Here is a 57,008-nt window from a genome sequence, read left to right as displayed (position 1 = left end):
GATTTCTTGCTCAAATCCTTGCAGGGCGCCGATTTTCCTGTGGTCTCGGCCAATGTGATCAAAAAGATGGGCAGCACTGCACGTAAAGATATAACTTTGGTCAAACCTTATGTGATTTTGGACCGCGACATTGTGGACGGCTCGGGTCAAAAACACCCTATTAAGATCGGCCTCATCGGCTTTGTCCCCCCTCAAATCATGACTTGGGACCGCCGCCATTTAGAAGGCAATGTCGTAGTACGCGATATCGTTGCCACCGCCCGCGCTTATATCCCCGAAATGAAAGAAAAAGGCGCTGACCTGATCATTGCGCTCAATCACTCTGGCATTGGATCGGCCAAACACACCGAGGGCATGGAAAACGCGTCCGTGCCTTTGGCCGAACTGGACGGGATCGATGCCATGGTCACAGGCCATTCGCATCTGGTGTTTCCGTCTCCCGCCTTTGACGGGCTTGCAGGCGTCGACGCCAAAAACGGTCTTGTTCACGGCAAACCAACAGTTATGGGCGGCTTTTGGGGGTCACATTTGGGCGTAATTGACCTGATGATCGAACGCAGCGGCAATGCATGGCGCGTGGTCACCTCATCCGTCGAAACGCGTCCCATCGCCACGCGCGGGGGTGACCGCAAAATCGCATCCTTGGTGGACAGCGACCAAAGCGTTCTGCACTCTGTTGCAGCCGTGCATGACGAGACCTTGCAATACATCCGCCGCGCTGTCGGCAAAACGGCCACGTCTTTGCATTCCTATTTCGCATTGGTCGCCGATGATCCAAGCGTGCAGATCGTCTCAAACGCACAGCTTTGGTATCTCAAAGACATGTTCAAAGGCACGGAACACGACGGATTGCCGATCCTGTCAGCCGCCGCGCCGTTCAAAGCTGGTGGACGTGCAGGCCCAGAACATTACACAGATGTCGCCCCTGGAAACTTGGCAATCAAAAACATCGCCGATCTTTATTTTTATCCCAACACCATTCGCGCCGTCCGCATCACCGGCGCACAACTTAAGGGCTGGCTTGAGCGCTCTGCAGGTATGTTTTTGCAAATCAAAGCCGGTCACAAAGATCAACTGTTGTTGAATCCAGAGTTCCCGCCTTACAATTTCGATGTGATCGATGGCGTGACCTATAAGATTGATCTCACCCAGCCTTCGCGTTTTACAGCCAAGGGCGAGCCGCTAAACCCGAATGCCACGCGCATCGTTGATCTTGCCTATGAAGGCAGGCCAGTGACCGACGATATGGAATTCATCGTCGCCACCAACAATTACCGCGCAGGCGGCGGTGGCGAGTTTCCGGGCGCGGACGGGACAACGATTATTTTTGAAGGCCCCGATACAAATCGCGATATCATCGTGCGCTATATTGTCGAGCAAGGCACAGTCGATCCGAAAGCGGACAACAACTGGACCTTCGCGCCCCTGCCCGACACATCGGTGATTTTCGAGACTGGACCCAAAGCCAGCGACCATTTGGCGGACCTGACATCTATACAGGTCACGCCTGCGGGCGATGGGGCGGATGGGTTTTCGCGCTTTCGCATTGCGCTATAGGCACAGAATTTCATAAAGGCGTTACAGATTTCGCGCCCCCCTCTTGCGAATCCACCTCATGTCACTTATGTGAGCGTTGAGAGGTTGGCGCGGGCGAGCGCCTCGCCAACCCGGTCAGATCCGGAAGGAAGCAGCCGCAACGAGTCCCGTTTGGGTCGCTGTCCAGCCTCTCACCTCCTCCTCCCAAATGTAAAAACTCGATCAACGCAAACCGATACGCGCAGATATGCCACGCCTGTTAAGCCAATATATGCGCGCTGCTGTTATCGCTTGCTGCGCGCGTCCCCTTGGGCATTATACGCATATGTTTAAAGGCGCCTCACAATGACATTGCTACAATGACCCCGTTTTTCGCAGCCCTCGGCTGGTCCGACCATTTTGCCGATCAAGTCAGCGCCACTGAGGCAACCGAGTTGACCCCCGTGCGCGTGACCGAAGTGCGGCGCAATCGTGTGATCGGGCTAAATCCCCAAAACGATCGGATCGATTTGGCCCTGTCTGGCGACAATGTGGCGACCGACATGGCTGTCGGAGATTTCGTGCTCAGCGATGGCCTGCGTCTTGTGCGCGTTTTATCGCGCAAATCGGTGATCTCGCGCAAAGCTGCGGGGCATTCTTCGCAAGCGCAGTTGATCGCGGCCAATATCGATACGCTGTTCATCGTCACCTCTTGTAATGCCGACTTTAATGAGGCCCGCCTTGAGCGCTATGTCGCCTTGGCGATTGAGGCCGAAACCAATCCTGTGATTGTGATGACCAAGGCCGATACGCCTTTGGGCGACCCGCAATCTTATGTGGACCGCGCCCTTACCATATCAAACCGCGTCGATGCGCTGGCCTTGAACTCCAAAGACGCGGATGATGTGGCGAAAATGAATAGATGGTGCGGCGCGGGTCAAACCGTGGCGCTTGTCGGCTCGTCTGGCGTGGGCAAATCCACCATCGGGCGCACGCTGACGGGGGAAAACCTGCTGACGGCTGACATTCGCGAAGATGACGCCAAGGGCCGCCACACCACCACGGCGCGTTCGATGCATTTGATGCACGCAGGCGGCTGGATGATCGACACACCGGGGATGCGCGAACTGGCTTTGCATGACGCTGCCGCGGGTATCAATACTTTGTTTGAAGACATCACCGATCTGGTGACCGAGTGTAAATTTTCCGACTGCAAACACATGACCGAGCCAGGCTGCGCCATTCGCGCGGCTGTGGAATCGGGTGACTTAGCCCAAGACCGCGTTGAGCGCTGGAAAAAACTGCGCGATGAAGATGCTGAAAACACAGGCTCCATTGCCAGTTCCAAAGAACGCGGGCGCAAGTTTAGCAAGCTCAAACGCACCGCCATTAAAGCCAAACGTGTGCGGCGCGGCGAAATCGAATAAACAGCTAAGGCCAGACATGCTATACAGATCGCAACTTGGGTTGCGACTTCGCCTCTGCGCGCATACCTTAACCCCAAGAGTTTGAGGGATCACAACATGACCGAGACGGACACAGGCTATCAGGTTCTGGCGCGCAAGTACCGCCCCGAAACCTTTGCCGATCTTGTTGGCCAAGACGCCATGGTGCGCACGCTGAAAAATGCCTTTGATGCGGATCGCATCGCGCAGGCTTTTATCATGACCGGCATTCGCGGCACGGGAAAAACCACCACGGCGCGCATCATTGCCAAGGGTCTGAACTGTATCGGCGAAGATGGCACTGGCGGTCCGACCACATCCCCTTGCGGCAAATGCAAACCCTGCATGGGCATCTCTGAGGGGCGGTTTTTCGATGTGCTTGAAATCGATGCTGCATCCTCTACCGGCGTTGACAATATTCGCGAGCTAAATTCGATGGCGCGCACGCGGCCGGCCGAAGGGCGCTATAAAATCTTCATCATCGATGAGGTTCACATGCTGTCGACAGCCGCGTTCAACGCGCTGCTGAAAACGCTTGAAGAACCTATGGCGCACACGAAATTCATCATGGCCACCACGGAAATTCGCAAAGTGCCGGTGACCGTTCTGTCGCGCTGTCAACGCTTTGATTTGCGCCGCATTGAACCCGAAGTGATGGTCGCCTTGCTGCGCAAAATCGCCACGGCGGAAAACGCAGAGATCACCGATGATGCGCTGGCGTTGATCACCCGCGCCGCCGAAGGCTCGGCCCGCGATGCGCAATCGTTGCTGGATCAAGCCATTTCGCATGGCGCAGGCGAAACCACCGCTGACCAAGTGCGCGCGATGCTTGGTCTTGCCGATCGTGGCCGCGTTTTGGACCTGTTCGATATGATCATGTCGGGCGATGCTGCGGGCGCTTTGGAAGAGATCGGCGGGCAATATGCCGACGGGGCTGATCCTTTGGCGGTGATGCGTGATTTGGCTGACATTACCCATTGGGTGTCAGTCATCAAAATCACGCCAAATGCCGCAGATGATCCCACTATAGGACCAGATGAGCGCAGCCGCGGACTGACCATGTCTGAAAAAATTCCGATGCGCGTCTTGTCGCGGATGTGGCAAATGCTTTTGAAATCTTTGGAAGAAATCGCAGCCGCCCCCAACGCGATGATGGCGGCTGAAATGGCTGTGATCCGTTTAACGCATGTCGCTGATCTGCCGATGCCCGACGATCTGGTGCGCAAACTGAATGAACAAAATCCCCCGCCCCGTCCACCTTCTGGCGGTGGCGGCGGGGCACATGCAGGTGGCGGATCGGTTACAGCCTCTGGTCAACCTATGTCTGGCGGCGGGTCTGCTGGTGGGGCAAGAGGGCAAATCACGCATGCGCCGAGCATGTCCGGCGGGGCGGCCACCGCTTTGGCGACTGCACCCGAGGCCTCACTTGCCCGTTACGGCAGCTTTGAGGATGTGATCGAATTGGTGCGTCATCACCGCGATGCCAAGCTTTTGATTGAGATGGAAAACTACATCCGTTTGGCAAAATATGCCCCTGGGCGGATCGAATTTGAGCCCAGCGATGACGCTCCCCAAGATTTGGCCGCGCGACTGGCCAGCCGGTTGCATGCCTTTACCGGTGCGCGTTGGGCCGTGACAATTTCACGCGCACCTGAGGGCACCAAAACGATTTACGAGGTTAAGAACGCCAAGGAGCTTGCCCTGCGCGCCCAAGCCCGTGCGCATCCGATTGTGGCCAAGGTGTTTGAGTTGTTCCCCAGTGCGAAAATCGCGAAAATCCGCACACCCGAAGCCATCGCTTTGGAAGCCGCCGTTGACGCGCTGCCAGAGGTCGAAGACGAATGGGATCCGTTTGAAGAAGACTAACGTCTCGCATACACATAGGTTGAATTCCCTGTCCTGAACCATAATTGGATCATAACTGGCGCAGGACATAAGATAAGGAAAGCATGATGCTTAAAGGACTTGGCGGGCTTGGCGATATGGCCGGCATGATGAAAAAAGCGCAGCAAATGCAGCAAGATATGGCTGACATGCAAGAGCAGTTGGAAAATGTCACCGTTGTGGGTGAAAGCGGTGCGGGTCTGGTGAAAGCCACCGCAAACGCCAAAGGCACGCTGACGGCGCTTGATATTGATCCGTCTATTTTTCACCCCGATGAAAAAGAAGTGGTCGAAGATTTAATCTTGGCAGCGATCAAAGATGCGCAGGGCAAAGCCACCGCAAAGGCGCAATCTGAAATGGCGAAACTCACCGAAGGTCTTGGCCTTCCGGCTGATTTCAAAATGCCGTTTTAAGCCGACACTATGGACGCGGGCCGCAAAGACATTGATGCACTGATTGATCTGATGGCCAAGCTGCCGGGTCTCGGGCCGCGTTCGGCACGACGTGCGGTGCTGCACCTGATCAAGAAACGTGGACGATTGATGAGTCCGCTGGCGGATGCAATGAAAGCCGTGTCCGAGAACGCCCGCGAATGCGTGAAATGCGGCAATATCGGCACGGGCACGATCTGCGACATTTGCGCTTCTGAAAAGCGCGCCATAGGTGAGATTTGCGTTGTCGAAGATGTGGCCGATCTATGGGCGATGGAGCGCGCTGCAGTGTTTCGCGGGCGATATCATGTGCTGGGCGGCACCCTGTCGGCACTGGATGCCATTGGCCCCGAAGAATTGCGTATTCCGTTGTTGATGTCCCGCGTGCGTGACGAAGGCGTCACCGAAATCATTCTCGCGCTCAACGCCACCATCGACGGGCAAACCACCGCGCATTACATCGCCGACGAACTGGCGGGGGTCTGTACCGTGACCTCGCTGGCCCAAGGCGTGCCAATTGGCGGCGAGTTGGACTATCTGGACGACGGGACGATCACCGCCGCATTACGGGCGCGCAAAGGGTTTTAGGACGTCATCAATCATCAAGATCGGCGTCGTCAGGTGTGGTGTTCAGGTAAATTCGCCCGATCTTCTTGACGAAAGGGATGCTTAGAAAAACGACTATACCTGCGGCAATAAGCAGCCTGTTGAAAAGACTGACCGGCATCGGTTCAATGTCATCTGCATAAAGATAGACAATCACAGTAATCACGACGAACCAGATGCATAACACTTGCAGTTTGCGCAGAATGAACTGCCTAGAAATTGCCGACACGTAACGCCCTCAATATATACTGGTCATCGTGCAACCACTATTCACAGGTCACCATAATCCGCAAGATAAATAGGGGGTGGCGATGTCCCGTTCGATGATCATGACAGGCCGGTTTCTACTGTCAGTATGCTGTCTATTTTTGCTTCACTGGGCAAAGAAGGCCTCACCCCGATCCCACTGTAACGCCCCCACTGCAACGCTTAGTCAAAACGCAAAAGGCCCACCAAATTGGCGGGCCTTGTCAGTCATGCGATCAAAGCGCTTAGTCTTTGTCGTCGTCATCTGGCAAGTTAAAGAAGCTGTCTGCGTCTGGCAGCGGCGCTTCTGTTTCGTCCTCGGAATTGTCACCCAATGTGAAGGCTTCCAAGCCAGAGATCGCTGTTGGGATGCGTGGTTCTGCATCCATGCCCAAAGTTTGCTCTGTGGACAACAATTTGCGGCGCTCATCATCTGACATAGCATTGCCTTCAGCAGCGCGTTTGGCTGCGGCTTTTTGCACGGCAGCGTCCAATTCGGTTTGCTTACACAGGCCCAAAGCAACCGGATCGATTGGCTGCATGTTGTTGATGTTCCAATGCGTGCGCTCGCGGATTGCTTGGATCGTCGGCTTGGTTGTGCCCACCAATTTGGTAATCTGCGCGTCGGCCAATTCTGGGTGAAATTTCACCAACCACAAGATTGAATTCGGGCGATCTTGGCGTTTGGACAAAGGCGTGTAGCGTGGGCCACGACGTTTTTCTTCGCCTTCAGAGGCTGGATTGTGCTTTAGCTTGAGACGCGCCATTGGATCGGCTTCAGCGACTGAAATCTCGGCCTGAGTCAGTTGATTGTTTGCAATCGGGTCAAAGCCTTTCACGCCAGCCGCCACATCGCCGTCAGCGATGCCTTGGACTTCCAGTTCATGCAGACCACAAAAGGCTGCGATCTGAACAAAGCTGAGTGTCGTGTTGTCGACGAGCCAAACAGCTGTGGCTTTCGCCATAATAGGTTTTGCCATGGATACTCTCCTTGAATACCTTGAATACGATAGGCCCCAGATACAACTTCTCCGTCGCCTGAAAGGGCTTTCCCGAAAGGGACGGTTCACATTGTGGGGGGAACTTGAAGCCTGTATACTGCGGATCGATGTGAGAGGAAAGAGAAAATGCGTAAAGCAATTGTTACCGGCCTGGCGCTTGCTGGCTTTATGAGCACCACAGCCGCTTTTTCCGAGGGCGAACCGGCTGGCGATTTTGACTATTACGTCTTGGCTTTGTCTTGGTCGCCGACGTGGTGCGCACTGGAAGGCGATGACAGAGGTTCCCCGCAATGCGACCGCCAACTTGGCTGGGTGATGCATGGGCTTTGGCCGCAATATGAACGCGGCTGGCCGTCTTACTGCAACACATCGATGCGCGATCCAAGCCGCCGCCAGACCGAGGCGATGGAAGACATCATGGGCACAGATGGCGCCGCTTGGTATCAGTGGAAAAAACACGGACGTTGCGCGGGGCTGCCTGCGCAAGAGTATCTGGACACCGCGCGCGAGGCGTTTGAATCTGTCACCCGCCCTGCTGCGTTTCAGAACCTGACAAAAGATGTGTTGTTGCCCGCCTCTGTGATCGAGCAAGCCTTTATGCAGTCCAATGCAGGCCTGCATAAAGATGAGATCACAGTGACCTGCAAAGACCAACGCATCCAAGAGGTGCGCATCTGCCTGTCGAAAGACCTAGAGCCTCGGTCATGTGGCCAAGACACCATCCGCGATTGCACCTTGGACAAGGCGCGTTTGGATCACATCGACTAAGAGCCATCATAGGGTGCGTTTAAGTTGTAGAATTCCGCATCACTTAGCCCACACGTAGCACAATTTTGCCGATATGTGCGTTGGTTTCCATCAAACGATGTGCTTCGGCGGCGTCTTCAAGTGCGAAGTCGGAATGCATGACAGGAGCCACCTGCCCTGCTGCAATCAAAGGCCAGACATGGCTTAACAACTCGTCTGCGATCCGCGCTTTGGCAGCCACAGATTGCGGGCGCAGGTTTGACCCCGTCAGCGTCAGCCGCTTTGTCATAACCTGCAAAAGATTAATCTCGGACTTCATACCAGTCAAAAACGCGATATTGACCAAACGACCGTCTAGACCAAGAGCTTTGAGATTTCGCGGAAAATACGAACCACCGACCATGTCCAAGATCAGATCGGCGCCGCCTTCAGCGCCCAAAATTTCAACAAAATCCTCGTCGTGGTAATTGATCGCCCGCTCAGCCCCAAGGTCCACACAGGCCGCGCATTTCTCGGCCGATCCTGCCGTCGCAAAGACCCGCGCACCAAAAGCCCGCGCCAGTTGGATCGCCGTTGTGCCGATTCCTGACGAGCCGCCGTGCACCAAAAACTTTTCGCCGGACTGTAAACCACCGCGCATGAACACATTGCTCCAGACGGTAAAAAACGTCTCTGGCAAACAAGCGGCTTCGCGCAAGCTTAAACCGTTTGGCACAGGCAAGGCGTGCACCGCAGGTGTTGCGACATATTCGGCATAGCCGCCACCGGGCAGCAAGGCACAGACCTGATCGCCAACGCGCCACTTGGTCACGTCCGAACCAATGGCCACAACCTCGCCCGCGCCTTCAAGGCCCGGCAAATCAGAGGCGCCTGCTGGCGGGTTATACAACCCAGCGCGCTGTAAAGCATCGGGCCGGTTCACCCCCGCATAGGCGACCTTGATGATGATCTCGCCAGCGTTGGGCACAGGCACAGAGCGTTCGCAAAGCTGTAAAACCTCGGGCGCACCAGCCTCAGTGATTTCAACCGCGCGCATCGTGGAGGGCAGTGATATGGGCAAAGACATTATTGATCACTCGCTTGTGTGCCGGGGATGTCATCGCGACGCGCACCTGTGGGCGCTTTGATGGTGCCTAGAATGGCATTGGGCAGAGCGAACAAGGCCGAGAGTGCCTTGTTATCACGCACACCCGCTTTGGCTTTCTCGAACGACATCACATCATCAATACGGCGATCTAAAAATGCCTTGGTGTCTGCAAAATCTTCGCTGTCATCACCGAGCCAAAACAAGATGGTCGAGGTGAACACTGCGGACAAGGTCGCGCGTTTTGTGTACCAATTCACATCCTTGGACGTGTCGCCCAAAGTGTTCCAAATGGCATCTGATGTTTCCCACACCAAACGCACGCCTTCAGGCGCATAGATCGGCAAAGAGAACAACGACATCCCGCGACGCACCACTTCGCGATCAACCGCTTTAATGCGCAACCAAACACATAGCGCAATCTTTTCGCTGTAGCGCAAGCATGACATGTCGGCGGCCTGAGCCGCAGTCTGCATCGCGCGATCACCGCCTTTATGATAGGCTGCGGCCAAATCAACCGAACCACGCGGCGCCGCGACACGGGCCATTTGCGCAGGAACCCCCGAATCAGTCACCGCCGCTTGGAAGGTCTCAGGCCCCCAGCCATCGAAAACCACGTGCGGAATCGCGGCTTGCACCAGTTTTTCACGGGTTGGATCGGGGTAAGCGGACGTTTGCATGGGATCTCTCCTTTTGGACTTATTCACATGGTAGACAAGCTAGCGCGGCTTTGCTATAGGGCGAGCTCCTGCAATTCATGCAAATCTAACTAGGAAGGTGGTGACACCACATGCAGGTTAGCGTTCGCGACAACAATGTCGATCAAGCTCTCCGTGCCCTGAAGAAAAAACTTCAGCGCGAAGGCGTTTTCCGTGAAATGAAGCTTAAGCAACATTTCGAGAAACCCTCCGTCAAAAAAGCACGCGAGAAAGCCGAAGCCGTCCGCCGTGCTCGCAAGTTGGCTCGTAAAAAAGCTCAACGCGAAGGCATGCTCTAGGTCTTTTGATCTGACAGCGAATGGCCTTTTTCCGAAGGCATATAAAAATAGAACCCCCGATGTTTGCGCATCGGGGGTTTTCTTGTTCTGCAATCAGGTTGATGCCTTATGTTGAAAAGGGATAGGCGCGAAGCTTGAGTGCGCGATACGCACTTTGCGAGGTCAAAGCCGACGTGCGCGGGTTGTTTGGCAATGTGCCAGAACTGGTTTCAAAATCAAAAGCCACATTATCACCAACGGCTTGGACGCGGTGGGTGTTGCGTGTCACAGCGGGATCCGCGATCAAACGCACCGTTGTGTCATCAAAACCAAGCCCCGCCAGCGCAACTGTCGCCACGACATTGGCGTTCTTCGGAAAGGTTTGCGCGGCCTCGCGTGCTGTGCCTGAAAAAACCTCGCAAGGCTCTGTCAAAGTATCGAGATCACAGACCTTATCAGCAGGCGTACCTTTCCAACTGATCGGCGCTTTGCGACCCGTGTAGCAAACAGAGGTCAACCCGTCGGCCCCAACAGCCGAAATAGCATCAATCCCACCGATGGCCCCAGGCACGACGATCACTTTCGCCTTTGACTGTGCCGAGGCGGCGTTGAGCTGTGCGACAAGCCCTTCGTCAGACAGAGCGCCTGCAGACAGGATGCCCAGATCAAACCCACGCGTCAAAACAGCCGCGCCATAGTCTTTGAGCGCACCGTGGCCTGCGCATTCCAACACAAAGTCGATGTCATCATCCAAGGCCTCTACCGAGGTGATAACCTCGGTTTGCGGATCGATTTTTGCCTGAGCGGCCTCACGCGCTGCGCACCGCACCAATATTTGTTTGACCCTCAAATGCTGATCCGACTGTACTTTGGCAAACAGGTCTTGGGCAATGGCACCGAACCCGATGAGGGCAACTGAAACAGTCATTTTGTCTTCCTTTTTTGGGCGGGCTTTTGGGTCAAAGAGACGAATTTACGGGCGATATTGGGCAACAGCATGAAGCGTTTTAGCAATGTCATCACTGTTGTTAAACGCATGGACTGCCATTCGAATTTGTCCGCGCCTGATGGCATGGGTGATCTTGTGGTCTTTCAACGTTGCGGACAACCCCATGATATCTGCACAGGTCGAGGTGTCATGCCCGCCCGCATCGAGCGTTCCGATGGTGATGATATGCGACAGCCTGTCAGGATCGTTCGATGTCGTGACCCGTGGTCCAAACATCGTGTCTTGCAAACCACCGCGCAGATCAGAGGCCAACCCCAAGACACGGGCCTGTGTTGCCGCGGGGCCAAGATCAAGCAGCAACTCCAAGGACGCGGCCACAGCATAGGCCCCCGCAAGGTTATAGCTGCCCACCTCATAGCGTCGTGCGTTTGGCTGCAATTGGTAAGCAAAGCTGCCCATGGTCGAATGATCTTCAGAATCTTGATACACTGCGGGGCGCGACAAATAGGCAGGCGTCAGGCGATCAAGCCACTGATCGGAAATATACAAGAACCCGATACCGTAAGACCCCAACAATCCTTTAGAGGCCGAGGTCGCAAAGCCATCGATCGGCTCTTGCGCAAAATCGTGCTGCAAAACGCCCGCCGTTTGCACACCGTCCACAAGAAAAAACACATCGCGCTTGCGACAAGCCGCCCCCAGACGATCAAGATCACTGCGATAGCCCGGCGCGAAGGACACAGAGGGGCACGTCATAATAATCGTGTTATCATCCATCGCGGCAATCATAGCCTTTGTATCAAGCTGCCCGTCCGGCATGGCTGGCACAAGACGCAGCTCTAACCCGCGTTTTTGTTGGCGCAGCCAAGGATAAATGTTGTTGGGATGCTCAACATCGGCGCTCAAGACCATGTTTTTTCCCTGCACATCCTCAAAGGACCACGCGATACAATTGACCCCGTCTGACACATTACGCGTCACCGCGATGTTTTTCGGATCGGCGTTGACCAGCTGTGCAAATTTGCCCCTTGCCTCCTCGACAGTGGCCTCATGACCAAGTCGCCCGACGGACGCCAACGCGAGACGGTCCAGATAGACATCAATCGCGCCGCGTACAGTGTCATTCAAGATCATCTTATCTGCGATAGACAAATAGGTCTGATCGCTCAGTGCAGGAAACCCTGCGCGGAATGTGTCAAAATTCATGGTGTTCTTATTCATTCTTTAAGGCTGGTCTTAATGGGACAAAATTTGCTTTAGAAACTGCTGCGTACGCGGATTTTGCGCATTGGTGAAGAACTCAGTGGGTGGTGCCGCTTCGACAACTTCACCGTCCGCCATAAAGACGACCAAATCGGCCACCTGTTTGGCAAATCCCATTTCATGAGTGACGCAAATCATCGTCATTCCATCGTCGGCCAATTCGCCCATAACATCCAAAACTTCGCTGATCATTTCAGGGTCCAGCGCTGATGTCGGCTCGTCAAACAACATCACCTCTGGCTTCATCATCAGCGAGCGCGCGATGGCAACACGTTGTTGTTGTCCGCCCGACAGCTGACCGGGATATTTATTGGCCTGTTCGGGAATACGCACGCGTTCCAAAAGTTCCATCGCCAAATTCTCGGCGTCTTGTCTGGGCACGCTGTTCACAAGATTGGGCGCAAGCACCAGATTGTCCAATACGGTCAGATGCGGAAACAGGTTAAAATTCTGAAACACCATCCCCACATGGCGGCGCACTTCGTCGATGTTTTTGACGTTCTGCGTCAGCTCAACACCGTTGACGATGATATCGCCTTCTTGGTGTTCCTCAAGACGGTTGATGCAGCGGATCAACGTGGATTTACCCGACCCAGAAGGCCCGCAGATCACCACTTTTTCGCCACGCCCGACCTGCATGTTGATATCGCGCAGCACGTGAAAGTCGCCATACCATTTGTTCACATTGCGCAGCTCGATGGTCGCGCTGTCAGATGCGTTTGTCATCTTACATTTCCTTTATTCAGATCACGCTCAAGGGACACGCTGTATTTCGACATACTGAAACAGACGACAAAATAGAGTGCGATCACAAAGAGGTAGGCCTCTGTGCCGTAGCTGACCCATATGGGGTCCTCTAATGCGGATTTCGTGGCGCCAAGAATGTCAAACAGACCAATGATGGCGATGAATGTGGTGTTTTTAAACGCGCGAATGATGTCGTTCATCAAAGCCGGCAAAACGATGCGTAGTGTCTGAGGCAAAATGATCCGCGTGGTCTTTTGCCAATAGGGCAAGCCCAACGCCTCTGCCGCCTCGTATTGGCCCCGCGGGATCGCTTGCAATCCGCCGCGAAAGATGTCCGCCGCATAGGCCGCGAAAAACATCAACATCCCGATCAGCGCGCGCACGAATTTATCGGGCGTCATCGATTCCGGCACAAACAGCGGAAAGATCAAAGCCGCCATAAACAGCACCGTGACCAAAGGCACGCCGCGCACCATTTCGACAAAGCCGATGCACAGCGCCTTGATGATCGGTAAGTTGGATTGACGCCCCAGCGCCAGCAAAATCGCGACAGGCAGCCCGCCGATCACAGTGCCAAAAAAGATCAACAAGGTCAGCGGCAGCCCGCCCCACAAATGGGTCGGCGTCGACACAAGGCCAAACACGCCGCCAAGTTGCAGCACGAAAATAGCCACCCATGCGCCCCCCCAAGCGACAAGCAACCATTTGGTCCAAAAGATGCGAAAGCCGCTGACAATAGACATGCCGCCTAAGATCAGCACCACCAACGCCCCACGCCAATGTTGCTCATAGGGATAGGTGCCAAACAGCATAAGGCGGTATTTTTCTTGCACCACAGCCCAACACGCGCCGGTTGTTGCCTTACACGCATCAGCGCCATTGGCCGATGTCCAAGCGGCATCCCAAATGGCCCAGCGGAACAGATCTGGCACGGTGGCAATCAGCAAGGCACAACACAGCAAGGTAAAAATCGTGTTATGAATGCCATCAAAAAGATTGTGACGCGCCCAATGGACCAGTCCTGACGCAGCCACAGGGGCTGGGCGTGCCGCACTGGCACCAGTTTGCGCATTTGAAATCAAGTGATGTGATGTCATGTCTAGCGTTCCTTCAACTGAACGGATCGATTGTACCAATTCATGATCACCGCGATGGTGGTCGTCAGGCTGAGATAGATTGCCATCATGATGATAATCGCCTCGACCGTGTTACCGCTGGCGGTCAAAATTGTGTTGTTCAGGTTGAACAGTTCAGGGTAGCCGATCATCACACCCAACGAGCTGTTTTTCAGCAGACTGACATATTGCGCAGTTGTTGGCGGCACGATGACACGCATCGCTTGTGGCAGCACAACGCGCCATAAAACGTCAGCGTTTTTGATCCCCATGGCAGTGGCTGCCTCGATCTGGCCCTTGTTCACCGACGCAATACCGGCACGCACGATTTCCGCGATAAAGGCTGCGATATATAGAGACAGCCCCAAAAACAGCGCCAAAAATTCGGGCGACAATTGCAATCCACCGCGAATGTTAAATCCGCGCAAAGCTGGTACTTCGATCTGGCTGGGCGATCCGAAAACCGTCCAAATCACAGCCGGCACGATCACCATAATTGCAATAGACAGGGGCAAACCGTTAATCTTTTTGCCTGTTTGGCGCAGGCGTTTTTCAAGATGGCGGCGCCAAAAAACAACGCCTGCTGCGGCAATCACCAAACCGATCAATGCAAATCCAAATCCTGAACCCTCACCTGGACCGGGAAGGACCAGCCCTCGGTTGCTCAAAAAAGCTATGTCACCAAAGCTAAAGGCTTGCTTCGGTCCAGGCAGTTGGACCGCCAACATGTACCAAAACACGATCTGCAATAATTGCGGCGTATTGCGAAATACCTCGACATAGATTGAGGCAAAGCGGTTCAGCATGACATTGCGCGACAAACGCGCAACCCCAAGCAAGACACCGATAATACTGGCCAGAATGATCGCTGCGAACGACACTTTCAAAGTGTTCAAAATGCCGACGCCATAAGCGCGTAAAAAGCTGTCAGAGGCTGAAAACGGGATAAGAGATTCCCCAATCGCAAAGCCAGCGCTGTCCATTAGAAAACCGAAACCGGTTTTGATCCCTTGATCTGACAAGGCCCGTTGGGCATTGCCAATGATGTAAACAAAGAAACCGATGACCACAGCAATAACAATCGCCTGAGCCACGAAGTTGCGGAACCGCTGGTCGTGCCAAAATCCGTTCAAGGACAGGCCTTGCGTCTTGGGCGGCTTGCGTCGCGGCAGGCTTTCATCTGTGGTTTTTGCATTAGAATAGGTCATCGGCATCCTGACAATTACAGCTTATTTAAAGGGCGGAGCGTAGAGCAGGCCACCGTCGACCCATTGCGCATTCAGCCCGCGCGCAAGTTTCAGCGGAGACTCTTGTCCCAAGTTGCGCTCAAACATTTCGCCGTAGTTCCCGACTTGTGACACAACATTGTAAACCCAGTCATTTTGCAGACCCAAGAGCTCACCTAAATCTCCGTCAGCACCAAGGAAAAGCGCATATTTGACATTGCCCTCATCACGCAATTCCGCGACGTTTTCCGATGTGACGCCCAATTCTTCGGCTTCCATCATCGCATAAGCAGTCCATGCCACGATGTCTTTCCACTGCGGATCATCTTGGCGCACAACAGGCCCCATTGGATCTTTGCCGACGATTTCATCCAAGATCACCCAATCAGCAGGGTTTTCCGCAACAGTGGCACGTTTTGCGGCCAAACCAGAGGTGGATTGAATGTTCACGTCACAGCGGCCATTGAAAAACGCAGAGTCCAATTCACTTGAGCTTTGAATAACGACAGGCGTGTATTCCAAACCGCGCCCTGTAAAGACCTCTTCGGCCACCAATTCAGAGGTGGAGCCAGGCAACAAACAAACTGTCGCGCCATCAAGGTCTTCGATCGAGCTGACACCTGCCGCGGCACTGACCATAAAGCCCTGACCATCGTAAAAAGTAGGTGCCACGAAATCGAGCGCCAGTTTGCTATCGCGGCTCAACGTCCATGTTGCGTTGCGCAAAAGCACGTCGATCTCGCCTGTTTGCAACGCGGTAAACCGTGTTTGGCTGCTGGTTTTCACCATCTGAATTTTAGAGGCATCGCCCAAAACAGAGGCCGCGATGGCGCGACACATGTCAACGTCCAAACCTTGCCATTCGCCTTTACTGTCCAGCGCAGAAAAACCAGCGCGACCGCCGTTTGATCCACACATCACGACGTCAGCTGCGATCACACTTTCCAGTGTGGTTTCGGCCGATGCAGTGGTCGCAACAGCCTGAGCCGCAACGAGCGCCAATGCAGCACCGGCAACCTGTCCGGCGTAACGAGATAGCTTTGTAGTCATATCCATTTGTCTTCCTTTCAAGGAGTGGGGAGATTTAGGGAGTACTTGCGCCCCCATGGGCGCTGGGGAATAAGCGGCGGTTATGTCATGCCTTTGGTGTGCAAAGGCGGCAGACTATATCCATCCAAGCGATCAAAGATCCGCATGCGGGTCTCGAACCCTTTGGCCATGTGCTCCACAAGACGCGACTGCGCCAACATGCTGTCACGGTCGGTAATCGCCTTTAGAATTTCGATGTGCTCATCCAGCGCTTTCAGAACCCAATCGGGTTCGTAATACCGCGGCAATGTCAGCGCTGTCGCCAAGCGCAAGCGCACGGGTTGATAGATTTGCAGTAATTTTTCATTGCGTGCGGAGCGAAAGATTTCGGTGTGGAACTCTGCCCCGTATTCGTCAATTTCCTTCAGGTCATAATTGGCCGTATTGTTGCGCATATCCTCGAACCGCTCTGCGTAGGCGGCGAGTTCTGGCAGTGGGCCGTGCTTGGCCGCAAGGTGCGCCGCCATGCTTTCAAGCGCATAGCGGACCTCATAGATTTCGCGCATCTCGGTGAGTGTCAGCTCGCGAATAAAGGTGCCGCGCGCGGGCTCCGCGGACAAAATGCCATCATTGATCAGATCGCGCAGCGCTTCGCGGACTTTCGTGCGACCAACCGAAAAGCGCTCAGCAATGCCGCGCTCGGATATCTGGTCTTTCACATCGATATCGCCACTTAAAATGGCGTCTAGGATCAGCTTGTGAACCGATTCTTTGGGGGAAGAAGATGTCTGTGTCATACTGGTATGGTGTCGGTATACCAGTGGTCGATCAACTAAATTTTGCCGATCATTCCAATCCCGCCAACCCTCACGGCCCTTTTGCACTATATTTAGGCGTTAAGCTGGGATCAGGCGCAAAACACGCCAGACGCAGAACCGCGCCATGCCCCACCGAAGAACTCGGGGCCCTAAGAATCGCATAAAATATGTGGATAACTTGGCCGCAGCATGTTGAATAACCGCCACAACCGCTCAATGAGCCATATTGTTTAAATATCGGCTCCGTCCATCAACTATCGATAGCTAAGCTAGGTTGATAACAAAGCGACTGACACAGATTTGCGGTGACGCATGAAGCGATTTCGGTTGAGCAACCAGATGCATATCTATGATATTTTCCAACATAACGGACATCGCAAATAACTGCCTGCCTGCCTGCATGAGGCACAAACAACGATCACCCCAAACTCATAAAGCTGGTTTCGCTGTACCTTTGTTGGCCGCCTGTGTGGTCGCAGTGTAGGCTGGCTTCGCCCCACCTTTGTTATAGGCCGGCTTCGCCTCGGGCACAGGCCGCAACCCACCCAAAACGCCTTTCGCACGCTTGATGGCCTGGGGACTGCCCGTACCGGTTTGCGCGTAAACTTGTTTCGACACTTCCAGCATCAAAACCCCGCCTGCCAAGTGATCCGTCACTTGGCGACCAATTTTCTCCAATACAGGCCCAGAGCGCAGCCAGAATTTTTTATTCGAGGGCGGCTGAAACAACACGGCCTTGTGGCGTTCAGGCACAAAATTCGCGAGTTTAAGCTGCGCCTCCAATTGCCCTAAAGAATAGGGGCGGCCATAGCCAAACGGCGTGCTGTCCGAGCGCGACCATACCCCGCCGCGATTGGGAACAATAAACAAAGCCTTGCCCCCCGGTCCCAAAACCCGCCAGCATTCATCTAAAAGTGCGGTTTGGTTTTCCGAAGTCTCAAGCCCGTGCATCACCACAAGTCGATCCACAACGCCTGTTTGCAACGGCCAGCGAATTTCTTGACACAGCGTCGATGTATTTTCCATACCAGCGGGCCAATGCATAACCCCCTGCTGATCGGGCATCAAAGCCACCACGCGGCGCGCGTCAGCCAAATAGGGGCGCAACAACGGCACGGCAAAGCCAAAACCTGCAACGGTTTGACGTGACGCATCGGGCCAGTAAGACACCACTTGATTGCGGATCACACGCTGCGCCGCCCGCCCAAGACCAGTGCGGTAGTAAAAATTTCTAAGATCAACAACGTCGAGATGCATTGAATATTCGAGGCCCATGACACAGTGTTAAATCAACAATGACTCAAAAAGCGGACAAATACCATGATAGAACGCGTCACACTGCCAGTGCTCAAAGATAACTACGCATTTGTGCTGCACGACGCGGCATCAGGATCGACCGCTGTTGTCGATGTCGCTGATCACGCGCCTATTCTGGCCGAGTTGGACAAACGCGGCTGGCCACTGACCGACATATGGATCACCCATCACCATTGGGATCATATCGACGGGCTCGCGCCCCTGCTGGACGCCTGTGCCGCTCGCAGCTGGTCCCCGCGTGTTGTGGCTGCACGTGCTGATATGCACCGCCTGCCCGCCGACCTGATCACCTATCAAACTTGTGACGGTGATACATTTATGTTCGGGGACATCCCTGTGCACGTCATGGATGTATCAGGACATACGGTCGGCCACATCGCGTTCCACCTGCCCGAAATCGCCACCCTATTCACCGCCGACAGTCTAATGGCGCTTGGTTGTGGACGCTTATTTGAGGGCACGCCCGCGCAAATGTGGGACAGCTTGCAAAAGCTGCGAGCACTGCCCGCGCAAACCATCGTGTGTTCTGGCCACGAATACACCCAAAGCAACGCCGCCTTCGCAATCACTGTCGACCCAGACAACGCCGCCCTTAAAGCGCGGATCGCGGACATCACCGCAAAGCGGGCACAAAACCTACCCACCGTGCCGTCTGTATTGCAGCTTGAAATCGAGACAAACCCATTCCTTCGTGCAGACAATGCGGCCCTCAAAACAGCCATAGGAATGTCCGGCGCAACCGATTTAGAAGCCTTTACAGAAATTCGTGCCCGAAAAGACAGGTTCTGATATTGCAATTGGCCCTTGCAAAGACAGGGGCGCAGCATACATCATGTTAACAAAGGGGCGGCAAAACTAAGCTGTGCCGAACAAATATTGGAATGACCGGTCAAAATGACGTGTCTTAACCAAGAAATATCTTGAAGTGCGCAAGTATAAATCGAACTTTAAGAGTATGAGGCGACGGTGGCTATAGGGCCGCTATATGTCCCGTCTGGACCCGAATGAAAGGAGCACCCCCACAGTGCCATCATTTTCGAACACCCTAGAGCATGCTATTCACGCAGCGCTGGCGCTTGCAAATTCGCGCAAACATGAACTCGCAACGCTTGAGCATCTTTTGCTCGCGTTGATTGATGAACCTGACGCAGCCCGCGTGATGCAGGCCTGTAATGTTGAACTCGAAGACCTGCGCAAAACGCTTGTCGACTATATCGAAGATGATCTGACAACTTTGATCACTGATGTGGAAGGCTCTGAAGCCGTCCCAACAGCCTCGTTCCAACGCGTTATTCAGCGCGCCGCGATCCATGTACAGTCGTCAGGTCGCACAGAAGTGACCGGAGCCAATGTGCTGGTGGCAATTTTTGCCGAACGCGAATCCAACGCGGCGTTTTTCTTACAAGAGCAAGACATGACACGCTACGACGCGGTGAATTTCATCGCGCATGGCGTTGCCAAAGATCCTGACTTTGAAGAAACCCGTCCGATCACAGGCGCTGACGAAGATGGGGATGGTGCCGCTATGGGCGGGCCAACATCTGGCGGCGAAGAAAAAGAATCCGCATTGGCAAAATACTGCGTCGATCTGAACAAAAAGGCCGCCGAAGGGGATGTGGACCCTCTCATTGGGCGCTCGCATGAAGTCGAACGCTGCATCCAAGTGCTGTGTCGCCGTCGTAAGAACAACCCGCTTTTGGTAGGCGACCCTGGTGTTGGCAAAACCGCCATCGCCGAAGGCCTCGCGCGCAAAATCGTTGATGGGGAAACTCCAGCGGTTTTGTCAGGCTCTACAATCTATTCGCTTGACCTTGGCGCTTTGCTGGCTGGCACGCGGTACCGCGGTGATTTTGAGGAACGCCTCAAAGCCGTGATGAAAGAGCTCGAAGATCACCCCGATGCTGTGCTCTTTATTGATGAAATTCACACTGTCATCGGCGCGGGTGCGACCTCTGGCGGTGCGATGGATGCATCTAACTTGCTCAAACCTGCTTTGGCGGGCGGCAAACTGCGTTGCATGGGCTCGACAACTTACAAAGAGTTCCGTCAGCATTTTGAAAAAGATCGCGCTTTGGCGCGTCGTTTCCAAAAAATTGATGTGAACGAACCGTCTGTGGATGATGCTGTGAAAATTCTGATGGGGATCAAACCCTACTTTGAGGAACATCACGACATTCGTTACACCAATGATGCGATCAAATCTGCTGTCGAACTGGCTGCGCGCTATATCCACGATCGCAAGCTCCCCGACAAAGCCATCGACGTGATTGACGAAGCTGGCGCGGCGCAGCATCTCGTTTCTGAAAGTCGTCGTCGCAAGACAATCGGAACCAAAGAAATCGAAGCTGTGGTGGCGAAAATCGCGCGCATTCCTGCTAAAAACGTCTCTAAAGGCGATGCGGAAGTGCTTAAAGATCTCGAAGCCACGCTCAAACGTGTGGTTTTTGGACAAGACGACGCCATCGTCGCCCTGTCGTCAGCCATCAAATTGGCGCGTGCGGGTCTGCGTGAACCTGAAAAACCAATCGGCAACTATCTGTTCGCAGGCCCAACGGGTGTGGGCAAAACCGAAGTGGCCAAACAGCTTGCAGACACGCTTGGGGTTGAGCTTTTGCGCTTCGACATGTCAGAATATATGGAAAAACACGCCGTTTCACGCTTGATCGGTGCCCCTCCCGGCTATGTCGGTTTCGACCAAGGCGGTATGCTCACAGACGGTGTCGATCAACACCCGCATTGTGTGCTCTTGCTCGATGAAATGGAAAAAGCCCACCCAGACGTTTACAACATCCTGCTTCAAGTGATGGACAATGGGAAACTCACAGATCACAACGGGCGCACGGTTGATTTCCGCAATGTCATTTTGATCATGACATCGAATGCGGGTGCGGCTGAGCAAGCTAAAGAAGCCATAGGCTTTGGTCGTGATCGTCGGACGGGCGAAGACACCGCAGCGATTGAACGCACCTTTACGCCGGAATTCCGTAACCGTTTGGATGCTGTGATTTCTTTCGCGCCACTGCCAAAAGACGTGATTTTCCAAGTGGTCGAAAAATTTGTACTACAACTCGAAGCACAGCTTATGGACCGCAATGTACAGATTGAACTGACACAGGCTGCCGCTGAATGGCTTGGTGACAAAGGCTATGACAGCAAAATGGGGGCACGTCCTCTTGGCCGTGTGATCCAAGAATACATCAAGAAACCACTCGCCGAAGAATTGCTCTTTGGCAAACTGGCCAAAGGCGGTGTCGTTCAAGTTGGCATCAAAGATGGGAAAATCGATCTACGGATCGAAGAACCAGGTGATCGCAAAATTGCCGCTCGTAAAAAGCCACCTTTACTGACAGCTGATTAAATTGATGATGCGTGCTCTAACATTGTCTGTGACAATATCCATGTCCCCCGCTAGCCCAGTGTTGGCGGGGGATATTTCTTTGGGCCTCCCGATTGACTGCGTGATCGGCGACAGTTGTTATATCCAAAACTATGTCGATGCGGATCCTAGTGACGCTATGGCCGATTTCACTTGCGGCAATCTCAGCTATGACGGCCATAAAGGCACAGACTTTGCCTTGCCGACGGGCCTTGATCTAGAGGACAATGTGCCTGTCCTTGCCTCTGCCGCAGGCACAGTCACCGCAACGCGCGACGGCATGAAAGATCACCGTCAACGCACTGCGGGCGCACCGGACGTGACGGATGTTGAATGCGGCAATGGGCTTGTCATCGATCATGGCGCGGGCTGGACCACGCAATATTGCCATATGATGCAAGGCTCAATTCACGTCAAAAAAGGCGACCGCTTGGACAAAGGCGCGCTCCTCGGCTATGTCGGTCTATCAGGCATGACCGAGTTTCCGCACGTTCATTTGGCTGTTCGAAAAGACGGTAAAGTCGTTGATCCGTTTCGACCAGAACCAACGACCACATGCGGTGAAACTGATGCACAGACCCTGTGGGACAGCCCGCTCGCCTATCAGTCATCAGGCCTATTGTCTGTCGGAATTACATCCAAAATTCCAGATTACGATGACGTCAAAGCAGGAACAGCACAGGCTGAAACCTTGCCCAGCGACAGCTCTGCTTTGGTCGTATTCGGATTTGCTTTTGGGGGCCAAGACAATGATATTATGCGTCTAGAGCTCACCGGCCCGAATGGCACGGTTGCCAGTCGCGACGTTACTGTGAACAAGCCCCAAGCCCAATATTTCAATGCAACGGGGCGAAAATCATCGACGGGGTGGCCTGCAGGCACTTATATGGGCAAGGTCCAGATCATACGTGACGGAAAAATGATCGACGCCCAAACGAACCAAATTACAGTGACGCCCTAGAGCTATTTTTCTGTGAGCTTTAACTCAATTCGACGATTTTGTGCCAAAGCAGCGGGGCTATCCCCTAAGGCAATCGGATGAAATTCGCCAAATCCTGCCGCTGCCAAACGACTTCCCGGAAACCCAAGCGCATCCGTCATATAGCGCACGACGGACAGCGCCCGCGCTTGGCTTAATTCCCAATTATCTTTGTAGTCGCCGTCCCCCGACAAGGGCACTTTATCGGTATGGCCATCCACGCGGATCACCCAATCGATTTCCGCAGGGATGTCTTTGGACACCTCGGATAAAATACTGGCTACACGAGCAATTTGCGCTTGGCCGCTGGACGCCAAAGTGGCCGAGCCTTGATCAAACAGCACTTCTGAAGAGAACACAAAACGATCCCCCACGATGCGCACGCCATCACGGTCCCCTAAAATTTCGCGCAAGCGACCAAAGAATTCTGATCGATAATTCTGCAATTGCTTGGCTTCTTCCTCTAAGCGCTTGCGTTCGGCTTCTTCCAATTGCGCCCTGCGGCGCTCTTCGGCTGCGACCTGAGCAAGAGCAGAATTAAGCCGCGATGTCAGGGCGTCAATTTGGACATTGGCCTCGGCATCGCGCTCTGTGCGATCATCCAAAATGGCTTGCAAAGACGACAACTGACTGCGCAACGCCGAGACCTGTTGATTGAGCAAGGTCACTTTGCGCTCACTTTCTGCCGATCTTTCACTTTCCTCCGCCAGCGCAGCTTTGGCCGTTGCCAACAAAGCCGCCTGTTTTTGTGCTTCTGACAATTGAGACTGTGCATCAAGATCAAGCGAACGGCGGGCGGCCTCAGCGGCTGCGAGTAAGGTCAGGGTTTCTTCTGCAGACTTACGTTCTTCTTCAAGCGCGAGGGTCAATGCGGTTAACTCATCTTGCGACGTCGCCAGCTTATCACGCAACGCTTGCAAGGCCGCTTGATCTAAAAGACGGGCTTGCTCAGCTGCGCTTAAAGCTGTGGTTGTTTCATCTGCGCGGGCGATGGCGGCGGCCAAGGCCGCATCCTTATCCACGACATCCGTTTGCAACTGCGCCACCAAAGCATCCAAAGCCTCACGCCGAGCAGCAGCCAAACGCGCATTTTCTGTCACGGCGTCGATTTCGTCACGGGCGCGGGCCAAAGCAAGTTGCAAGGCCTCTTGCTCAGAAATAATTCGCGCATTTGCGCTTTCCAATTCCGCAATGGTCGCGGATTGTTCATCGGATAATGCCAAAGCCGTGTCACGTTCAGACAACAAACTGGCGACTTGTGCCTCGAACGAGGCAATTTGCGCCTCTTTTTCGGCATTTTGCGTCTGAAGCGAGGCAATCAATGCCGATTGCGCCGTTGCTGTCTCGCGTGCCTCGCTCAATGTGGCGCGGATCGTGCCAAGTTGATCTTCCAACCCAAACGCACGCTGTTGCTCTAATCCCAATGCGCGCGCCAAGGCCTCGACTTCAGATGTCAATGCGTTGAGTTCCGTTTCTTGCCCTGAAATCGTTTCGCGCAACATCGATTGCACAACCATGAAAATGGTCAAAACGAACATCAAAACCAGCAAAAGCGCGGTCATCGCATCGACAAACCCGGGCCAAATCGACCCAGACATACGTTGCGAGGACCGGCGCAAAACGGCCATGACCTATTGATCCTGCGCTGCGATATCGCGCAAAGCCCGCGTCAGCGCAGAAATTTCGCCGCGCAACGCCGTGGTGCTTTCTTGACGGCCTGCGGACAGTTCTTCGAGAATACGCAACAATTGAACATCGATGGATCGCAAGCGCATTCTGCTTTCAGCATCGTCGCCCAAGCTTCCATGAATCTCAGAGGTCGCATTTTTCTCAAGCACCGTGACAAGGCGTTCTTGCGTGGAGGCGATTTTTTCCAAGGCGGGTCCGGTGCCGCCGTCTTGTTCCATGCGCAGAACCATGCGGTCGATAGATTTAGACAGTTGGTCGATGCGGTCATCAATCAAAGCACGCGAGACATCCGACTGCACGAACAGGTTTTGCAACCCCTCCATCTGCTGAGACATATGATCAAGAACGGCAGCGGCACCCGACATTTCGCCGTCGCCATCACCTGCCGAAAACCCGATGCGGGTGATGGACGACATCCATTCTTCAAGTTCGCGGAAGAACCGATTTTGTCCGTGGGAGGCAAACAGTTCAAGCAGACCAACGACCAGCGAGCCCGCAAGACCCAAAAGGGATGAGGCAAAGGCCGTACCCATGCCGCCAAGTTGCTGCTCTAACCCCGTCATCAGGCGCGTAAAGACAACGGATGCGCCCTCGCCCTCTTGCGGCGATAGCGCACGAATGGTGTCGACCAGCGCAGGAACAGTCGTCGCAAGGCCATAGAACGTGCCCAAAAGCCCAAGAAAAATCAAAAGGTTAGATATGTATCTGGTGATATCGCGCGCTTCATCGATCCGCGTGGCAACAGAATCCAAAATCGAACGAGAGGACGAACTGGAAATCTGCGACTGCGCACCGCGTTCGCGCATCAACCCCGCAAGCGGCGCCAAAAGCCGAGGCGCGCGCTTGCCCTTTTGCTTCGGCCGTATGCCGATAAAACGTTCGATCCAATTGACGGAGCCCACCAGTTGCGCCACCTGCCAAAAACAGGCGACAACACCGATGATAAACACAAAGCCAATGAAACCATTGAGATAAGGATTGGCCAGAAACACAGGCAAAACCCGCGGCAAAGCCACGTATCCCCCAAAGCCAACCATCCAAAGGACAATCACCATCAAGGTGATCTGCCTCACGGGTTGTGAAAAATGCTGCTGCGCCTGTTGATCGGGTTGGTCCATTTGACCCTATCCTGACCTAATGTTTCCTGTTGAATGTACGATAGGGGACGAATGGCGTTCTGCCAACACGCGATTTCATGAGTTTGCCTGCAAACGCATCCGAACTTTATCTGCCAGTGTCGTAAGCTCGGCGTCCTCCATGCCGATGTCGGACAAATGAGCAGCAGTGTTGAACAAATAGGCGCTGTTTGGCCCCCGCCCGCCAGTTGCTGTGGCGATAATATCTGCTTGGCGATCTAACGTAAGCGGACCGGTGTACTGTTCATGCTCAGGGTCTATCACATAGGCCAAGGCTGTGATCTCGCGCCCATCATCCAAGCGCAAATCCACTTGATGCTCGAAATAGGCAGAGGACACCAATTCACGTTCTCGCAAATCCGCAAGACAGCGCAAAGCCGTATCGGCCCCCACTTGGAATGCCACGCCGCGACATGTCGCCCCCGTTTTTGCATCCAATGCCAACACCAATCCAGGCACCTCGACACTGCCGCGATGGTGAATAGACCACATGCAAAACGACCGTGCATAACCGGTCAATGTGGCTGGTGCATGATCGACAAAATCGAATTCGGGGTTCCAAAGCAAAGATCCGTACCCAAAGACCCAAAACCCATCTTTAAACTCATCCATGATTGACCACGCTCTTGTTTCACAGGCCCACTGGCCAAGTTGCTTGGCTGTGTTTAAACACATCTTTGGTCACTGTTGGAAGTCTTGTTGAAAGGGATCGTCATGCGCAAAATTACTTGGGGGCTTTTGGCTGTTGCGATCTTATACTCTGGCTATTGGTTTGTTGCGGCGCGTGCCAGTGAACATGGGATTAAAACATGGTTAGAGGCCCGCGTCAGCGAAGGCTGGCAATCGGAATACGCGACGCTCAAAACACGCGGCTATCCTTTGACGTTCGAAACCACGTTGACAGATGTCGCTCTGGCAGATCCTGCGACGGGGCTGGCCTATAGAACCCCCAGTATTTCAATAAAAAGCCGCAGTTTTACTCCCACGCGCCTACATGCGGAACTTGCGCAAGACCTACGCCTGTCCACGCCATTTCAACACATCGATATCAGTAACACCGCAGCCAACGGCACCCTATTTGTCGAGGTCGGCACCGCGCTGACCATGCATCGCGCGACCTTTAATTTCGACGACCTCGTCGCAAAGTCCACGCTTGGATGGGGCTTTTCGCTCGGCAATGCCACGGCAAAAGCCCAGCGTCTAAAAGATGACACCTTAACACATGATATCCAAGTGACACTCACGAACCTCGCCCCATCTACGGCTATGATGAAGCGGCTCAATCCAAACGGTATTCTCTCTGATCGTTTCGACACACTCAGCGTTGATGCCAGTGTGACCTTTAACAAAGACTGGGACATTACAGCGCTGGAAGGCCCGCGTCCGCAGCCCACCCACGTGCTTTTGCGCAATATGGCCGCGACATGGGGCGCGCTTGATCTGCGCATCGCTGGTGACTTTGAAGTGGATGTCCAAGGGGTTCCAACAGGAAAAATTGCTTTAAAGGCGACCAATTGGCGCGAGATGATTACCTTAGCGACAGCCGCAGGTATCATCCCGAAAAATTTCGAAAACATGGCCTTGCGTGGTGGCGAAATGTTGGCTGGGATGACGGGCAACGCGAATACGATTGATGCTGAGCTTACCCTGTCTCGCGGTTCAATTTCACTCGGGTTCTTGCCGCTCGGGCCCGCCCCGCGCATTAGGATTCGCTAAGACATCTGTGACAATGGCTGCCTGATCGATAACGTTCCGCGTCAAAAACGGGGACGATCTTTGGCGCGATTTGCGCGGGTATGATCAGAGCAACAGCGCCATATCAACCGATTGGCACAAGCGGTCGCATCATTCAGGCAGCGGTGATTTCGACGCTCATCACCCCTATAATTGCCCAACAGGCCAGCTTTATGAGGCGTCTGAGTTGCGCCCAAAATTGGGGGCATCCGTATCTTGACCCGCATCAATAATACCACGACGAATGGCACGGGTTCGGGTGAAATATTCGTGCAAATGATCGCCATCGCCCATGCGAATGGCGCGTTGCAAAGCAAACAGTTCTTCGGTGAACCGCCCTAGAATCTCAAGTGTTGCGTCTTTGTTTGACAAGAACACGTCACGCCACATGGTGGGGTCAGAGGCCGCGATACGTGTAAAGTCACGAAATCCAGCGGCTGAAAATTCGATCACTTCTTGATCGGTGACACGGCTCAAATCGTCAGCCACACCCACCATAGTATAGGCGATCAAATGTGGTGTGTGGGACACAACAGCACAAACAAGATCGTGGTGCTCCGCATCCATACGCTTGGTATTTGCCCCAAGAGCGCGCCAAAAGTCCTCAATACGCAGGATCTCTGTTTCAGCAGAGTCCTCCGTCGGCACAATCAAGCACCAGCGCTTGTCGAACAATTCGGCAAAACCGGATTTGGGCCCAGAATGCTCGGTCCCTGCCATTGGGTGCGTGCCGATAAATTCAACATTTTCAGGCAGATGTGGCAGAACAGAAGCAAAAATATCCTTTTTCACAGAGCCCACATCAGTCACCACAGCACCCGCTTTGAGTGCCGGTGCGATCTCGGCCATGACACTCCCCATCGCACCAACAGGCACAGCCAGAACGACCAGATCGGCATCTTTCACAGCCTCAATCGCAGTGTCACACACGCGATCCACCAGCCCCATCTCATGTGCTGTTGTACGGGTCTCTGCGGACCGCGCATAGCCTGTGATTTCGCCAGCCACACCTGCACGGCGCATCGCCAAAGACATCGACCCCGCAATGAGGCCCAGCCCGATCAGGGCCACGCGCTCATAGATGACGCTCATCTGCTTTGCTCCAAAAACTGCCCGATCGTATGGGCCACGCGGCGGCAAGAGGATTCATCGCCCACGGTAATGCGCAAGCAGTTGGGCAGACCGTAGCCCGCGACGCGACGCACCAACAATCCGTTGGATTTGAGGTAAGCGTCACAGTTTTCCGCTTCATCGTTATCGATGAACCGCGCCAAAACGAAATTGGCGCAGGATGTATCCGACGGCACGCCGTGCTCCATCAGAGCCTCAGCCAACCAAGCGCGCAAACGGGTGTTTTCCTCGCGGCATTTTTCAACCCAATCGCGGTCTTTGACCGCGGCTTCGGCTGCCGCCAATTGCGGTTCAGACATATTGAACGGGCCGCGCACACGGTTCAGCGTGTCGATGATCTCTTGTGGGCCATAGCCCCAACCAATCCGCGCGCCGCCCAATCCGTAAATTTTAGAAAAGGTCCGCGTCATCACAACGTTGTCGCGCGTCTCAATCAAGGCCGCACCGCCATCAAAGGCTTCAACATACTCAGCATAAGCGCCATCAAGTACCAAAATCGCTTGGGGGGGCAGGCCATCCGCCAAACGCGATACTTCGCGTTGACCAATCATAGTCCCGGTCGGGTTGGCAGGATTGGCGATAAAGACAATCTTGGTTTTATTGGTGCAGGCCGCAAGAATGGCATCCACATCAACCACCCGCTCACGCTCAGGCACGCAGACGGGCGTCGCCCCTGCGGCCAATGTTGAGATGCGATACATCGAAAACCCGTGTTCTGTATGAATCACCTCATCGCCAACACCTGCATAGGCTTGGCATAAAAAAGTGATGATCTCATCAGATCCAACACCCACAATGATTTGCTGCGGATCAAGCCCGTGCACATCGCCGATTGCTTGACGCAGCGCGCTGTGATCCGTGTTGGGATATCTGTGCAACTGATGCGCAGCCTTGGTAAAAGCCGCTTTCGCGCCATCAGGTGTCCCGAACGGGTTTTCGTTCGACGACAGCTTAACGGCATTGTCCTGTCCTGCAATTTTGCTAGGACCACCTTGATACAAGGTGATATCAAGAATTTTGGGTTGGGGTTCAATCACACGGGTCATAGCTCAACTCACGATAAGGGTGTGCTCGTCATACCCTTGTGTGCGCGGCAAGGAAAGTCGCTTCAAGCATAGGCGCAAATATGTTGCGCGGGCGCGTCTGTTTTGACAAGAAAACCGATCAAAAAGGCCATAGTTACCTCAAAGAAAAAGGCCACCCAAACAGGCGGCCTTTTAAAACTTGGTCGTGATGGCTCAGATTAGTTCTGAGCGTAGAATTCGATCACGAGGTTTGGTTCCATTTGAACAGCAAACGGGACGTCTGAAAGACCAGGCGTGCGCACGAAAGTCGCTTTCAATTTGGAGTGATCCGCATCGATGTAATCAGGAACATCACGCTCAGCCAATTGCGTTGCTTCAAGAACAACTGCGATTTGCTTGGAACGATCACGCACTTCGATAACGTCACCTTCTTTTACGCGGTAAGAAGGAATGTTAACGCGCTTGCCGTTCACAGTGACGTGGCCGTGGTTTACGAACTGACGGGCAGCAAAGACTGTCGCCACGAATTTCGCACGGTACACAACGGCGTCCAAGCGGGATTCGAGCAGACCGATGAGGTTTTCACCTGTATCGCCTTTGATACGCACAGCGTCAGCGTAGATACGACGGAATTGTTTCTCTGTCAGATCGCCGTAGTGACCTTTCAGTTTTTGCTTCGCACGGAGCTGAAGACCGAAGTCGGAAAGCTTGCCTTTGCGGCGCTGACCGTGCTGGCCTGGGCCGTATTCACGGCGGTTCACTGGGGATTTAGCGCGGCCCCAGATGTTTTCGCCCATGCGGCGATCAATTTTGTACTTGGCAGACGTGCGTTTGGTCACGATCTGGATCCTTTCAATATGGTGCGCCACAATCAAAACAAGGCCGAATGCCAAGCGCCAATCATGGCAGCGTGTGAAAGGTGCTGTCCTTTGCTTTCCACGAACTATGTGCATTGAGCACAGTTATCGCTTTCGGCCGACAGGCATCCCCTTGCGGGGGCCACCAACACCAATAGTTAACCCGCACACATTTCTGTACACGGGATGAGCGGCTTATATAGGACTTGTAGGGGGTGTCAACCACGCGCCCCTGATTGGAACGCGTGTTTTTGTACTTTATGCGACGTCGTGCATTAAAATCGCAGCCTCAGCACCGGTTAACGTGCGGCGCGCCGACGGGCCATAAGAATCACCAGATGTTGTGATGTGCGGAAACCGTTCCAAAAGACAGCGCTTTTGATCCTCGGGCACATCATCAAGATCAGCGATTTCGGGATGAAAGCTTTCGGTTTCCAGCCCATTGGCCACAATAACTTGATGCGCGTCAAACAAAAGGTGGATGTAGTTCACTTGCTTGTGGGTGCGATCAATAACGATGGATCTGTCATTGACCAAATCCTTGGCCGCAATCAGCACTTCATCGGCATTGAACAACTCACGCGCCGCTTTGCCGGACACCAGCATTCTATGATGCGGAGAGACAATCAGATCTTCATCCGGATTGCCCATACCAAGCGCGTCGGCACGCAACCGCACAGGACGCAACTCGGGCATCGCATAAAGCCGCGCGCCAGACACACGCCGTCCACCAACCCAACGCAGAGCTTGCGGGCCGTTGTCTTTGGTTTGCACCCAATCGCCCTCGCGCAGATCCTCGACCAAACGCGCCCCATCGGGGGTCAATATCTGGGTGCCGGGTGTAAAACAAATCACGGCGCCCTTATCATCAACACGCGCATCACGCGCAGTTGCGACATAGGTCGACACGACCCAAAGATCCGTGTCTTTGGGTGGCATTTCACCTATGAACATCAATAAAGGCGCGCCCAAATCAGGCGTATCGATCAAAGTGATCTCGTATCTTTTAACCCCGTCAGTGACATCAAATCCACCGTCAAAAAGGCGCGTCCGTGCCTCAGGGTCGTGATATATAGGAGCGCCCGCCACTGCAGCACCAATCAACCGCCGCACCGATTGCGCAGCGCGTTGATGAAGTTCTGCCTTGCCGATCGCGCCGTCGAGCACGAGTACATCACGCGGCCCGTCCACGCAGACAGCATCCCCTGACCAACGCCACAATGCGCCGGTCGTGAGTGCGGTGAGCGATGCACGAGTGAGGCCTTCGACCTCTACCTGTGTCCACGCAATGACAAACGTGCCGGAAAAGCCCGTTCTCATAGCCTGTATGCCTGCCAATTTTAGTTTTTATATTTTTTATTGACTCTAGGCTAACACAAGCGAATCGGTCTGTTAACCATTTTTTTGCATCACGCGAATCTTCATATGAGGCTGGCTTGCTTAGGGCTTAGAAACGCAAGTTCACGTTCAACGCTCCGACCATTTGACCGCTTGATTGGTCTTTGAGGTTTGAGCCAAGCCACGTCACGCCGTAAGGCATATCCGCTTTCGAGGCCGAGAGCTGTAAACCTACCCCTCCGCGCAGCTGAACAGGTTCGATCAAAAATCCACCAGAGTCTGGAAGATATTGTGCCGACCAATCACGAGCAATATTTACGCCAAGATGCGGCAATGTTTCAACTTCGGCCTGTATTTCTGCGAATGGGCGGAGATCTGAAAAAACATATGAGGCTGAGTGCCAGCGATCTTGCGCACCCTCATGAAAGTCAGTGGCGAGCAGATGCCCTGCCCCAGCCCTCTGACCCTCTTGAGACATACCAGGCTGCACGACCGTTAAGCTGATCATAACAGCAAGCATACGAGCCAAATGGCGCAATTTTTTGTGCATAACGAGGTATCCTTGAGGGGCAGGTATTTCGATTGAAGCTAGATCAGATTGGTTAACAGTCCCTATAGATTGCTGAGAATTGGGCACGATTACGGCACAAAGATTGACAACTTTAAGACGTTGCAATTTGGCAGCACCTTGACACCTTTGGTTCGGCGGCAACCATCATGACGCGCCAAGTGTCATTCATACGCAAGCCCACCGCCACGCAAAAATCCATTGGGTCATTCCACCCAATGGATTTATCACAGCTTAAACGGCGTTCAGAAATTTTAGCTCTGCGCTTTCGCCCGCGCACGCATCAACATCAAACCGATGGCAAGCACTGCGCCGCAAATGAGCAACAAGGACACAGGTCGCTGTACAAAGATAAGCAAATCCCCATGCGACATGATCAAGGAACGTCTTAGATTTTGCTCTGACAAAGTTCCCAGCACCACGCCCAAAAGCATAGGCGACAAGGGAATACGTGCTTTCTCGAACAGAAAGCCGATACATCCGAACAGCAGCGCTACAAACATGTCGAACACACTGTAGCGCACCGAATAAGACCCGATCATACACAGGAACATAATAACAGGGATCATCACGCGTTGATCAATGCGGATCAGCTTTGCGAACAGCCCCGTCAGGCTGAGCCCCACGATCAACAGCGCGATCTGAGCGATGATCACGCCCGCAAAGAGCGCGTAAATCAGATCAAGATTGGTGGTGAAAAACACAGGCCCCGGCTCGAACCCGTGGATGGTTAATGCCCCCAACAATACGGCTGTCACCGCGTCGCCCGGAACCCCAAGCGACAACATCGGAATCAGAGCCCCTGATGTCGCGGCATTGTTTGCCGCCTCTGGAGCAACGATCCCCTTGGGGTTGCCTTGGCCCAGATCGGAATCCGGCCCTTCGCTGCGTTTGAGTTCCGAATAGGCAGCAAAAGCGGCGATATCACAGCCTGCCCCCGGTACTGATCCGACGAACACGCCAATTAGCGCCGATTTTACGGCGGTCCATTTGGTCAAAACCAGATCAGACCATGTCGGCAGATAGGTTTCATTTTTAGCACTTTTGGGAAAGGTCAATAGTTTCTCGGACCGCATAAACACCTGCGTCACCCCAAAGAGCCCTACAAGAATGGGAATAAGCTCCACCCCACCTAGAAGATCACGCAGGCCAAACGTGTAACGCGACGTGGCAGCAATCGGATCAAAGCCGATGGTTGTGATCCACATGCCAATCGCCGCAGCAAGAATACCGAGCATCAGACTGTCGGCAGACACGGCCACAATCATCGCCAAGCCAAACAGTGTCAGCGCGAAAAATTCAGGGGGACCAAAGGCCAAACCAATGGCTGCGAGTTTTGGCGCCATCAGCGTCATCACAAACGCGCCGACGATACCGCCCACAAACGATGCCACGGTGGCCAGCCCAATGGCGCGCCCTGCTTCGCCGCGCTCAGACATTGGAAATCCGTCAATCATTGTGGCTGCCGCCGCAGGCGTGCCCGGGGTGCGCAGCAAAATCGCCGACAATGACCCGCCATAAATTCCACCGCAAAACACGCCGACCAGCATCAAGATGCCCTGCAATGGCGCGTGCCCAAAGGTGAAGGGCAGCAATAGCGCACAGCCTGTTGTGGCCGTCAGTCCCGGCAGTGCGCCAACAAAAACGCCAGCAAACACGCCAAGAAAGATGAAAATGATGGTGGTCGGATCACTCAGAACCGTCGCCATGCCGTGAACGATATTTAAGGCTTCCATGATTTTTCCTTACAGAAAACGTTCAAACAGACCCGCAGGTGGTGGGGCAAAGGCAAGGCGTGACAGCAGTATCCATGCCAGCGCACTCAGGCCGATGGACACGAAGCCCAATATCCAAACGGATCGCATGCCAAAAATCCACATAACCGCAGCCAGCCACAAAGGCGCCAAAAGCGGGTAACCGATGATGGGCAGCAACACGAGAAACCCGAACGTAAGCAAGGCCACGCTGACCGGCTTCCAAGTTATCTTGATGTCCTCATCACTCGCGGACGTGTTGGGGGATTTTCCCCTGAGGCGCTGGATCAAAGAAACACAGGCCGTCACGCATACGACGCCTGACGCCAGTTGAGGAAACACATTGCCGCCGCTGGGTGTGTCATCGCCGTATTGGCCCGCCATGAAAAACGCGATAGCCGACAAGGCAGCTAAGACACCAAGCGTTGTAACGTCGGTTAGGTCCACCTTTGGGGTGGACCTTTTGGTTTGATCAGACGGAGTCACTTGCCGATGCCCAGATCGGAAATGGCAGCCTCAAGACTTGTTTCCAGATCAGCAAGAAAGGTCTCGAACTCGGCTGGATCTTTGTAAACAAGTGGCAGACCCTTTTCTTTCGCGAGAGTCTGGAAGCTCTCGGATTCAAAGCAAGCCTTAAACCCAGAGACGATTTTGGCCTTTACAGCCTCATCAATCCCTTTGGGCATAGCAAGCCCACGCCAGTCGTATACTGGAGCGGCCAGCGGATAGCCCGCCTCTGACACCGTCGGCACATCAGGAAATGCATCAGCGCGCTCAAGCGCATTGACGGCCAGAATGCGCACTTCGCCCGCTTCCATCAATTGTTTCATCTCGTCGATGCCAGTTGTCGCGACTGCAACGTGATTGCCCAGCAAAGCTGTTCTGACATTGGCTGAGCCATCAAAAGGGACATAGTTGAATGAGGCGCCATATTCTTTGGCCAAGGTCGCAGCCGACAGATGCCAAGCGCCGCCTGTACCTGCATGCCCAACAGTCACAACGCCCGGATTTTCCTGCGTGTAGGTCATCAGATCGCCCAACGTTTGAAATTCGGAATCTGCTGCCACTGTGATCGCGCCGGGGCTTTGATTGATCAACTGGATCAAGTCAAAATCGCGATAACTCAGATCTGCTTGCCCCAAAAGGCCATAGGTGGACAAGTTAAAGGTGATCAAGCCTACAGTGTATCCGTCACTGCGCGCAGTGCTCGTCCCACCCATACCAATCGCGCCAACAGCACCTGTTTTGTTCACAACATTGATATTCTCGCCAAAACAAGATTCTGCCTCGCCAACAAGGCTGCGCGCGATCGTGTCTGTTCCACCGCCCGCAGACCACGGAACGATCATTGTGACGTCCTTTGCGGGGTAATCTTGCGCCACGGCGCCAGTGGATGCCACGGTCAGTGAAAGGGCCGCAAAAAGGCCTTTATAATTTGTCATATTTTCCTCCCTAAGTACTTGACAATAAACCAATAACTGTAACTCATTACGCTATCGAAACTTAAACAGGGAATGCCCAAATGATCGTCAGAATGGCCATATTTCGCGGTGTACTACCGTCTGAAAACAAAGCGGATTTCATTGCACATCTTGAAACAAATATGCTTCCACTCATTCGGGATTTCCCGCAGATCAGCTCTGCCGACGCGCTCCTCCCACGTGACAGCGATCCTTCGCTTGGCGATGTTCAATTGATCCTCGATATGCGCTATGCAAATGAGGATGCGATGAACACCGCCCTTGCGTCGCCGCAACGGGCTCAAAACGGGGAAGAGACGAAAGCGCTCTTTGCCTTGATGCAAAACCCCAGTGTTGAACACATTGTGCTCGGCGACTGATCGTCTTTTATTCGGGCTGCGTTGGCGGCTCGAAGAACGAGGCCGGAACCAAAATTTTGTTCACCTGAGACACAAGATTTCCGGCCTCGGCAGATTTTTTAAGAAACAGTTGCCAATCAGGATCAGCAGCCATCGCAGCGCGCTTTGCGGCACGATCAGCGGCATCTTTATAGATCCAGATGTGAACATAAGAATTCACATCGCCCGTCTCAGTCGCGCCGTAAACAACCGGTTGCCCAAGATGCTTGCTTTGCGGTGCCCAGCCGAACTCTTCGTACAGTTTCATATGTTTTTTAATCGTGCCGGGGCGACAGGTATAAGTGCGGTGATCGTAAATCATTTCTATGGGTCTCCTGATAAGAATGTGTGTTTGGTGTCACCAATCAAGCTGGCGATGGTGTGCAGCAACATGACTGCTCCCGAAATTGGGATTGCGGCGTAAAATCCCCGCTCGGGGATTTGTAAGATCGGTGTGAGTGCAGCGGCTTTGTTAAACAAAACCCAGCCGTACCACGTCATTACGGCCAGAAATCCAGCGCATAAAATCGCAACGATACTGCGTAAGAACCAGCGGGCTTTACCGTCTGGCAGCATAAGTTCCAGCCAATCAACCTGAAAGTGGTCGCGCTTGATCCACAAAGCCGCAGAGCCAAAGAACACCATATATGCAAAGCTGCCGCGCACGATTTCATCGAACCAAGCAAAGCCACCAAGATCGAAACTGCGTGCCACAACATTGGTTAAGATAAGCAGGAACAAGACGGCCAAAGACAGCGATGCGATAATGCGCAGCGTGGCCTCGGTGAGTGTTTCAAGGCGTTTCATCAGTTGCCTCCCAAAACAAGATTCGGCAGCCAAACAGACAGCGCAGGGATCGTCACTACGCCCAGCAGAACCAAGCAAAGACCAAAGAGATAAGGCATCAAAGCCTTTGACAATCGACCCACTGAAATGCCTGCGATTGACCCGACAGCGAACAAGACCATACCCACAGGTGGCGTCAAAAGACCGACCATAGAGCACATGATCATGATCACGCCGAACTGTACCGGATCGATACCGATCTGTGTGACGATGGGCAAAAACAGCGGCACGGTCAGGACGATGACCGCGATGCCCTCAAGAAACATTCCCAGCACCAGCAAGATAAAGACGATGATCGCGAGGATCACAGCAGGGTTGTCTGAAAAACCCAACATCGCTTCAACAAGTTGGTTCGGAATGCGCTGTTGAATAAGCAACCAACCAAAGAACCCAGCCGCCGCAATTACAAACATAACGCGGATCGTATGGATCAGACTTTCCCAGACGATCTTGGGCAGGTCGCGCGGCTTGACTTCGCGGTAGACAAGCATCGACAACACCAGCGCATAGGCCGAAGCCACAGCCCCTGCTTCGGTGGGGGTAAAAATGCCGCCAAAGATGCCAGCGATGATGATAACAGGCGTGAACAACGACAGCGCACTGTCAAGGCCACTGGTGAAAATCTCTTTCCAATCAATATGGTCGCGGCGTGGCATCTTATGTATGCGCGCAACGATATAGACGGCGACCATCAGCGCGATGGCCATAAGCACCCCAGGCACGACACCTGCAAGAAAAAGCTTTGCGACGGACACTCCAGTGATGGATGAATATAGCACAAAGGGAATTGAGGGCGGAAACACAGGCCCGATGGTCGATGAGGCCGCGGTGATCGCAGCCGAAAAATCGCGGTCATAGCCGCGATCATTCATCGCCTGAAGTTCGACCTGCCCCAGCCCTGCGGCATCGGCCACAGCGGCGCCAGACATGCCCGAAAAGAACAAAGAGGCCAGCACATTGACCTGCCCCAACCCGCCACGGATATGCCCAACACAGGCATCAGCGAACCGAAAAATCCGTGTAGTGATACCGCCGGTATTCATCAGATTACCAGCGAGAATGAAAAACGGAATGGCCAGCAAGGTAAAGCCTGTGGTGGCCGAAAACATACGTTGCGGAACCATCGTCAGGATAAAGAAATCGCCCTGCAAGGCGTAGAAGCCAACGGCTGTGACGCCGAGGGCAAGCGCGATCGGCACACCAAAAATGATGAGCGCTATCAAAGCACCTAGGATAAGAAAAGTTGTCATGTTTTATCCGTGAAAGTTGAAAGGCACGAGGCGAAATCCGCCCAGATGCGTTCCGAGTACGTGATCCCGAGATGCGTCCTTACGCTATTTGTTGGCGGCGTAAGGACGTCTCGATATGGGTAGAAGTCAAACTTACTCGAGGAAGCCGAGGAAGGTATCCATGTTGTCTTGACCGCTGTATTCAGCAACGCGTGCACGCGCATCGCCCATCTTAGCCGCAAAAGGCGCAAGATCAGGGGTCGTTACTTTCATGCCGCGTTCAATCAGGCCTGCAACTTCGTCGGCTTCTTGCGCTTGAACAGCTTCGCGCATCATTGCGCCAGCAGCAGCACTTTCTTCGCGGATAATGCGTTGCTGGTTTGGTGTCAGCGCATCCCATTTGTCTTTGTTCACAACATGGACCATCGCGTTGTATACGTGACGCGTCATGGCCATATGTTCTTGGAAGTCATTGAGGTTGTAGTGATAAATCACGCCAACAGGGTTTTCTTGACCTTGAACGACACCTTGATTCAAGGCATTCGGCAGCTCAGGAAACGCGATCTGCGTTGTAGAGGCGCCAAGGCCTTCCATAGCGGCTACGATCTGCAATTCAGGCGGCGTGCGCAATTTCAAACCAACAACATCATCAGGTGTATTGATCGGCTTGATCGAGTTGGTGATGTTGCGGAAACCGTATTCCCAATGAGACAACATAACGAGCCCCTGCGCTTCCAACTTAGGCGCGACCCAATCGGTGAAATCACCATCCAGAACCGCATGCGCGTGCTCATAGCTGTTGAACGCGAAAGGTGTCATCGCTGTACCGAAGGCGCGATCGTATTTATCCAACCCGCCATGCGTTGGCAGCGTCATATCAACAGCGCCAAGAATGGTTTGTTCAAGTTGCTCAGGCGGTGAGCCCAGTTGGTTGGCTGGGAACAGCTCAATCTCAACCGCGCCGCCGGTGCGCGCGTTGACGTTTTCAGCGAATTGAACCGCCGCAAGGTGGCCTGGATGCGTTTCAGCCGCGAAATGCGCCAAGCGCAATGTCACATCTTGTGCGCTCGCAGAACTCAGTCCGGCGGCAAGCGCCAATCCTGTCATAAATGTTTTTTTTGTCAGCATGTTATCCTCCATAGATGCTGTTATTGGGGCTCAGTCCTCTAAACGAGCAACGACCCCCGTCAGTTCTTCATAGGCTTTGATGACAGCCGTGCAGCCCTCTTCGCCATGCCCCATAATCGAGGCCAAGGCGTAGGTTTGATGCACAGAGTCAGCCATAAAGCCGGGCAGTCCCGCATCCCCAAGCCATTCAGTGTAGTACCGGACGTCTTTTTGGGCATTTGCGAGCGACATATGGGGGGTAAAGTCCCGTTGCAGGGTCTTTTCCCCATATAGATCCATCATCCCAGACTTGCCTCCCGCAGCTGAAATGATGCTGATCACCTTCGACATATCCAAGCCCTCGCGCGCCGCCAAAGCAAAGCCTTCACAGAAGGCTGCAACATTGGCGAAGGCGATGAAGTTGTGGATCAATTTCAATCGGATCGCATGACCCGCTGGACCAACATGGAATATATTCTCGGCGTAGCAATCAAAGGTTGGGCGCAGTTCTTCCAGCAAATCTTCATCACCACCGAACAGAATATTCACCTGCCCCTTGTCTGCGTGAATAGGCGTGCGCGTCATTGGGCCTTCGCAATAGCGCAAACCGCGCGCATCACATTCGGCGCGCATTTTATCGACATGCGCCACCGATACGGTCGTATGGTCGAGAAAAATCGCACCCTTTTTCATGTGATCCAGAACACCGCCCGCACCCAGAGCCATTTTTTGCACCGCTTCCGCCGTGGAAATACAGACAGCGAAAACATCGCAGTCCGCTGCCATTTCTAAAGGCGTTGTGCCGCGTTTTGCGCCGAAACCCTCGGCCACTTTGATCTTTTCAGCGTCCAAATCGAGCGCAGTTACATCGCCCCCTTTAAGGGCGATATTCTTGACGACTCCGCCGCCCATTCCGCCCAAGCCGACAAATGCAATTTTCTTAGTCATGCGAATCCCTCCGTTGAACTGCAGAATACAGATTAGCAGTTGTCTGACAACCTGTTTTATGATTTACAGATTTGCATATGGCACATCCAAGTCGTAAACATAATCAAGTCAGCTTGAAGCCCATCAGGAACAGTTATGCAAAAATCGACCTTATTCGACGCCATCGCACGCCCACGCCGCCTCCCCGATGAGGTGGCTCAATCTGTTATGTCCGCCATAACGAGTGGCGCGCTCAAGCCTGGGGACAAATTGCCCAGCGAGGCTGAGATGTCTTCGAACTTCAACGTCGCGCGCACAGTGGTCCGCGAAGCGATTTCGCTGTTGAAATTTGATGGCGTCGTCGATTCGCGTCGTGGTGTCGGCGCTTTTGTTGCTAACCGCGAAGAACGCACATCCTTCCGCATCAGCCCTGCCTGTTTTGAGAAACGCCGCGAAATCATCAAGCTGCTGCAACTGCGTACCTCTGTACAATCAGGTGCCGCGGCATTGGCCGCCGAGCTGCGCACCGATGCGCAGATGGAAGTGATCGAAACTGTGCTGCAAGAGCTGCTGGAAGCGAACGATAAGGGGCCAGAAGCTGCGTTGGAAGAACGTGTCGAGGCGGAGTTGCGTCTGTACCAATTGATCACTGAAGCCTCTGAAAACGAATACTTTTGTGACGTGGTCAACATGATCGAAATGAATATACAGAACTATCTGCGCTCTGCGTTTTTGAAAAATGCGGCAGCCTGCGAGTTCGAACCGAACGTTATTTTGGAACATAAGGCCGTCGTGGCCGCAATTAGGGATCAGGCGCCAGAAACCGCACGGGTTGCGACCCGCAAACGGTTCTCGAACGCCTCTGACAGTTTGGCTGCGCGCAAAGATTTTGCCTAGCCCGACTGCGCGCACATCAATTCAAGGAGAGGGTATCATGGGACAATTCAAACATGGTGGGAAAGTGCTTGTCGAAGCGCTGGAACAACAGGGTGTCAAACGGGTCTATAGCGTACCGGGAGAAAGCTTTCTTGCCGCGCTGGACGGACTATATGATGCAGGTATCTCCAATATCGTAACCCGCCACGAAGGTGGCGCTGCGATGATGGCCGAAGCTTGCGGCAAGTTGAACGGCACACCCGGCGTCGCCTTTGTGACCCGTGGCCCTGGTGCGACGAATGCATCGGCGGGCGTGCATATTGCATTCCAAGATTCGACACCAATGATCCTGTTCGTGGGCCAAGTCGCCAGCGATCAACGTGACCGTGAAGCCTTTCAAGAAGTTGATTACCGCGCCATGTTCGGCCCTTTGGCAAAATGGGTTGCAGAAATTGATCGTGTTGACCGTATTCCTGAGTATGTAAACCGCGCGTTCCAAACCGCCCAATCAGGTCGCCCCGGCCCTGTGGTTTTGGCCCTGCCCGAAGACATGCTGTCATCCGCCTGCGACGCCGTTGCCACGCCACGCGCGACATTGCCGTCAGCGCAGGCCAATCAGGCCGATGTTGAAGCCGTTATTTCGGCAATGCGAAAAGCCGAGCGCCCTTTGGTTTTGCTTGGCGGGCGCAATTGGTCACCTGCGGCGGCAAAAGCCATGGCACATGTCGCTGAAACGCTCGACCTGCCCGTCGCGGCCTCGTTTCGCTGCCAAGACTATCTAGACAACCGCCACGCCAATTACGTTGGCGACGTTGGCATCGGCATCAATCCGAAACTGGCGCAATGCGTGCGCGATGCAGATGTGATTTTCAGCCTTGGTGCGCGGCTTGGCGAGATGACAACCAGCGGCTACACTTTGTTGGAAAGCCCTGTTTCCAAACAAAAGCTCGTGCATGTGCATCTTGACCCCAACGAATTTGGCCGCGTGTATCACCCGACACTTGCCGTGACTGCGGATGCGGGCGCACTTATCCAGCAGGTCTCGGCACAGTTGCAGGCGTCTAAGCCCGGCACCCGCAGCAATTGGACTGATACAGCGCGCAGCAACTTTGAAACATGGCAACAGCCTGTGGAAACACCCGGCGCGTTGAAAATGGAGAACGTTATCGCGCACCTTAATGACGTGCTGCCTGATAATGCCATCATCACCAATGGTGCGGGCAATTATTCGGCTTGGCTGCACCGTTATTACCGCTACCGCAATCACGGCACTCAACTGGCCCCGACCAGCGGATCGATGGGATACGGCTTGCCCGCCGCAGTCGCAGCCAAAATTGAACGCCCCGATCAAGAGGTCATTTGCTTGGCGGGGGATGGCTGCTTCCAAATGAGCATGCAGGAATTTGGTGTCGCTTGCGAGAACAATGCGAACATTATTGTGCTGATTTCAAACAACGGTATGTACGGAACCATTCGATTGCACCAGCAAAAGAAATTCCCCAAACGTCCCAGTGGTACGAACCTGCAAAACCCGAACTTCGCAGCTTTTGCAGAATGCTATGGCGCCTTTGGTGCTGTGGTCGAAACGGACGCAGAATTCGAAACAGCCTTGGCCGCAGCCCGTGCATCGGGCAAACCCACGATAATTGACATGCGCATTGACCCCAATGCCCTAAGCCCTATGGCCAAGCTCGAACAGATTGACACTTAAAGCGAAATCCCCCTTGCCGTCGCGCAATCGATGGTGAGGCGCTTAAGTGTCCAAGGCCATGTATTCCATCGCGAGTGCATGGCCTGAATATTGTCAAAAAACGAGAATGCGCCATCGGGTTTAACAACGCACCGCCATTGGTAAGCCGTGCAAACAAGCGCAAACAGCCCCTTACTCAGTGATCGGTGTCTTTCCATTTAACCGGCGTGACATATACGATGCTGTCATCAACACTGACCATCACATCGCCATCTTGAATGTTCACTTGCAACTTCATCGACCGGCTTGCCAGTGCGGCCAGCTCGGTGGTGTTTTGCTCGGTCAGGTTCAGAACTTGAAGATTGTCAAAGCGCGTGGTGCTGTTTTTGATTTTGTCCCACCACACCTCAGCCGTCCGGCCACCATAACAATAGATCACAACATTGTCGGATTTACCGCAGGATTGCCGCACGATCTTTTCACTTGGCAGACCCAAGGCCACCCACAACTCAAGCTCGTTGCTCAGGCTTTTTTGCCAGATATCAGGCTCGTCATCCGTTGACAGGCCCTTGGTCATTTCCAAGTTTTCATGCGCATTCAACGCAAAGGCCAAAAGGCGCACCATCAAACGTTCATCCGTCTCAGAGGGGTGTTTGGCGATCGTCAGCTTATGGGTCTCATAATAATGACGGTCCATATCCGACACGGAAAGTTCGACTTTATAAATAGTGGATTTTTGCGCCATGATCTGTCCTGACATAGATAAGATTGTGATGCTTAAGACGTCTAGCGACTTTGTGAAAGCGGATTCATAAAAACCTTTGAAATCCGACTGACAATGCTCCGTTTGATACCAGTCGCGCGTTTTGTGCCCCCGAGATGAATGTCACTGCACAAACGTAAAGTGATTGTAAGACCTTCGATGCCCATTGGAGCCCCGTGACATCGAATTCTAGGTTAAATCCACGATAAAAGAACGCGGACGATCCCGAAGGCTATGGGTTTTGAGCAATCAATAGGCCCTTCGTCAATTCAACCCATGGTAGATCTACTGGGAAAAGAGGCCCGCATTATTTCCTAGCGCGAAAGCGTCGGCAGAACCCTATCACGCACGGAAATCAAATGTTCACGCATACAGGCTTCGGCAAGGTCGGCATCGCGTGCCTCAATCGCGGCACAGATCGCCTCATGTTCGTCAAAGCTGCAATAGCTTGCGGCTGGGCCCGTGGTTTCGCGCGATTGTCCCCAAACGGTAGAACGCCTCACGACGTTTAGTGTCTCGAACAGATAAACAAGAAGCTTGTTTTGCGTGGCCTTGGCTATGATGGCATGAAGGTTGTTATCTTGTGCCTCATAACTACGCCAATCGGGCGCGGCGCGGCAGCGCTCATTACAGGTACGCATCGCGATGAAATCAGCGCGGGTGCCAGAATGTGCTGCCAACCGCGCGAGACTCGGTTCAATTGCTAATCGCGCAGCGATCACTTGGATAGGGCTGGCCAGTTCCCCAAGGTAGGCGACATCATTGAGATTGAGCACAGGGCGCGCGCCGACAAAGGTACCACGCCCGACGTGTCGCCAGATGAGTCCGTCTGCTTCCAAACAGTTCAAGGCCTTGCGCAGTTCACCGCGAGAAACCTTGAAATGTGCGGCAAGTTCGCGTTCGGGGGGCAAGCGTTCATTGTGTTGAAAGCCCTTTGATACGATGTACAGCCGAATGTTTTCGGCGAGAGTTGCGTTCAGTTTTTGATTCATTTTAAACCAATCTGTGAATTGGTTACCATCGGCAATCTATGCAAGGCTCGAAAACCTGATAACGTATCCCCAACAATGGCAGAGGATTTCGAACAATCAAGTCTGAACGGATAAAAATGTATTTGACCAATTATACATTGGTTACGCACTTTATCTCTACTGTCGCTGGTCTAATTAATGATGGCTTTTGCCTATTCTCCCCCCTTACGAAGGAAATGAAACACGATGCGTTTTACCACGATACTCTCAACAACCGGTCCTGTTGCCGTCGTAGAATTGGATGAAAACCAATATTTGCCAGTCGCTGCAGCGGCACGTGCGGCAGGTGCCACAGATCCGGCACTGCTGGAGGGCGGGTTGCAAGCCATCATCGAGGGCGGTGACGCTTCGCTTGCAGCATTGCGCGATATCGTTGCCAATGCGGCGCCTGAAATGACTGTGTCTGCTGAGGAAGCGCAGCACTGTGCCCCGCTTCCGGCGCCTGCAAAAAACGTATTTTGCGTTGGTCGCAATTACGCAGAACATATCGCCGAAGGCGCACGGGCGTTGAAAGCGAATATTGCCGTGACTGAGGTTCCAGTGTTTTTCACCAAACCACCAACCACAGTGACCGGACCATACGCCGACGTGCCTATCTTCCCACAGGTTTCGACCAGCATTGATTACGAGGTCGAATTGGCGGTGATCATCGGCAAACCCGGCCTCAACATTTCCAAAGAAAACGCATTCGATCATGTCTGGGGCTACACGGTCGTCAATGATGTGACCGCGCGCGACGTGCAACGCCGCCACGGCGGACAGTTTTTCAAAGGCAAAGCTTTTGATGGCTCTTGCCCGATGGGCCCCGTCATTGTCACCCGCGATGAGGTCACAGACCCCCACAATCTACGGGTGAGCACTGTTGTGAACGGCGAGACACGCCAAGATGGCAATACCTCGCAAATGATTTTTGATATCCCCACGCTTATCGCGTCCCTTTCAGAAGGCTTGACGCTGAACTCTGGCGATATCTTGGCCACAGGAACACCGTCTGGAGTTGGCTACGCGATGGAGCCACCACATTTCTTGAAGGATGGCGATGTCGTGGTGTGCGAAGTCGAAGGCATTGGTGCGTTGCGCAATACGATGCGCAACGTCTGATACGAAAACGGCGCAAGGTTTCCCGCGGGAGGCGGGATCCTTGCGTTATGAAAAGCAGAACAAATTGGAGGATATATGATGCTTACCAGACGTATTTTTACGGCTTTGATGATGAGCGCTGCGGCGATGACGCCCGTCGCAATGACAAGCCCCGCAGCAGCACAGGAACTCACAAAGATCACTTTCGTGTCGCCAAGCGCCTCGGCGATCAATTCATTCAGCATTCACACAGCCATCGGCGAAGGGTTCTTTGCGGATGAAGGACTTGAGGTCACAGCGCAGGCGATCAACGGGTCCGGCGCGGTGCTGCAAGCGCTCTCATCTGGGCAAGCTGATTTTGGACGCCCTGGTCCGGGACCATTGCTTGCAGCGCGTGGGCGCGGCGTGGATGCGGTGTTCATTTATAACCACGCGGCCAAAAATAACTTTGGTCTTGTTGTGCCTGATGCCAGCCCAGTGCAAACCCCCGCTGACTTGAAAGGCACTGTGATCGGCACTGGGTCAGCCGATGGCGCAGAAGTTGGTTTTGCGCGCAACGTGATGACCGGCTCTGGTCTTGTGGATGGCACTGATTATTCATTCTTGACTGTGGGCGATGGCGGTCCTGCCTCTGCTGGACTTAGATCCGGCGAGATTTCTGCCTATTCTGCTGCAGCTGCAGATGCGGCAGTTTTGAACCACCGCGGTGTTGCTGTGCGCGATATCACCCCACCTGAATTTGCCCGTTTCTTTGGCAATGGCTTGGTGACTATGGGCGATACCATCCGCGACAATCCTGAGCTGGTCGAAAAATTTGTCCGTGCAGTGTATCGCGGTCACATGTTTGCGCTGGACGAGGCCAATCGCGAAGCAGTTTTGGACGACATGGCAGCGGCCAACCCGCAAGAAAGCGAAGATCGCGAGTTCGCGAACGCACTGCTGGAAGCAATTATTGACCGGTCCATTCCAAACGATCTCAGCCATGGGTATGGTTACCAGCCACCTGAAGTTTGGGTCGAATGGCAGGACGTGCAAATTGCAGGCGGCGAATTGGCTGAACCTTTGCCCGATTTGACAGCGGCCTACACCAACGAGTTTACCTTCAAAGTGAACGGGAGCGCTAACTAATGCCTGCTGCCGCAGCCCTATCCCCTACCGACGCTCCTCGTGAGCCTGTTTATCAACTCAGTCATGTTGGCAAAACCTACGCACGTAACGCGGTTACCGCGTTGGATGATGTGAACTTGACCTTAAGAAAAGGCAGCTTCTCATCCGTTATCGGGTCCAGTGGCTGCGGCAAATCTACCCTTTTAAAAATCATGTCAGGCATGATCTCGCCGACCAAAGGGCGGGTAATGTTGCAAGACAAACCCGTCATGGGACCGCGTCGTGACATCGGGATGATGTTCCAGCAAGCGACATTATTTCCTTGGCGCACGACTTTGGAAAATATCGTTCTGCCGATTGAAATTCGTGATGGCAAAAAGGCTGCAAAAGCGGCTGAAGCGCAAGCGCGCGCATTGATGGAACTGGTCGGATTGAAAGGGTTCGAAGACACCTATGCAAACGAGCTGTCCGGTGGCATGGCGCAGCGCGCTTCGATCTGTCGGATGTTGATCACGGAACCTGCTGTTTTGCTATTGGATGAACCGTTCAGTGCGTTGGACGAACTCAGCCGCGATTTTATGAATATGGAATTGCAGCGAATTTGCACGTCGCGTGATGCGACGGCATTCTTAGTGACCCACTCCATCCCTGAGGCAGTGATCCTGTCAGATGTGGTTTATGTGATGAAACCGCGTCCTGGTCGGGTGGCCGAGGTGGTCGAAATCGATCTGCCGCGCCCGCGCACTTTGGACATGATGACCACACCGAAATTCGGGGCATTGGTCGAACATATCCGCAGCAGTTTGGACAAGGAGGCCTTTGTATGACACTTGAAAACATCACCGATACAGCGTCAGAGCATGAAGGCGATACCGTTTGGAGCGAAGGTGGCGGCTGGCTTGATCTGGTGCCGCGCTGGGTGCAAATGCTCTTTGTGTTTGTCGTGTTTGTTGCCCTTTGGGACGCGGTAACGCGGTTCGGTTTTGTCAGCCCGATCATTCTGCCATCACCGCTGGAAACTCTGCTTGATCTGATTTTTGTTGGTAAAAATATCTTTACGGGGGGCTATATGTTGGGCGCTCTCTGGATCACCCTGCAAGAGGTGTTCTATGGATTTTTGCTGGCATTGTTTATCGGTGTTGGTCTGGGCGTGATCGTTGGCGAAACGGCGTTCGGCGAACGGGCGATTATGCCTTATCTCGTGGCGATTGATACGATGCCAAAGGTGGCTTTCGCGCCTTTGTTCGTGGCGTGGTTGGGATTTGATATCGATAGTAAAGTGGCGTTGGCAGCCTTTATCGCGACCTTTCCCATCGTGGTGGGCACAGCAGCAGGGCTTCATGCGGCAGATACCAACAGTCGGTATCTGTTCAAAACCATGGGAGCGTCACGGTTGCAAACTCTGCTGAAACTTAAACTTCCGATGGCTTTGCCGCAGATGTTTACGGGGCTGAAAATCGCATCCGTGGGCGTGATGGCAGGGGCGATCACGGGTGAGTTTTTGGGCGGAGGCAAAGGTCTGGGTGAGTTGATCCGCACCGCAGCCAGTCAATTGAATACACCCCGCGTTTTCTCATTGATCCTGTATCTTTCAATCGTGGGCTTGATGCTATTTGCCTTTGTTTCATGGGTGCAACGCCGCTTTGTATTCTGGCACAAAGAACGTGTTCACGCTGGCGGAGAATGACAATCGCAGCATTTTAAAAACGGCGCTGACGGAAATTCCGTCAGCGTTTTCATGTCTAGAAACCAGCCTCTACATATTCTGCGTTTGGGTAGGGGCTAACCGATAAAAATCTCTGTGCGAACAGGTCTAATCCAATTAAATCAGCGCCAGCACAAAGGGCGCTTCCCTTTCAGAAAAATCGCCTTGTCATACCATAGCTGACGGGCAATGCCGCAAGACAAGCGTTTAGGGCATCCGAGGCACCTTTAGGCGCGCAGCGCGATGAAATATTCGCCTTTACCGAAGTCAGGCTAAGTCAACAGGCCTACAAATGTAAGTTGCGCACATTTGAAAATCCTTCAAACGTGCGCAACTGATTGGTTGAAGACCACAGCACATCTATACGTCAGCACCGATGGTGTCTTGTGAAAGTCTCGCGTGACAGCGGGTTAGTGCTTTACGCCCCGTGCTTTATGCTGTTTCCAGAACTTCAAAACGAAGGGCGAGAACGTCACAAAGACAGTCATAGTAAAGAACAGCAATGCAATCGGCCGCGTTACAAAGATCATGGCACTGCCATCTGACAAGATCAAAGATTGACGCATGGATTCTTCAACCATTCCACCAAGGATCAATGCAATCACCATTGGCGCTGTCGGATACTCGAACTTGATCATCGCATATCCCACGCAACCAAAGATCAGAGCGATCATCACTGAATTGAGAGAGTTTGAAATCGTATAAGCCCCAATCAAGCACATGATCAGGATGATAGGCAGCAAAATCGCATCGGGAATATTTACAATCCGATCAAACCATTTCAATGCAAAACGACCCTGAAAATACATGACAATATTGGCTAGAATGAAGCTCAGCATGATCGTGTACATCAGCCCACCTTGTTCCACGAATAACTGTGGCCCTGGTGTAAGCCCATGAATCAACAACGCCCCCAAGAAAATTGCGGCGACAGTGTTGCCGGGAATGCCCAAGGTCAATGTCGGGATCAACGTCGCAGCCGTCACGCCGTTGTTGGCACTTTCAGAGGCCGCGATGCCCTCCAAGCTGCCATTGCCGAACAACTCGGGTTCCTTTGACGCCCGTTTGGCTTCGTCATAAGCGATGAAAGAGGCAATGCTGCCGCCGGTCCCCGGGATGACGCCAACCACGATACCAATCACGCTTGATTTAACAATCGTCCAGTAGTGAGGAACAATATCACTCCAACGGATTGACTGTTTTTTCGACCCGTCTTTTGCGATCTTGCGCGGCGTTGCACGCTTGCCAATCTGATTGAAAATTTCCGCAATCGCGAAAATACCGATAAAGACCTCGATCATGCCGATGCCGCCATAGAGGTAGAATGTATTGAACGAAAATCGTGGCACCCCTACAAGTGGATCAACACCAACGGTGGCAATCAAAAGGCCGAACAATGCGGCCACAAAGCCTTTGGATAAAGACTGACCACTGACGCGTGCGATGATTGTGAGGCCAAAAAAGGTAAGCGCAAACCGTTCAGGCGGACCAAACGCAAGCGCGGTTTTTGCCAACATAGGCGCGAAAAAGATGAGCGCGATGGCGCTGATCAACCCACCTAAAACAGACGCATGCAGTGCAACGCTAAGGGCTTCAAACGAGCGCCCCTTTTGAGTGAGAGGATAGCCATCCCATGCGGTTGCCGCAGACGATGGTGTGCCCGGAGTATTGATCAAAATGGCGGAAATCGACCCCGCATAAGTCCCAGCACAATAAACTCCCGTCAACAAAACGATCCCAGACTCAGGAGGCATATCAAACGTGAACGGAAGGACTAAGGTCACCGCAAGCGTAACAGTTAAACCCGGCAGTGAGCCAAACACCATACCAATGGCTGTGCCAATGATGATGAGCATGATGTTTTGCCACATCGATACAATGCCGATGGCAAAGAAAATGTTGTCAAACACAGTATGCCCCCTCAGTCAAACAGGCTGCCGCTTGGAAGGTAGACCTTCAAAACGACACCCAATAGGGAATTTACAGGAAAACTCAGCGCGAGAGACACCAGAACGATTTGAACCCAAGTACAGCGCCCTATGATCAACATGATCGATGTGATCAAAAGGATCGTCGCAATATTATACCCTATAAAAGGGAGCAAAATGATCCAGGATGCGATGGCAATAAACGCCAAAAATACCAATCCATAACGCGTTTTAGGTGGTGGATCATCCGTTGTATCGGCAGGTGTGCTTTGGATATGCGCCCAAACCGCCGCGACAATTGAAAACAAGCTGAAAACCATTATGGCGCCTGCGATGATATAAGGCATGGTACGGGCACTGACGCCGCTTAACCCATCGGTCCCGAAATCGGCGATTTGGCTGGGAATGCTCGCCATAAAGAAAGCTCCGACCAACAAGGTGACGATAGACGGAATGCTGTCTTTCAAACCAGATGAAAGGGATGACATGTCTCAAATTCCTTTAGCTTGAGAATGGAAGTTACATGCTGCCGAGACGGTCCGCCACGAGTTCGCATTGTAAACGAGAACGAGCGAGCGCAAGGAATGCGCCCGCTCTGGGAGGAAAAAATCTACGGATTGATAATGCTACCAAAGAAATCCCAGTCTCTGTTCAACTTCGCCATGATTTCCTCGCCATTTCGCACAAGGCTCTCTTGCTTGCGCGTGACAGTGAAGGCCTTAAACTCATCACTGTTGGCGGCTTTCAAAAAGGCGTCTTCAAGCACAGCGATCACATCGTCGGGGGTCTCTTTCGGAGCAAGAAGATACCATTCAACGGTGGCCACAAGATCGAGTCCCTTTTCCTTAAACGTTGGAACGTCGGGAAAGGAATCTAGACGTTCTTCAGACGATACCGCAAGCAATCGGGTTTCGCCGGCTTCGATGCTTGGCACCATAGAACCGGGGGTTCCCCCGATGAGATCAACATGACCGCCACGAATGGCCGCGATCGCTTGGGAACCGCCCTGAAACGGGACATCACGGAATTTGACTCCACTTTCCGCAAACAAGGACTTCATCAACGTGTGGTGAACACCGCCAACGCCAGAATGGCCACGGTCCACAACTGTATCGGTGCCCGCTTCAGCGAGGAAGTCTTCTAGTGTCTCCCAAGGAGAATCCGTTCTAACGGCGATAGAACTTGGTGCGTAGCTTACCCCCACGATCCCACGAAAATTATCGACTGTATATGGCACATTCAAAGAATGCGGCGATGTAACCAAAGCATCCGAAGCTCCGAAGTATAGCGTATACCCATCAGCCTTAGCTGCTGCGGCCTCGGCTGTGCCAACAGTTCCAGAGCCGCCGGACCGGTTTATAATCGCGATGGGTTGGGGCAGATATTTTTCGGCTTCTTTAGCCAGAAAACGTCCTGTGGTGTCAGTCCCGCCCCCCGCACCGTAGGGCACAATGACGCTGATCGGCTTGTTCGGAAAGTCAGCAGCCATGGCTGTGGTTGTAAAAGACGCAGTGACAGCAGCCACCAAAGCCATAAAGCTTTGAGCTGCCAGTTTGGACTTAACTGCGCTGATTGAAAATTTATGTAGCATCGGTTCCTCCTCTGGATGCTGATCCATATTTGAACAGTTCGGTCATGAACGTTGAGACGGATCTGCACCCATCTCGCGTCCCCTCCTAGAATGAGACGAACTGCTTTAGATAATAGCTGGGCAACCTTCCCAACCGGACATGGCGCATAGCGCTCGGTCCAGTGGGCACTTCATCCCTCCCCCCTTTTTCTCATCGGCATTCGATCAAATTGGCCTCCACCCAAAACGATCAAACCCACGACACGACCTCACCTAAGCTGATCACCAACACAATTGGTGTCCCGAGTGCTTTTGCCGCATCTCGCTGCATAGCTATTGCCTTGCCCTAAACTGCTATAGTAGAATAGTAGTCAAGTCAATCCTCGGCTTATTGATTTTCGATGTGCACATTTGAGGAAACTTATTAAACAGGCTATGTTTTCCCAAAGACAGGAAAACCGGTTCAAGGAACGTTGGTAAAAATGCAGCACAAACTTTACAAAGATGACAGGCAGTCAGCAGCAGATTTCGTTTTCGAACAACTGTACAGTGACATCATCTCATTGAAACTTTTGCCGGGCGCTAAACTGTCTGAGATGGAGGTCGCCCGCAATTTTGGCGTGTCCCCGCAACCTGTCCGAACTGCGTTTCATAGATTGAGCAATAATGACCTGCTTGTGGTACGCCCACAACGTGCGACCCGTGTGCGCGGATTTACACTCGAAGATATCCAAGAGGCGCAATTTATCCGCATGTCTGTTGAAATGGAAGTGCTCTATCGTGCTTGCGACGTTTGGGATGAAGCGCGCAACATAACGCTTCTGGAAAACCTTGAGAAACAAAAACGCTGCGTTGAAGCTGTCGATGCAGAGGGATTAGAAGCGCTCGATTACGAATTCCACAGGCTCATTTGTGATCTCGCGGGATACCCAAAGGCGTTTGATACGATCAAACGTCAAAAACAAAAAATATGCCGCCTATGCAGTCTTGAAATGCAGCAAAAGAAAAGCGAATTGCGCGCGATACTTACAGACCATTTGAATATTGCACACCATCTTGAAATGCGCTCATTGGACAAGTTGCTCATTGCGGCCCGCAAGCATTTTAACCGCCTAGACGAGACCATAGAGTATCTGCACCGGGTGCATTCAGAGTACTTCGACATCGATTGATGCGCCAGAGTACATTAAATTTATTATAAAATTCCGTGACTTAATGATATTTTAAATAAGCGTCGCATGAAACCTTTAAACTGTTTGAGCCTCGCCCATTAATGTGGTCCGCCCTTATAGTTAGGAAAACGGAGGACCAACGATGGTCATTAGAAAGACCCAAGCCAAAAAATATTGTCGTTAAGTTAGGGTAGATTGAAGTGCTGATGGGGCAAAGTATACCCCGGATTGATGCGATCAGACGGATCAGCGTGACTGAACAAACCTATGCCCGCCCACCAGCGCCCGAAGTCATCGCTCTGATGGACCAAAGGCCAGTCATGCACTAACTTTCCAATGGGACCACTCAAGCAGGGCAGTTCTTTAAAACTCCTCCAAAATAACTGCAGGCAGATCTTCAACTGGTCGAATTGACATCAAAGACCCTTTGTTTTCAAAAGGCATTTTTGTAGCTGAAATCAAGCAAGTATAGAGGCGTTAATGTACAACTTGCACGTCTGCGCACCTCTGTGCGTTCGATGAGGCGTATATTGTTGCGATTTCGACTTGATAATCCGCCGCCACTCACGCAAAAACACTCCAAGTGGTCCCTTAGCTCAACTGGATAGAGCAGCTGCCTTCTAAGCAGCAGGTTTGAGGTTCGAGTCCTCAAGGGATCGCCAATATTTCATTTTTTGTAGATGGGGCATAAGAATGCACAAAATGGCATTTTTCCATGCACACCCTGTCAAGCTTTATTTTGAGGCAACGCAAAAATATATCGCAAGACTTTGATAATAAGAGATTTTTGTATTCATGAGCATTTGGATGAAATATCCATTTTCTCTGAGAGGGCCCTCTATCAAGAACGAAAGAGCAGAGTTGGCCCGCGCGCGCCTAGCAACATGCAATCACATTATCGGGGTCGTGGCACCCAAACAAGCTTTCTGACAACGGGCTATATACCGCATCATCGATATTCGCTCTCGCTATGTGGGTCTTCGCGACATTTGAGCCGGCGCATACTTTGGTAAACAGCGCAATCAAACTTTGCGAACAGCATGGAACCGCAGCGCGGTCTATGGCAGCATCCTGAAATGATCGAATTCCGCACTCTCGCCGATGACCACCCCGATTTAGCGCATTCTCCACTGCTGCGAGGGGCTTTGCTGATCCTGCAATACACGCAGCAGCACGGATCAATCGGCCTCACCAAAACCAAGGCCTTTAAACGCGCCTTCGTCCATTGGTCCGTAGAGCATTTCGACTGGCCGGGCAAAAGCGCAAAGGAAATGTTCCGCTACAATAAGGTAATCAACGAATTTGAATTTCCGCCGCTCGAGATTCTGCATTTTCTCCTGATTTCGCTGCGCTTGGGGCGTCATTTCAAAGGCGAGTTCCGGCTGACGAAACGTAGCACCGAGCTGGCACAAGCCCCTGGCCGCTTGTTCGCCGAGTTGATCCCATACTTCGTGCTTCAGGTGGATCACGCTTCCTATGCACGCCTCGACGACCGTCCCTTCGGAAAATGGGATGTCTGGTTGAATGTGATTAACGTGGAAGCCGATCATGGCACGACCGAGGCTGCCTTATTCGAAACCTTCTATGATGAGCCACAAGATTGGCACACTGCAGGATGGCGAGAAATGGCCGCGTTTTCATCTTACGTGCTGCGGCCGCTCGAATGGGCAGGATTGCTGGTCGAGACTCGCGAGGACGACGCCGACAAACCGGTCTGCCATCTGTTCAAATCCCCGCTCTGGCGCAGTGTGCTCAACCTTGACACCGACAACATGTTGCGATCGATAGCCCGTTCAGTGATATAACTTCCACTGCTTGCCAGATCGGACATTTTTGAGTGTGATGCCCCTAGAATGGTGAGAACGGCCCAAACCTGCCTTTGATCAGTGCCGATCAATGCTGCAGTTGCAACCCAAATAGCGGACATTGGACCGTCACTAAATCTACCGAACTCCAAAAATGATATATGTTGGTCGATGACTGGTTGGAGGCTACTTCGCTCGGCAGCACGCCTGCCCAGTCGGCGACATGACAGCCCGCTAGTTAATTATTTTCCGACAGCCTCCTGCCATTCTCTCAACCTCTCATTAAAGAACTCGTGGTCAAAGTCTCGGATACCAAGTTCGCGAATTTCTCGCCCGTCGTCCCACGTTAGAAATGCAGATCTAATTGCCAAAATCGGCAAGTCACCAACGTGCGCGGCCTCCAATCCCGGCAAGATATTATGACCGTGAAGTCCTTCTTTCTTCCACTTTTGGAGTAGAGCTTCGGGTGATAGCAATTGTTGTCTCACAGCGTCGCGTTCGATTTCAAGCCACACAGCGCCTTGCCAGCTCCGAACATATGGAACAAAGAAATGCCAGGAGCTCACTGGAAACTGCTTCTCATAGCTCTCCGGATGGAACCCATCGAAGTCAAATAGGCTTATGCCTCCAATCGTTCGAGAAATTGGATAATTTTTCGGTCCATTGGCTGTATTTGACCTATCACGATCATGGATATCCGGTTCTACTAAGATTGCCTGAGCTTCAACGATTGACATTAAGCGGTCAGGACGGGTGGTGTGCCACAACCCGCCGTGAAGCCTGCAGTGCAGTTCGTCCATGTTCCCCATATTCAAGCTCCTTATGTGCCTTATGTGCCTTATGCCCGACGCCTTCGGTCAGTAGTAGCGCTTGTAGTCCGCATCTATCCCAGCGAGCTCAGCTAGTTCGTCGAGAATTCGGATACACAGGCTCATAAGAAGCAGTGTACGTTCTGGATCATCCCAGCTTTCGACACCGTGCTTACCTCCGTGGAAGAGATTATTTCGAACCGTCTTGAGGAGCCGCACAACTCTCGCTAGTTCAGATGGCTGATCGTCAAAGCCGACTGGAACGAACTCAAGCTCGTGTTGCCCAACAATCTGACGCTGTGGGGCCTCGTCAACCAGCTGGAAGCCCGCGGCGGATGGGTCATAGTCTGCTTCGTGCGCCTTGATAAACTGGTCCCATCCAGGTTCAGCGCGTGAGCCTGGGCTCGGGTTCTTCAAGAACTTATTCTCTTTGAGAGCGAACTCAAACCTCGAAAACCAATAGAAGAATTCGAATGCTCGGCTGCGCACGTCGGGAGCGATATCTTCAAGTCTCATCATAGCCTCCATACCACGTCAAACATTGTGCAAAAGTCCTGATTTATGCACGCTTTCATCATTGATCTGCTCCGGGCTTTTGCACCAGCTCACCCAAACCCAGAAATTCTTTCCACGCTTTGCCTATTAGCTACCCGCGATGTACTCGGCCCATTCCAGCCATTGACCAAGACTTGCCGATGCTGCGCCAGGGCCCGTCAAAATAGTCATTCTCTCGTTATTCTGGCCATTGGGCCTTTCAGCCAGGCCAGAAAACAACCATTCGTTCCACTAAAAGAGAATTAGGTGAGGAACCCACCTTACGGAATTTAGCGCCGCTTGCTTTGATCGCCTTTACAATACCCGGTGCCGGATGCTTCCAGCTCGAATTTTTCGGTTGGGCCGCTACTATCCAGAGTTCTGCGTCAACTACTGGCAGATCAGGATCAAAATTGTGCTCGGATCCGTGATGAGGAAGCATGAAGGTGGTGACCCAGTCTAACTCTTCACTATAGTGATCTTGGTATTTCCGCACCGTCTGGGGATCGAGAAAGCACGCATCCCCAGTTCCCAACCAACCAACGCGGGCACAATCGCGTTTTTGGGATTTATATACTACGGCACCGGCTTCCTCAGGCTTTATTGGGCCAGAGTATAAGGACATTGAAGTTTCGTTTTTGTCGCCGAAAGCCCAGGCATAAGCTCGAGACAGGGTGGTCCGGTGCTTCGTTACCAATGACCGACGCGCTTCCTTACTTTGGGCTTTTTTACGGAAACTTGTCTGACGTCAGCACCCGTGGGACAGATTTGAGGATTTGAATAACGGAGGATTTCTGGTTCATCTTATCGATTAGGAGATCGAGATGACGAAGAAGCCCCAGACATCAAAAGACGCCGCCGACAAGGTGGTTAAGAACATCCGCCGCAAGACGCGGCAAACCTATTCAGCTGAAGAGAAAATCCGCATCGTCTTGGCGGGCCTGCGTGGCGAGGAAAGCATCTCGGTGCTATGCCGTCGCGAGGG

At 53.1% G+C, this 57,008-nt stretch carries 56 protein-coding genes, 1 tRNA gene, 1 other RNA gene and 1 pseudogene (1 of these 59 running past the window's edge); 23 read left to right on the top strand and 36 right to left on the bottom strand.

Annotated features, from left to right (window positions below; translation table 11 throughout):
- The 6 genes from KO497_RS14215 to recR form a co-directional block, all read left to right on the top strand.
- A protein-coding gene (locus KO497_RS14215; protein WP_289846688.1) for a bifunctional 2',3'-cyclic-nucleotide 2'-phosphodiesterase/3'-nucleotidase crosses the window boundary here: on the top strand, positions 1-1,557 show its 3' portion. 354 nt of this gene lie to the left of the window's left edge; only the last 1,557 of its 1,911 coding nucleotides appear in the window; its start codon lies off the left edge, out of view; it ends in the stop codon at positions 1,555-1,557.
- Positions 1,558-1,635: 78 nt separating this feature from the next.
- Positions 1,636-1,732: signal recognition particle sRNA small type (ffs, locus tag KO497_RS14210), an RNA gene on the top strand.
- A gap of 163 nt (positions 1,733-1,895) precedes the next feature.
- Positions 1,896-2,942, top strand: a complete 1,047-nt coding sequence (gene rsgA, locus KO497_RS14205) for a ribosome small subunit-dependent GTPase A (protein ID WP_215944610.1) — start codon at positions 1,896-1,898, stop codon at positions 2,940-2,942.
- 96 nt (positions 2,943-3,038) lie between these two features.
- Positions 3,039-4,826, top strand: coding sequence for a DNA polymerase III subunit gamma/tau (locus tag KO497_RS14200; protein WP_215944609.1), 1,788 nt, complete (start codon positions 3,039-3,041; stop codon positions 4,824-4,826).
- An 86-nt stretch (positions 4,827-4,912) separates the two neighbouring features.
- Complete coding sequence (locus tag KO497_RS14195; protein ID WP_215944839.1) at positions 4,913-5,257, top strand: YbaB/EbfC family nucleoid-associated protein; 345 nt, start codon at positions 4,913-4,915, stop codon at positions 5,255-5,257.
- A gap of 9 nt (positions 5,258-5,266) precedes the next feature.
- Positions 5,267-5,863 (top strand): recombination mediator RecR, encoded by a 597-nt coding sequence (gene recR, locus KO497_RS14190; protein ID WP_215944608.1) that lies wholly within the window; start codon positions 5,267-5,269, stop codon positions 5,861-5,863.
- 7 nt (positions 5,864-5,870) lie between these two features.
- Here recR and KO497_RS14185 read toward each other — a convergent pair whose 3' ends face one another.
- Both KO497_RS14185 and KO497_RS14180 read right to left on the bottom strand, forming a co-directional pair.
- On the bottom strand, positions 5,871-6,110 hold the full coding sequence (locus KO497_RS14185; RefSeq protein ID WP_354668125.1) for a hypothetical protein: 240 nt from the start codon (positions 6,108-6,110) through the stop codon (positions 5,871-5,873).
- Between the two features lie 262 nt (positions 6,111-6,372).
- Positions 6,373-7,107, bottom strand: a complete 735-nt coding sequence (locus KO497_RS14180) for a DUF1013 domain-containing protein (RefSeq protein WP_215944607.1) — start codon at positions 7,105-7,107, stop codon at positions 6,373-6,375.
- Between the two features lie 147 nt (positions 7,108-7,254).
- Here KO497_RS14180 and KO497_RS14175 point away from each other — a divergent pair, with 147 nt between their 5' ends.
- On the top strand, positions 7,255-7,896 hold the full coding sequence (locus tag KO497_RS14175) for a ribonuclease T2 family protein (protein ID WP_215944606.1): 642 nt from the start codon (positions 7,255-7,257) through the stop codon (positions 7,894-7,896).
- A 43-nt stretch (positions 7,897-7,939) separates the two neighbouring features.
- On the opposite strand, the gene KO497_RS14170 is transcribed toward KO497_RS14175, so the two are convergent.
- Both KO497_RS14170 and KO497_RS14165 read right to left on the bottom strand, forming a co-directional pair.
- On the bottom strand, positions 7,940-8,941 hold the full coding sequence (locus KO497_RS14170) for an NAD(P)H-quinone oxidoreductase (RefSeq protein ID WP_436799296.1): 1,002 nt from the start codon (positions 8,939-8,941) through the stop codon (positions 7,940-7,942).
- Positions 8,941-9,639, bottom strand: a complete 699-nt coding sequence (locus KO497_RS14165; RefSeq protein ID WP_215944605.1) for a COQ9 family protein — start codon at positions 9,637-9,639, stop codon at positions 8,941-8,943. The genes KO497_RS14170 and KO497_RS14165 overlap by 1 nt, the downstream gene beginning before the upstream one ends.
- Positions 9,640-9,749: 110 nt before the next feature.
- Between KO497_RS14165 and rpsU the strand changes: the two genes are divergently transcribed.
- Positions 9,750-9,956 (top strand): 30S ribosomal protein S21, encoded by a 207-nt coding sequence (rpsU, locus tag KO497_RS14160; protein WP_058263026.1) that lies wholly within the window; start codon positions 9,750-9,752, stop codon positions 9,954-9,956.
- Positions 9,957-10,062: 106 nt separating this feature from the next.
- On the opposite strand, the gene KO497_RS14155 is transcribed toward rpsU, so the two are convergent.
- The 8 genes from KO497_RS14155 to KO497_RS14120 form a co-directional block, all read right to left on the bottom strand.
- Positions 10,063-10,863, bottom strand: a complete 801-nt coding sequence (locus KO497_RS14155) for an aspartate dehydrogenase (RefSeq protein ID WP_215944604.1) — start codon at positions 10,861-10,863, stop codon at positions 10,063-10,065.
- A gap of 45 nt (positions 10,864-10,908) precedes the next feature.
- Positions 10,909-12,090, bottom strand: coding sequence for an aminotransferase class V-fold PLP-dependent enzyme (locus tag KO497_RS14150; RefSeq protein ID WP_215944603.1), 1,182 nt, complete (start codon positions 12,088-12,090; stop codon positions 10,909-10,911).
- Positions 12,091-12,120: 30 nt separating this feature from the next.
- Positions 12,121-12,873 (bottom strand): amino acid ABC transporter ATP-binding protein, encoded by a 753-nt coding sequence (locus KO497_RS14145; protein WP_215944602.1) that lies wholly within the window; start codon positions 12,871-12,873, stop codon positions 12,121-12,123.
- Positions 12,870-13,991, bottom strand: a complete 1,122-nt coding sequence (locus KO497_RS14140) for an amino acid ABC transporter permease (protein ID WP_215944601.1) — start codon at positions 13,989-13,991, stop codon at positions 12,870-12,872. The genes KO497_RS14145 and KO497_RS14140 overlap by 4 nt, the downstream gene beginning before the upstream one ends.
- A gap of 2 nt (positions 13,992-13,993) precedes the next feature.
- Entirely contained in the window at positions 13,994-15,217 is a 1,224-nt protein-coding gene (locus tag KO497_RS14135; protein WP_215944600.1) for an amino acid ABC transporter permease, read from the bottom strand.
- A 21-nt stretch (positions 15,218-15,238) separates the two neighbouring features.
- On the bottom strand, positions 15,239-16,291 hold the full coding sequence (locus KO497_RS14130; protein WP_252729685.1) for an amino acid ABC transporter substrate-binding protein: 1,053 nt from the start codon (positions 16,289-16,291) through the stop codon (positions 15,239-15,241).
- A gap of 74 nt (positions 16,292-16,365) precedes the next feature.
- Positions 16,366-17,061, bottom strand: coding sequence for a GntR family transcriptional regulator (locus KO497_RS14125; protein WP_215944599.1), 696 nt, complete (start codon positions 17,059-17,061; stop codon positions 16,366-16,368).
- 450 nt (positions 17,062-17,511) lie between these two features.
- Positions 17,512-18,339: a class I SAM-dependent methyltransferase gene (locus KO497_RS14120; protein WP_252729716.1), complete on the bottom strand. Its 828-nt coding sequence runs from the start codon at positions 18,337-18,339 to the stop codon at positions 17,512-17,514.
- A 63-nt stretch (positions 18,340-18,402) separates the two neighbouring features.
- Between KO497_RS14120 and gloB the strand changes: the two genes are divergently transcribed.
- The 3 genes from gloB to KO497_RS14105 all read left to right on the top strand — a co-directional run bounded on the left by gloB (position 18,403) and on the right by KO497_RS14105 (position 22,736).
- The gene (gene gloB / locus KO497_RS14115; protein WP_215944598.1) at positions 18,403-19,188 is read left to right on the top strand and encodes a hydroxyacylglutathione hydrolase; all 786 of its coding nucleotides are present in this window, start codon (positions 18,403-18,405) and stop codon (positions 19,186-19,188) included.
- Positions 19,189-19,423: 235 nt separating this feature from the next.
- A complete protein-coding gene (gene clpA, locus KO497_RS14110) occupies positions 19,424-21,757 on the top strand; it encodes an ATP-dependent Clp protease ATP-binding subunit ClpA (RefSeq protein ID WP_215944835.1) in 2,334 nt (777 codons plus the stop codon).
- Positions 21,758-21,797: 40 nt separating this feature from the next.
- Positions 21,798-22,736 carry a M23 family metallopeptidase gene (locus KO497_RS14105; protein ID WP_252729683.1) on the top strand — a complete coding sequence of 313 codons (939 nt, stop codon included), beginning with the start codon at positions 21,798-21,800 and terminating at the stop codon, positions 22,734-22,736.
- A 2-nt stretch (positions 22,737-22,738) separates the two neighbouring features.
- Here KO497_RS14105 and KO497_RS14100 read toward each other — a convergent pair whose 3' ends face one another.
- The 3 genes from KO497_RS14100 to KO497_RS14090 form a co-directional block, all read right to left on the bottom strand.
- Positions 22,739-24,382 carry a peptidoglycan -binding protein gene (locus tag KO497_RS14100; protein ID WP_215944597.1) on the bottom strand — a complete coding sequence of 548 codons (1,644 nt, stop codon included), beginning with the start codon at positions 24,380-24,382 and terminating at the stop codon, positions 22,739-22,741.
- A 3-nt stretch (positions 24,383-24,385) separates the two neighbouring features.
- Positions 24,386-25,561 (bottom strand): biopolymer transporter ExbB, encoded by a 1,176-nt coding sequence (locus KO497_RS14095; RefSeq protein WP_215944596.1) that lies wholly within the window; start codon positions 25,559-25,561, stop codon positions 24,386-24,388.
- A 75-nt stretch (positions 25,562-25,636) separates the two neighbouring features.
- Entirely contained in the window at positions 25,637-26,191 is a 555-nt protein-coding gene (locus tag KO497_RS14090) for a gamma-glutamylcyclotransferase (RefSeq protein WP_215944595.1), read from the bottom strand.
- A 102-nt stretch (positions 26,192-26,293) separates the two neighbouring features.
- Here KO497_RS14090 and KO497_RS14085 point away from each other — a divergent pair, with 102 nt between their 5' ends.
- Positions 26,294-27,295: a DUF2125 domain-containing protein gene (locus KO497_RS14085; RefSeq protein ID WP_215944594.1), complete on the top strand. Its 1,002-nt coding sequence runs from the start codon at positions 26,294-26,296 to the stop codon at positions 27,293-27,295.
- Positions 27,296-27,484: 189 nt separating this feature from the next.
- Here the strand turns inward: KO497_RS14085 and KO497_RS14080 are convergent, their stop codons facing one another.
- From KO497_RS14080 to KO497_RS14045, 8 genes are all read right to left on the bottom strand, one after another.
- Positions 27,485-28,405, bottom strand: coding sequence for a prephenate/arogenate dehydrogenase family protein (locus tag KO497_RS14080; protein WP_215944593.1), 921 nt, complete (start codon positions 28,403-28,405; stop codon positions 27,485-27,487).
- On the bottom strand, positions 28,402-29,490 hold the full coding sequence (hisC, locus tag KO497_RS14075; RefSeq protein ID WP_215944592.1) for a histidinol-phosphate transaminase: 1,089 nt from the start codon (positions 29,488-29,490) through the stop codon (positions 28,402-28,404). The genes KO497_RS14080 and hisC overlap by 4 nt, the downstream gene beginning before the upstream one ends.
- Before the next feature lie 197 nt (positions 29,491-29,687).
- On the bottom strand, positions 29,688-30,308 hold the full coding sequence (gene rpsD / locus KO497_RS14070) for a 30S ribosomal protein S4 (RefSeq protein ID WP_215944591.1): 621 nt from the start codon (positions 30,306-30,308) through the stop codon (positions 29,688-29,690).
- A gap of 276 nt (positions 30,309-30,584) precedes the next feature.
- Positions 30,585-31,646, bottom strand: coding sequence for a Hint domain-containing protein (locus KO497_RS14065; protein WP_215944590.1), 1,062 nt, complete (start codon positions 31,644-31,646; stop codon positions 30,585-30,587).
- Positions 31,647-31,773: 127 nt separating this feature from the next.
- A complete protein-coding gene (locus KO497_RS14060) occupies positions 31,774-32,214 on the bottom strand; it encodes a hypothetical protein (protein WP_215944589.1) in 441 nt (146 codons plus the stop codon).
- A gap of 272 nt (positions 32,215-32,486) precedes the next feature.
- Positions 32,487-33,968, bottom strand: coding sequence for a tripartite tricarboxylate transporter permease (locus KO497_RS14055; protein WP_215944588.1), 1,482 nt, complete (start codon positions 33,966-33,968; stop codon positions 32,487-32,489).
- A gap of 9 nt (positions 33,969-33,977) precedes the next feature.
- Positions 33,978-34,433, bottom strand: a complete 456-nt coding sequence (locus KO497_RS14050) for a tripartite tricarboxylate transporter TctB family protein (protein WP_215944587.1) — start codon at positions 34,431-34,433, stop codon at positions 33,978-33,980.
- Positions 34,434-34,468: 35 nt separating this feature from the next.
- Positions 34,469-35,428 carry a Bug family tripartite tricarboxylate transporter substrate binding protein gene (locus KO497_RS14045; protein ID WP_215944586.1) on the bottom strand — a complete coding sequence of 320 codons (960 nt, stop codon included), beginning with the start codon at positions 35,426-35,428 and terminating at the stop codon, positions 34,469-34,471.
- A 92-nt stretch (positions 35,429-35,520) separates the two neighbouring features.
- Here KO497_RS14045 and KO497_RS14040 point away from each other — a divergent pair, with 92 nt between their 5' ends.
- Positions 35,521-35,826 carry a hypothetical protein gene (locus tag KO497_RS14040; RefSeq protein WP_215944585.1) on the top strand — a complete coding sequence of 102 codons (306 nt, stop codon included), beginning with the start codon at positions 35,521-35,523 and terminating at the stop codon, positions 35,824-35,826.
- A 7-nt stretch (positions 35,827-35,833) separates the two neighbouring features.
- Here KO497_RS14040 and KO497_RS14035 read toward each other — a convergent pair whose 3' ends face one another.
- The 5 genes from KO497_RS14035 to KO497_RS14015 form a co-directional block, all read right to left on the bottom strand.
- The gene (locus KO497_RS14035; RefSeq protein ID WP_215944584.1) at positions 35,834-36,166 is read right to left on the bottom strand and encodes an NIPSNAP family protein; all 333 of its coding nucleotides are present in this window, start codon (positions 36,164-36,166) and stop codon (positions 35,834-35,836) included.
- A 2-nt stretch (positions 36,167-36,168) separates the two neighbouring features.
- Entirely contained in the window at positions 36,169-36,651 is a 483-nt protein-coding gene (locus tag KO497_RS14030; protein WP_215944583.1) for a TRAP transporter small permease, read from the bottom strand.
- Positions 36,651-37,940 (bottom strand): TRAP transporter large permease, encoded by a 1,290-nt coding sequence (locus tag KO497_RS14025; protein ID WP_215944582.1) that lies wholly within the window; start codon positions 37,938-37,940, stop codon positions 36,651-36,653. The genes KO497_RS14030 and KO497_RS14025 overlap by 1 nt, the downstream gene beginning before the upstream one ends.
- Before the next feature lie 132 nt (positions 37,941-38,072).
- Positions 38,073-39,047 (bottom strand): TRAP transporter substrate-binding protein, encoded by a 975-nt coding sequence (locus KO497_RS14020; protein WP_215944581.1) that lies wholly within the window; start codon positions 39,045-39,047, stop codon positions 38,073-38,075.
- A 30-nt stretch (positions 39,048-39,077) separates the two neighbouring features.
- A complete protein-coding gene (locus KO497_RS14015; protein ID WP_215944580.1) occupies positions 39,078-39,974 on the bottom strand; it encodes an NAD(P)-dependent oxidoreductase in 897 nt (298 codons plus the stop codon).
- 135 nt (positions 39,975-40,109) lie between these two features.
- On the opposite strand from KO497_RS14015, the gene KO497_RS14010 reads away from it, so the two are divergent.
- Entirely contained in the window at positions 40,110-40,850 is a 741-nt protein-coding gene (locus KO497_RS14010) for a FadR/GntR family transcriptional regulator (RefSeq protein ID WP_215944579.1), read from the top strand.
- 37 nt (positions 40,851-40,887) lie between these two features.
- Positions 40,888-42,540 (top strand): thiamine pyrophosphate-binding protein, encoded by a 1,653-nt coding sequence (locus KO497_RS14005; protein WP_215944578.1) that lies wholly within the window; start codon positions 40,888-40,890, stop codon positions 42,538-42,540.
- A gap of 175 nt (positions 42,541-42,715) precedes the next feature.
- Here KO497_RS14005 and KO497_RS14000 read toward each other — a convergent pair whose 3' ends face one another.
- Together KO497_RS14000 and KO497_RS13995 are read right to left on the bottom strand one after the other, a co-directional pair.
- Positions 42,716-43,264, bottom strand: coding sequence for a YaeQ family protein (locus KO497_RS14000; RefSeq protein WP_215944577.1), 549 nt, complete (start codon positions 43,262-43,264; stop codon positions 42,716-42,718).
- Positions 43,265-43,596: 332 nt separating this feature from the next.
- On the bottom strand, positions 43,597-44,274 hold the full coding sequence (locus KO497_RS13995; protein ID WP_215944576.1) for a FadR/GntR family transcriptional regulator: 678 nt from the start codon (positions 44,272-44,274) through the stop codon (positions 43,597-43,599).
- Between the two features lie 225 nt (positions 44,275-44,499).
- On the opposite strand from KO497_RS13995, the gene KO497_RS13990 reads away from it, so the two are divergent.
- The 4 genes from KO497_RS13990 to KO497_RS13975 all read left to right on the top strand — a co-directional run bounded on the left by KO497_RS13990 (position 44,500) and on the right by KO497_RS13975 (position 48,187).
- Entirely contained in the window at positions 44,500-45,414 is a 915-nt protein-coding gene (locus KO497_RS13990; RefSeq protein WP_215944575.1) for a fumarylacetoacetate hydrolase family protein, read from the top strand.
- Positions 45,415-45,489: 75 nt separating this feature from the next.
- Positions 45,490-46,521, top strand: coding sequence for an ABC transporter substrate-binding protein (locus KO497_RS13985; RefSeq protein WP_252729682.1), 1,032 nt, complete (start codon positions 45,490-45,492; stop codon positions 46,519-46,521).
- Positions 46,521-47,327 (top strand): ABC transporter ATP-binding protein, encoded by an 807-nt coding sequence (locus KO497_RS13980; RefSeq protein WP_215944574.1) that lies wholly within the window; start codon positions 46,521-46,523, stop codon positions 47,325-47,327. Before KO497_RS13985 ends, KO497_RS13980 begins: the two co-directional genes overlap by 1 nt.
- Before the next feature lie 11 nt (positions 47,328-47,338).
- Positions 47,339-48,187 carry an ABC transporter permease gene (locus tag KO497_RS13975; protein ID WP_436799297.1) on the top strand — a complete coding sequence of 283 codons (849 nt, stop codon included), beginning with the start codon at positions 47,339-47,341 and terminating at the stop codon, positions 48,185-48,187.
- A 428-nt stretch (positions 48,188-48,615) separates the two neighbouring features.
- On the opposite strand, the gene KO497_RS13970 is transcribed toward KO497_RS13975, so the two are convergent.
- The 3 genes from KO497_RS13970 to KO497_RS13960 all read right to left on the bottom strand — a co-directional run bounded on the left by KO497_RS13970 (position 48,616) and on the right by KO497_RS13960 (position 51,724).
- Positions 48,616-50,115: a tripartite tricarboxylate transporter permease gene (locus tag KO497_RS13970; RefSeq protein WP_215944572.1), complete on the bottom strand. Its 1,500-nt coding sequence runs from the start codon at positions 50,113-50,115 to the stop codon at positions 48,616-48,618.
- An 11-nt stretch (positions 50,116-50,126) separates the two neighbouring features.
- Positions 50,127-50,621, bottom strand: coding sequence for a tripartite tricarboxylate transporter TctB family protein (locus KO497_RS13965; RefSeq protein ID WP_215944571.1), 495 nt, complete (start codon positions 50,619-50,621; stop codon positions 50,127-50,129).
- A gap of 122 nt (positions 50,622-50,743) precedes the next feature.
- On the bottom strand, positions 50,744-51,724 hold the full coding sequence (locus KO497_RS13960) for a Bug family tripartite tricarboxylate transporter substrate binding protein (RefSeq protein ID WP_215944570.1): 981 nt from the start codon (positions 51,722-51,724) through the stop codon (positions 50,744-50,746).
- 461 nt (positions 51,725-52,185) lie between these two features.
- Between KO497_RS13960 and KO497_RS13955 the strand changes: the two genes are divergently transcribed.
- The 3 genes from KO497_RS13955 to KO497_RS13945 all read left to right on the top strand — a co-directional run bounded on the left by KO497_RS13955 (position 52,186) and on the right by KO497_RS13945 (position 54,680).
- Positions 52,186-52,875 (top strand): GntR family transcriptional regulator, encoded by a 690-nt coding sequence (locus KO497_RS13955; protein WP_215944569.1) that lies wholly within the window; start codon positions 52,186-52,188, stop codon positions 52,873-52,875.
- Between the two features lie 585 nt (positions 52,876-53,460).
- Positions 53,461-53,537, top strand: a tRNA-Arg gene (locus KO497_RS13950).
- Between the two features lie 378 nt (positions 53,538-53,915).
- Positions 53,916-54,680 (top strand): hypothetical protein, encoded by a 765-nt coding sequence (locus tag KO497_RS13945; protein ID WP_252729681.1) that lies wholly within the window; start codon positions 53,916-53,918, stop codon positions 54,678-54,680.
- Positions 54,681-54,922: 242 nt separating this feature from the next.
- Here KO497_RS13945 and KO497_RS13940 read toward each other — a convergent pair whose 3' ends face one another.
- From KO497_RS13940 to KO497_RS13930, 3 genes are all read right to left on the bottom strand, one after another.
- Entirely contained in the window at positions 54,923-55,489 is a 567-nt protein-coding gene (locus tag KO497_RS13940; RefSeq protein ID WP_215944568.1) for a hypothetical protein, read from the bottom strand.
- A 48-nt stretch (positions 55,490-55,537) separates the two neighbouring features.
- Positions 55,538-56,008: a hypothetical protein gene (locus KO497_RS13935; RefSeq protein ID WP_215944567.1), complete on the bottom strand. Its 471-nt coding sequence runs from the start codon at positions 56,006-56,008 to the stop codon at positions 55,538-55,540.
- A gap of 235 nt (positions 56,009-56,243) precedes the next feature.
- The gene (locus tag KO497_RS13930) at positions 56,244-56,648 is read right to left on the bottom strand and encodes a hypothetical protein (protein ID WP_215944566.1); all 405 of its coding nucleotides are present in this window, start codon (positions 56,646-56,648) and stop codon (positions 56,244-56,246) included.
- A 199-nt stretch (positions 56,649-56,847) separates the two neighbouring features.
- On the opposite strand from KO497_RS13930, the pseudogene KO497_RS13925 reads away from it, so the two are divergent.
- Positions 56,848-57,008, top strand: a pseudogene (locus KO497_RS13925) (IS3 family transposase); the annotation flags it as partial.

It is taken from the genome of Pacificibacter marinus, from assembly GCF_018860665.1.
Classification (GTDB): domain Bacteria; phylum Pseudomonadota; class Alphaproteobacteria; order Rhodobacterales; family Rhodobacteraceae; genus Celeribacter; species Celeribacter marinus_A.
This window is presented reverse-complemented; position numbering and strand designations above follow the sequence as displayed.

Excerpts from the sequence above, each read along its gene's own strand:
- KO497_RS14175 (WP_215944606.1), top strand. The coding sequence starts at position 7,255 with ATGCGTAAAGCAATTGTTACCGGCCTGGCGCTTGCTGGCTTTATGAGC.
- KO497_RS13995 (WP_215944576.1), bottom strand. The coding sequence starts at position 44,274 with ATGAATCAAAAACTGAACGCAACTCTCGCCGAAAACATTCGGCTGTAC.
- KO497_RS14120 (WP_252729716.1), bottom strand. The coding sequence starts at position 18,339 with ATGCATCTCGACGTTGTTGATCTTAGAAATTTTTACTACCGCACTGGT.
- KO497_RS14165 (WP_215944605.1), bottom strand. The coding sequence starts at position 9,639 with ATGCAAACGTCCGCTTACCCCGATCCAACCCGTGAAAAACTGGTGCAA.
- KO497_RS14140 (WP_215944601.1), bottom strand. The coding sequence starts at position 13,991 with ATGACATCACATCACTTGATTTCAAATGCGCAAACTGGTGCCAGTGCG.
- KO497_RS13955 (WP_215944569.1), top strand. The coding sequence starts at position 52,186 with ATGCAGCACAAACTTTACAAAGATGACAGGCAGTCAGCAGCAGATTTC.
- KO497_RS14000 (WP_215944577.1), bottom strand. The coding sequence starts at position 43,264 with ATGGCGCAAAAATCCACTATTTATAAAGTCGAACTTTCCGTGTCGGAT.
- KO497_RS14095 (WP_215944596.1), bottom strand. The coding sequence starts at position 25,561 with ATGGACCAACCCGATCAACAGGCGCAGCAGCATTTTTCACAACCCGTG.
- KO497_RS14060 (WP_215944589.1), bottom strand. The coding sequence starts at position 32,214 with ATGCACAAAAAATTGCGCCATTTGGCTCGTATGCTTGCTGTTATGATC.
- KO497_RS13980 (WP_215944574.1), top strand. The coding sequence starts at position 46,521 with ATGCCTGCTGCCGCAGCCCTATCCCCTACCGACGCTCCTCGTGAGCCT.
- KO497_RS14065 (WP_215944590.1), bottom strand. The coding sequence starts at position 31,646 with ATGAGAACGGGCTTTTCCGGCACGTTTGTCATTGCGTGGACACAGGTA.
- KO497_RS14105 (WP_252729683.1), top strand. The coding sequence starts at position 21,798 with ATGTCCCCCGCTAGCCCAGTGTTGGCGGGGGATATTTCTTTGGGCCTC.
- KO497_RS14010 (WP_215944579.1), top strand. The coding sequence starts at position 40,110 with ATGCAAAAATCGACCTTATTCGACGCCATCGCACGCCCACGCCGCCTC.
- KO497_RS14040 (WP_215944585.1), top strand. The coding sequence starts at position 35,521 with ATGGCCATATTTCGCGGTGTACTACCGTCTGAAAACAAAGCGGATTTC.
- rpsU (WP_058263026.1), top strand. The coding sequence starts at position 9,750 with ATGCAGGTTAGCGTTCGCGACAACAATGTCGATCAAGCTCTCCGTGCC.
- KO497_RS14145 (WP_215944602.1), bottom strand. The coding sequence starts at position 12,873 with ATGACAAACGCATCTGACAGCGCGACCATCGAGCTGCGCAATGTGAAC.
- KO497_RS14200 (WP_215944609.1), top strand. The coding sequence starts at position 3,039 with ATGACCGAGACGGACACAGGCTATCAGGTTCTGGCGCGCAAGTACCGC.
- KO497_RS13985 (WP_252729682.1), top strand. The coding sequence starts at position 45,490 with ATGATGCTTACCAGACGTATTTTTACGGCTTTGATGATGAGCGCTGCG.
- KO497_RS14085 (WP_215944594.1), top strand. The coding sequence starts at position 26,294 with ATGCGCAAAATTACTTGGGGGCTTTTGGCTGTTGCGATCTTATACTCT.
- KO497_RS13930 (WP_215944566.1), bottom strand. The coding sequence starts at position 56,648 with ATGTCCTTATACTCTGGCCCAATAAAGCCTGAGGAAGCCGGTGCCGTA.
- KO497_RS13935 (WP_215944567.1), bottom strand. The coding sequence starts at position 56,008 with ATGATGAGACTTGAAGATATCGCTCCCGACGTGCGCAGCCGAGCATTC.
- KO497_RS13960 (WP_215944570.1), bottom strand. The coding sequence starts at position 51,724 with ATGCTACATAAATTTTCAATCAGCGCAGTTAAGTCCAAACTGGCAGCT.
- KO497_RS14170 (WP_436799296.1), bottom strand. The coding sequence starts at position 8,941 with ATGTCTTTGCCCATATCACTGCCCTCCACGATGCGCGCGGTTGAAATC.
- KO497_RS13945 (WP_252729681.1), top strand. The coding sequence starts at position 53,916 with ATGGAACCGCAGCGCGGTCTATGGCAGCATCCTGAAATGATCGAATTC.
- KO497_RS14035 (WP_215944584.1), bottom strand. The coding sequence starts at position 36,166 with ATGATTTACGATCACCGCACTTATACCTGTCGCCCCGGCACGATTAAA.
- KO497_RS14015 (WP_215944580.1), bottom strand. The coding sequence starts at position 39,974 with ATGACTAAGAAAATTGCATTTGTCGGCTTGGGCGGAATGGGCGGCGGA.
- KO497_RS13940 (WP_215944568.1), bottom strand. The coding sequence starts at position 55,489 with ATGGGGAACATGGACGAACTGCACTGCAGGCTTCACGGCGGGTTGTGG.
- KO497_RS14130 (WP_252729685.1), bottom strand. The coding sequence starts at position 16,291 with ATGGATATGACTACAAAGCTATCTCGTTACGCCGGACAGGTTGCCGGT.
- KO497_RS14055 (WP_215944588.1), bottom strand. The coding sequence starts at position 33,968 with ATGGAAGCCTTAAATATCGTTCACGGCATGGCGACGGTTCTGAGTGAT.
- KO497_RS14090 (WP_215944595.1), bottom strand. The coding sequence starts at position 26,191 with ATGGATGAGTTTAAAGATGGGTTTTGGGTCTTTGGGTACGGATCTTTG.
- KO497_RS14180 (WP_215944607.1), bottom strand. The coding sequence starts at position 7,107 with ATGGCAAAACCTATTATGGCGAAAGCCACAGCTGTTTGGCTCGTCGAC.
- KO497_RS13990 (WP_215944575.1), top strand. The coding sequence starts at position 44,500 with ATGCGTTTTACCACGATACTCTCAACAACCGGTCCTGTTGCCGTCGTA.
- KO497_RS14045 (WP_215944586.1), bottom strand. The coding sequence starts at position 35,428 with ATGACAAATTATAAAGGCCTTTTTGCGGCCCTTTCACTGACCGTGGCA.
- KO497_RS14005 (WP_215944578.1), top strand. The coding sequence starts at position 40,888 with ATGGGACAATTCAAACATGGTGGGAAAGTGCTTGTCGAAGCGCTGGAA.
- KO497_RS14080 (WP_215944593.1), bottom strand. The coding sequence starts at position 28,405 with ATGAGCGTCATCTATGAGCGCGTGGCCCTGATCGGGCTGGGCCTCATT.
- hisC (WP_215944592.1), bottom strand. The coding sequence starts at position 29,490 with ATGACCCGTGTGATTGAACCCCAACCCAAAATTCTTGATATCACCTTG.
- recR (WP_215944608.1), top strand. The coding sequence starts at position 5,267 with ATGGACGCGGGCCGCAAAGACATTGATGCACTGATTGATCTGATGGCC.
- gloB (WP_215944598.1), top strand. The coding sequence starts at position 18,403 with ATGATAGAACGCGTCACACTGCCAGTGCTCAAAGATAACTACGCATTT.
- KO497_RS13965 (WP_215944571.1), bottom strand. The coding sequence starts at position 50,621 with ATGTCATCCCTTTCATCTGGTTTGAAAGACAGCATTCCGTCTATCGTC.
- KO497_RS14155 (WP_215944604.1), bottom strand. The coding sequence starts at position 10,863 with ATGACTGTTTCAGTTGCCCTCATCGGGTTCGGTGCCATTGCCCAAGAC.
- KO497_RS14025 (WP_215944582.1), bottom strand. The coding sequence starts at position 37,940 with ATGACAACTTTTCTTATCCTAGGTGCTTTGATAGCGCTCATCATTTTT.
- KO497_RS14125 (WP_215944599.1), bottom strand. The coding sequence starts at position 17,061 with ATGACACAGACATCTTCTTCCCCCAAAGAATCGGTTCACAAGCTGATC.
- KO497_RS14020 (WP_215944581.1), bottom strand. The coding sequence starts at position 39,047 with ATGCTGACAAAAAAAACATTTATGACAGGATTGGCGCTTGCCGCCGGA.
- KO497_RS14135 (WP_215944600.1), bottom strand. The coding sequence starts at position 15,217 with ATGACCTATTCTAATGCAAAAACCACAGATGAAAGCCTGCCGCGACGC.
- KO497_RS14100 (WP_215944597.1), bottom strand. The coding sequence starts at position 24,382 with ATGGCCGTTTTGCGCCGGTCCTCGCAACGTATGTCTGGGTCGATTTGG.
- KO497_RS14030 (WP_215944583.1), bottom strand. The coding sequence starts at position 36,651 with ATGAAACGCCTTGAAACACTCACCGAGGCCACGCTGCGCATTATCGCA.
- rsgA (WP_215944610.1), top strand. The coding sequence starts at position 1,896 with ATGACCCCGTTTTTCGCAGCCCTCGGCTGGTCCGACCATTTTGCCGAT.
- KO497_RS14150 (WP_215944603.1), bottom strand. The coding sequence starts at position 12,090 with ATGAATTTTGACACATTCCGCGCAGGGTTTCCTGCACTGAGCGATCAG.
- KO497_RS14195 (WP_215944839.1), top strand. The coding sequence starts at position 4,913 with ATGCTTAAAGGACTTGGCGGGCTTGGCGATATGGCCGGCATGATGAAA.